37 protein-coding genes and 6 pseudogenes (2 of these 43 cut by a window edge) are annotated in these 57671 nt (G+C 60.3%); 19 read left to right on the top strand and 24 right to left on the bottom strand.

Annotation, left to right across the window (positions count from 1 at the left end; all coding sequences use genetic code 11):
- From ACN9M3_RS20630 to ACN9M3_RS20650, 5 genes are all read left to right on the top strand, one after another.
- On the top strand, nucleotides 1-1176 hold the 3' end of the coding sequence (locus ACN9M3_RS20630; protein WP_426318489.1) for a hypothetical protein. 3597 nt of this gene lie to the left of the window's left edge; 1176 of the gene's 4773 nt are visible here — the last part of the coding sequence; its start codon lies beyond the left edge, outside the window; the stop codon is at nucleotides 1174-1176.
- Between the two features lie 156 nt (nucleotides 1177-1332).
- Entirely contained in the window at nucleotides 1333-2829 is a 1497-nt protein-coding gene (locus tag ACN9M3_RS20635; protein WP_426318490.1) for a DUF535 family protein, read from the top strand.
- Nucleotides 2826-4037, top strand: coding sequence for an MFS transporter (locus ACN9M3_RS20640; RefSeq protein ID WP_426318491.1), 1212 nt, complete (start codon nucleotides 2826-2828; stop codon nucleotides 4035-4037). The genes ACN9M3_RS20635 and ACN9M3_RS20640 overlap by 4 nt, the downstream gene beginning before the upstream one ends.
- 111 nt (nucleotides 4038-4148) lie before the next feature.
- Complete coding sequence (locus tag ACN9M3_RS20645; RefSeq protein WP_426323815.1) at nucleotides 4149-6059, top strand: FTR1 family protein; 1911 nt, start codon at nucleotides 4149-4151, stop codon at nucleotides 6057-6059.
- Nucleotides 6060-6170: 111 nt separating this feature from the next.
- On the top strand, nucleotides 6171-7196 hold the full coding sequence (locus ACN9M3_RS20650; protein WP_426318492.1) for a hypothetical protein: 1026 nt from the start codon (nucleotides 6171-6173) through the stop codon (nucleotides 7194-7196).
- Nucleotides 7197-7272: 76 nt separating this feature from the next.
- Here the strand turns inward: ACN9M3_RS20650 and ACN9M3_RS20655 are convergent, their stop codons facing one another.
- Nucleotides 7273-7614: a hypothetical protein gene (locus ACN9M3_RS20655; RefSeq protein ID WP_426162418.1), complete on the bottom strand. Its 342-nt coding sequence runs from the start codon at nucleotides 7612-7614 to the stop codon at nucleotides 7273-7275.
- 264 nt (nucleotides 7615-7878) lie between these two features.
- Here ACN9M3_RS20655 and ACN9M3_RS20660 point away from each other — a divergent pair, with 264 nt between their 5' ends.
- The 3 genes from ACN9M3_RS20660 to ACN9M3_RS20670 all read left to right on the top strand — a co-directional run bounded on the left by ACN9M3_RS20660 (nucleotide 7879) and on the right by ACN9M3_RS20670 (nucleotide 15891).
- On the top strand, nucleotides 7879-9519 hold the full coding sequence (locus ACN9M3_RS20660) for a methyl-accepting chemotaxis protein (protein WP_426162419.1): 1641 nt from the start codon (nucleotides 7879-7881) through the stop codon (nucleotides 9517-9519).
- 13 nt (nucleotides 9520-9532) lie between these two features.
- Nucleotides 9533-10273: an HD-GYP domain-containing protein gene (locus ACN9M3_RS20665; RefSeq protein ID WP_426318493.1), complete on the top strand. Its 741-nt coding sequence runs from the start codon at nucleotides 9533-9535 to the stop codon at nucleotides 10271-10273.
- 314 nt (nucleotides 10274-10587) lie between these two features.
- Nucleotides 10588-15891 carry a hypothetical protein gene (locus ACN9M3_RS20670; protein ID WP_426318494.1) on the top strand — a complete coding sequence of 1768 codons (5304 nt, stop codon included), beginning with the start codon at nucleotides 10588-10590 and terminating at the stop codon, nucleotides 15889-15891.
- A 115-nt stretch (nucleotides 15892-16006) separates the two neighbouring features.
- On the opposite strand, the gene ACN9M3_RS20675 is transcribed toward ACN9M3_RS20670, so the two are convergent.
- From ACN9M3_RS20675 to ACN9M3_RS20715, 9 genes are all read right to left on the bottom strand, one after another.
- Nucleotides 16007-17065 (bottom strand): porin, encoded by a 1059-nt coding sequence (locus ACN9M3_RS20675; protein WP_426318495.1) that lies wholly within the window; start codon nucleotides 17063-17065, stop codon nucleotides 16007-16009.
- Between the two features lie 124 nt (nucleotides 17066-17189).
- Complete coding sequence (locus tag ACN9M3_RS20680) at nucleotides 17190-18659, bottom strand: amidohydrolase family protein (protein ID WP_426162423.1); 1470 nt, start codon at nucleotides 18657-18659, stop codon at nucleotides 17190-17192.
- Between the two features lie 128 nt (nucleotides 18660-18787).
- Entirely contained in the window at nucleotides 18788-19330 is a 543-nt protein-coding gene (locus ACN9M3_RS20685; protein ID WP_426162424.1) for a response regulator transcription factor, read from the bottom strand.
- Nucleotides 19320-20657, bottom strand: a complete 1338-nt coding sequence (locus ACN9M3_RS20690; RefSeq protein ID WP_426318496.1) for an ATP-binding protein — start codon at nucleotides 20655-20657, stop codon at nucleotides 19320-19322. The genes ACN9M3_RS20685 and ACN9M3_RS20690 overlap by 11 nt, the downstream gene beginning before the upstream one ends.
- Nucleotides 20654-21013 carry a cytochrome o ubiquinol oxidase subunit IV gene (cyoD, locus tag ACN9M3_RS20695; RefSeq protein ID WP_426318497.1) on the bottom strand — a complete coding sequence of 120 codons (360 nt, stop codon included), beginning with the start codon at nucleotides 21011-21013 and terminating at the stop codon, nucleotides 20654-20656. Before cyoD ends, ACN9M3_RS20690 begins: the two co-directional genes overlap by 4 nt.
- Nucleotides 21010-21612, bottom strand: a complete 603-nt coding sequence (gene cyoC / locus ACN9M3_RS20700) for a cytochrome o ubiquinol oxidase subunit III (RefSeq protein WP_426172259.1) — start codon at nucleotides 21610-21612, stop codon at nucleotides 21010-21012. The genes cyoD and cyoC overlap by 4 nt, the downstream gene beginning before the upstream one ends.
- Before the next feature lie 37 nt (nucleotides 21613-21649).
- Nucleotides 21650-23650 (bottom strand): cytochrome o ubiquinol oxidase subunit I, encoded by a 2001-nt coding sequence (gene cyoB / locus ACN9M3_RS20705; protein ID WP_426318498.1) that lies wholly within the window; start codon nucleotides 23648-23650, stop codon nucleotides 21650-21652.
- Nucleotides 23651-23652: 2 nt separating this feature from the next.
- On the bottom strand, nucleotides 23653-24669 hold the full coding sequence (cyoA, locus tag ACN9M3_RS20710; RefSeq protein WP_426318499.1) for a ubiquinol oxidase subunit II: 1017 nt from the start codon (nucleotides 24667-24669) through the stop codon (nucleotides 23653-23655).
- A 198-nt stretch (nucleotides 24670-24867) separates the two neighbouring features.
- Complete coding sequence (locus ACN9M3_RS20715; RefSeq protein ID WP_426318500.1) at nucleotides 24868-27582, bottom strand: M16 family metallopeptidase; 2715 nt, start codon at nucleotides 27580-27582, stop codon at nucleotides 24868-24870.
- Between the two features lie 192 nt (nucleotides 27583-27774).
- Between ACN9M3_RS20715 and ACN9M3_RS20720 the strand changes: the two genes are divergently transcribed.
- On the top strand, nucleotides 27775-28857 hold the full coding sequence (locus ACN9M3_RS20720; RefSeq protein WP_426162430.1) for an FUSC family protein: 1083 nt from the start codon (nucleotides 27775-27777) through the stop codon (nucleotides 28855-28857).
- 2 nt (nucleotides 28858-28859) lie between these two features.
- Here ACN9M3_RS20720 and ACN9M3_RS20725 read toward each other — a convergent pair whose 3' ends face one another.
- Nucleotides 28860-29168, bottom strand: a complete 309-nt coding sequence (locus ACN9M3_RS20725) for a hypothetical protein (protein WP_426162431.1) — start codon at nucleotides 29166-29168, stop codon at nucleotides 28860-28862.
- A gap of 163 nt (nucleotides 29169-29331) precedes the next feature.
- On the opposite strand from ACN9M3_RS20725, the gene ACN9M3_RS20730 reads away from it, so the two are divergent.
- Both ACN9M3_RS20730 and ACN9M3_RS20735 read left to right on the top strand, forming a co-directional pair.
- Entirely contained in the window at nucleotides 29332-29832 is a 501-nt protein-coding gene (locus tag ACN9M3_RS20730; RefSeq protein WP_426318501.1) for a helix-turn-helix domain-containing protein, read from the top strand.
- Between the two features lie 77 nt (nucleotides 29833-29909).
- A complete protein-coding gene (locus ACN9M3_RS20735) occupies nucleotides 29910-30845 on the top strand; it encodes a dihydrodipicolinate synthase family protein (protein ID WP_426162433.1) in 936 nt (311 codons plus the stop codon).
- Here ACN9M3_RS20735 and ACN9M3_RS20740 read toward each other — a convergent pair.
- On the bottom strand, nucleotides 30805-35211 hold the full coding sequence (locus ACN9M3_RS20740; RefSeq protein WP_426318502.1) for a two-component regulator propeller domain-containing protein: 4407 nt from the start codon (nucleotides 35209-35211) through the stop codon (nucleotides 30805-30807). The genes ACN9M3_RS20735 and ACN9M3_RS20740 overlap by 41 nt on opposite strands.
- A 241-nt stretch (nucleotides 35212-35452) precedes the next feature.
- Complete coding sequence (locus ACN9M3_RS20745; RefSeq protein WP_426318503.1) at nucleotides 35453-39862, bottom strand: ATP-binding protein; 4410 nt, start codon at nucleotides 39860-39862, stop codon at nucleotides 35453-35455.
- 230 nt (nucleotides 39863-40092) lie between these two features.
- On the opposite strand from ACN9M3_RS20745, the gene ACN9M3_RS20750 reads away from it, so the two are divergent.
- Nucleotides 40093-41754, top strand: a complete 1662-nt coding sequence (locus ACN9M3_RS20750) for a protein-tyrosine phosphatase family protein (protein WP_426318504.1) — start codon at nucleotides 40093-40095, stop codon at nucleotides 41752-41754.
- Nucleotides 41755-42013: 259 nt separating this feature from the next.
- Here ACN9M3_RS20750 and ACN9M3_RS20755 read toward each other — a convergent pair.
- The 10 genes and pseudogenes from ACN9M3_RS20755 to gspG form a co-directional block, all read right to left on the bottom strand.
- Nucleotides 42014-43167, bottom strand: a protein-coding gene (locus tag ACN9M3_RS20755; protein ID WP_426317948.1) for an IS3 family transposase whose coding sequence is annotated in 2 segments (ribosomal slippage) — nucleotides 42014-42906 and nucleotides 42906-43167 — 1155 coding nt in all. Because the reading frame shifts where the segments join, the coding sequence is not laid out codon by codon here.
- 370 nt (nucleotides 43168-43537) lie between these two features.
- Nucleotides 43538-44023: a type II secretion system protein N gene (locus ACN9M3_RS20760; protein ID WP_426318505.1), complete on the bottom strand. Its 486-nt coding sequence runs from the start codon at nucleotides 44021-44023 to the stop codon at nucleotides 43538-43540.
- Between the two features lie 15 nt (nucleotides 44024-44038).
- Nucleotides 44039-45222, bottom strand: a pseudogene (gspF, locus tag ACN9M3_RS20765) (type II secretion system inner membrane protein GspF).
- A 628-nt stretch (nucleotides 45223-45850) separates the two neighbouring features.
- Complete coding sequence (locus tag ACN9M3_RS20770; protein WP_426318506.1) at nucleotides 45851-46912, bottom strand: hypothetical protein; 1062 nt, start codon at nucleotides 46910-46912, stop codon at nucleotides 45851-45853.
- 238 nt (nucleotides 46913-47150) lie between these two features.
- Complete coding sequence (locus ACN9M3_RS20775; protein WP_426318507.1) at nucleotides 47151-47570, bottom strand: type II secretion system protein N; 420 nt, start codon at nucleotides 47568-47570, stop codon at nucleotides 47151-47153.
- 15 nt (nucleotides 47571-47585) lie between these two features.
- Nucleotides 47586-47951 (bottom strand): annotated as a pseudogene (locus ACN9M3_RS20780) (type II secretion system F family protein); the annotation flags it as partial.
- A gap of 88 nt (nucleotides 47952-48039) precedes the next feature.
- Nucleotides 48040-48420, bottom strand: coding sequence for a PulJ/GspJ family protein (locus ACN9M3_RS20785; protein WP_426318508.1), 381 nt, complete (start codon nucleotides 48418-48420; stop codon nucleotides 48040-48042).
- Complete coding sequence (gene gspI, locus ACN9M3_RS20790) at nucleotides 48417-48779, bottom strand: type II secretion system minor pseudopilin GspI (protein WP_426318509.1); 363 nt, start codon at nucleotides 48777-48779, stop codon at nucleotides 48417-48419. Before gspI ends, ACN9M3_RS20785 begins: the two co-directional genes overlap by 4 nt.
- Entirely contained in the window at nucleotides 48779-49267 is a 489-nt protein-coding gene (locus ACN9M3_RS20795) for a GspH/FimT family pseudopilin (RefSeq protein WP_426318510.1), read from the bottom strand. Before ACN9M3_RS20795 ends, gspI begins: the two co-directional genes overlap by 1 nt.
- Nucleotides 49236-49676, bottom strand: a complete 441-nt coding sequence (gene gspG / locus ACN9M3_RS20800) for a type II secretion system major pseudopilin GspG (protein ID WP_426323817.1) — start codon at nucleotides 49674-49676, stop codon at nucleotides 49236-49238. The genes ACN9M3_RS20795 and gspG overlap by 32 nt, the downstream gene beginning before the upstream one ends.
- Before the next feature lie 279 nt (nucleotides 49677-49955).
- Here gspG and ACN9M3_RS20805 point away from each other — a divergent pair.
- The 3 genes and pseudogenes from ACN9M3_RS20805 to ACN9M3_RS20815 form a co-directional block, all read left to right on the top strand.
- Nucleotides 49956-50501, top strand: a pseudogene (locus ACN9M3_RS20805) (dihydrodipicolinate synthase family protein); the annotation flags it as partial.
- Nucleotides 50502-50524: 23 nt separating this feature from the next.
- Nucleotides 50525-50893, top strand: a complete 369-nt coding sequence (locus ACN9M3_RS20810; protein ID WP_426318511.1) for a response regulator — start codon at nucleotides 50525-50527, stop codon at nucleotides 50891-50893.
- A 438-nt stretch (nucleotides 50894-51331) separates the two neighbouring features.
- Entirely contained in the window at nucleotides 51332-51622 is a 291-nt protein-coding gene (locus ACN9M3_RS20815) for an HU family DNA-binding protein (RefSeq protein WP_426162443.1), read from the top strand.
- Between the two features lie 955 nt (nucleotides 51623-52577).
- Here the strand turns inward: ACN9M3_RS20815 and ACN9M3_RS20820 are convergent.
- Nucleotides 52578-53732 (bottom strand): annotated as a pseudogene (locus tag ACN9M3_RS20820) (hemolysin family protein); the annotation flags it as partial.
- A gap of 429 nt (nucleotides 53733-54161) precedes the next feature.
- On the opposite strand from ACN9M3_RS20820, the gene ACN9M3_RS20825 reads away from it, so the two are divergent.
- The 4 genes and pseudogenes from ACN9M3_RS20825 to tnpB form a co-directional block, all read left to right on the top strand.
- Nucleotides 54162-55298, top strand: a complete 1137-nt coding sequence (locus ACN9M3_RS20825) for a sensor histidine kinase (RefSeq protein ID WP_426162445.1) — start codon at nucleotides 54162-54164, stop codon at nucleotides 55296-55298.
- A 564-nt stretch (nucleotides 55299-55862) separates the two neighbouring features.
- A pseudogene (locus ACN9M3_RS20830) lies at nucleotides 55863-56918 on the top strand (S49 family peptidase); the annotation flags it as partial.
- A gap of 374 nt (nucleotides 56919-57292) precedes the next feature.
- A complete protein-coding gene (locus ACN9M3_RS20835) occupies nucleotides 57293-57478 on the top strand; it encodes a transposase (protein WP_426162447.1) in 186 nt (61 codons plus the stop codon).
- A gap of 78 nt (nucleotides 57479-57556) precedes the next feature.
- Nucleotides 57557-57671 (top strand): annotated as a pseudogene (tnpB, locus tag ACN9M3_RS20840) (IS66 family insertion sequence element accessory protein TnpB) (its annotated part continues 152 nt past the right edge of the window); the annotation flags it as partial.

Below are 57671 nucleotides of genomic sequence, written 5' to 3' on the forward strand. Positions count from 1 at the left end.
GGTTTGAAGAACTTCCTCAAGCGGATGTACGAGCGCAGCTACACCTTTCGACGCATGCTGAACTATTATGACGATACGGCTGGCGACAAGCGCTGGGATCTGCGTTTCGGCGTGCCTGGTCTGAACGGCAAAGTAGTCGAATCACCGGTCCAGTACCCGCGTACCTCCCATATAGAATTCCCACACGCCGGCGTGTACGACACCTTTACCTCAGTCGGCGGAACCGGCCTATTTACCAAGGAGAATATGGTCATTCATGAATTGATGCACGCCCTGACCGGATGGCGAGATCCGGGCCGCAATCAACCGCATCTCGGCGGCCCGAGCTGGGCAGCCGACAAGATGCTGCATGAGGCAGGTTTTACGGTTCGCAACCGCCTGCTCTACCTCAACCTGGCTGGCGGCGACAACGACGCGCGCCGTCCGCACCTGATCCAGGACATGAATGCCGAAAACATCATGCTCGACGAAGTCATGGACCGGTATCGGGCGCCGCCAATCGACGGCACGATGCTGGAAGACATACCGCTTTCCCAGCGCGTCACCGTCGAGCAATGGCGGCAGCTTGAGGACCAGCTGCAGAGGCCGCCGGACGTCACGGTCGACCAATGCTGGAGCAAACTGCAGGGACAGTTCGATTTCGGCTTGGACAACGTGGGCGACGTCTCGCCCCAGCTGAGGGAAGTGAAGCGTATCACCCAGCGCTTCCTGAAGAGCAAGACCTTCCGCAGCCTGGTCGAAACCATGCGGGTCCGGGCCGCTGGCGCCTGGAAATTCGAATTCGATCCGGCCGTCGCGCAAGAGGAACTCGGCAATGCCAAGTCCAGCACGGGCGCCAGCCCCATGCACGGCAAGATTTATCTGTACGATGCCCAGACCAGCTATCTCGCCGCCGACGGCTTGCATCCGACCGAGTATGCGCGCAAGGTCCTGCTCGGCTATATCAACGCCATGACCGACCTGTCGATGAAAGCCAAAAACCCGTTTCGCAATATGGGCGGGGCCGTGAAACTGGCCAACCGGATTCTGCACGAATCCGGTTTTCATTATCCCGAGCAATTGGTGGCGGCGCGCGCCGCGTCCGATGCTGATGCACAGCGACTATTGCTGGATTACATCACGGCCGCCCGCCGCAACGCCGCGCTGGAAAGCGCATATCTGCACAGGCCGAATTGATTTTGGGTAATTCCGTCTGAGAAAGCGCCCGGTTCAGTCTGCCATGCCCGGACTGGCCCTACCATTTTGCATCCCGTCCCCACGCACTGCATGCGCGCCAGAGCCGCTGCTCGCGCTCTTGCCGTGTGCCGGGCCGATTTGCTTGTGGAACCAGTCATGAACAAACTTAACAATCGCCCCACCACCGACGACAGCTGGGCCGAATTCACGGGCCTGCTGCTGTTGCTGCTGGCCGCCGCCTACTTTGCCGCTTGGTCCAGACTGGGACACATTTCCGGCGTGCTGCCGCGTTTCGATCTGCGCGTCGCCTATTGGCTCACACAGCACACGGCGCCATGGCTAACGCCATTGCTGCGCACGCTCAGCCATGTCAATAGTGGGCCCGCCATTGCCTTGCTGAGTCTGCCATTGGCCTTGCATTTCTTATTGAGGGGCAGGCGCGCCTGGCTGGCGGCCCTGCTGCTCGGCTTGGCACTGATCAAGCCTGCGGGTGGCGCTACCGCCATGACCATCCTGCTCATCGGCATTGGCGGTACTTACCTGGCCGGGCGCCGGCCCCCCAATTGGCAGCGCGCCGCCGTCGCCGGTTTTGCCTTGCTGCTGATCGCATTGGTCGCCGTGAGCCGGGTCTGCGTCGGCGCCCAATACCCAAGCGAAGTGCTGTCCGCACTCTGCGTCAGCGGCGCCTGGCTCGGCGTGTGCCTGGTGTCGGGCGCCTGTGCAATGCGCATGCGTCCGCAGGAACGGCCGACCCGAACCGTGGGTTTGCGCACTGCCGTGACCGGCAAGATGGGGCTGTCGCGTCTGTGCGCCCTGCTCAAGCTGGAGCTGCGTTGTCTCCCCACGCCGCGGCTGGTGCGCCGCTGGCTCGACCTGCTGAACGATTACCCGATGCGGGAATTTGCATTGACCAGCCCGCACCTGGTTCAAAAGCCGTTCCGGCCGTGGTTCAGCCGCCGGCTGGACCGCGCCGCCCGCCTTCAAGCGTTGGCCGGCCATTACCGTATCATCTGCAATCATGGCCTGGCGCCGCTGCTCATCAAGGCAGCCAGCAAGCCAGTCACGCTGGTGCGCTTTGTCGGCAAGGACGAGACGCCTTACGCCATCGAACTGTGCGCGGTGGCGGTGATGGAGCGAGAAGGCGAGCTGGCGCTGCGGCTGCGCAGCGCGCAGGGTCCGGTCTATACGGTCGCTTTTTCCTTCTTACGCGACAACGGCCAGACCTGCGTCGCCATCGGCTGCGCACAAGGCCCCGCCGCCGATGGTCTGGAACTGGTGCGCAGCGCCACCCGTAACCTGTACGGCCTGCGCCCGCGCGACCTGCTGCTGCGTCTGGTCCAACAATTCGGCCTGGTGCTGGAGTGCGAGCAGTTGCGCCTGGTCGGCAACGACAACCGCACTGTGGCGCGCGGCTCGGTGCGCCGCGGCAGGATTAAGGCCGATTACGACAGCATGTGGCGGGAGATGGGCGCCAGGGGGCGCGCCGATGGCGACTTTGAATTGCCCTGCCTGCCCCTGCCCGCACTGCACCTGGAAAGCGTCCCGTCCAAAAAACGCGCGGAAGCGCGGCGCCGCCACCAGTTGCTGCAAGCGCTCAATGACGCTGCGCTGGCACGCCTGTTTCCCGCCAACAAACGACTAAGCGCCGCATGAACGGCAAACCACTTTCCCGCGCCGCCATGGCCGCCGTACTGTTGCTGCTCGCCTTTCCCCAGTTGAGCGAAACGATCTATGCGCCGGTGTTGCCCAGGATCGCCGCCGCGTTCGCGGTGGCGCCGGGCATGGCGCAGTGGGCCGTCAGCATCGACTTCGCCGCTTTCGCTGTCGGCGTTCTCTTCTGGGGCCGCCTGTCCGACCTGCAGGGGCGGCGTCCGGCCTTGCTGGCCGGCTTGGCATGCTATGCGCTGGCCGCGCTGCTGGCCCTGGCGGCAGGCAGCTTCGGCACGCTGCTGCTGGCACGCGCACTGCAAAGCTTCGGTGCTGCCTGCGGCTCCATCGTGGTCCAGACCATGTTGCGCGACCGCTTCCAGGGCGCCCAGCTGGCGGCGGTGTTTTCCACCATCGTTGCAGTGCTGGCCCTGTCGCCGGCGGTCGGGCCGCCGCTGGGCGCCATGCTGGCGTCGCGTTACGGTGTTCACGGTGTGCTGGTCTGCCTGGCCGCGCTGTCGCTGGTCTTCCTGCTGTGCGGAGCCAGCCTGCCGGAAACCCGCCCCGCGCACGCCGCGGCGCCCGCGCCTTTGCTGCCTACCGCATGGCGCATGGCGTGCGACCGGCAGCTGTGGAGTGCAGCGTGGCTGGTGGCCGGCTTCAACCTGATCCTGTTCGGCTATTACACGATCGCACCGTTCACGCTGAACCAGCTCCAGATGCCGGACTGGATGTTCGGCGCCAGCGGCATCCTAATTGCTGTCGCCGGGGGCCTGGGCGCACGTCTCAATCGCCGCGGCTTGCTGCGGCACAGCCCGGCACATCTGACCGCACTGGCCGCCCTGGGCGCCCTGCTTTCGTCCGCGCTGCAATGGATGGCAATGACTGCGGCCGCTGGCCACCCGCTGGCGGCGGCGCTTGCCATGCTCGGCACGCAAATGCTGCTGGTGCTCGCATTTGCCTGCGCCATTCCGAACGTCCTGGCCTCGGCCCTGAGCCGCTATCGCGATGTGCAAGGCACGGCCGGTGCCCTATTCGGGCTGGCCTACTACCTGATGCTGTCGGCCGGCCTCGGCCTGCTGAGCGCACTGTACCGGCCTCAGCCCATGTTTCAACCCGTTTTCATGCTGCTTGTCAGTGCGGCCATCATGCCGTGCGCCGTCCTGGCGCGACGCCAGGCCGCGCTGGCACTGCGCACGGAGGCCAGTAGCTAAGGCAGGCATTTTTCCGCGTCCGCCACCCTCGCACCACAAGCCGGCAGCCAGACGACGCTCTTCTTCCATCATGCAGCAGGAGGTAATTTGAGTATTTGGCGTACCCTATTGATGGTCTGGCTGCTGGCCGCCCCGGCTGCGTTTGCCAGTACGCCCAAGGCCGGCGGCGACGGCGCCCGGCAAATCTGGCAGTTGCTCGATTACGTGGCGGTCGACTACGGTGGCGCCGTGGAGAATGGCGCACTTGCCAGCGCCAGCGAGTATGCCGAGATGGTCGATTTTGCGGCGCGCGCGCAACAGCAACTGCAGTCGCTGCCGCCTCATGCCGGCAAAGCCGCCATCGCAAGCGCCATCGGAAAGTTGCGCACGGCCATCGGCACCCGGGCCAGCGCAACCGACGTGGCGCGCCTGGCGCAGGAAGCCAACAGGCTGCTGCTGGCGGCCTATCCGTTTCCCATCGCGCCGCCACTACGGCCCAGCCTCGCACGCGGCGCCGAACTGTATGCCAGGCATTGCATCGCCTGTCACGGGGAACGCGGTGGCGGCGACGGGCCGCTGGCCGCCACGCTCAATCCCGCGCCAACGGCTTTGAACGATCCGGTGCGTGCGAAGCTGCGCAGCCTTGGCGCGCTCTACCAGATCGTGTCGCTCGGTGTACCCGGGACTGCCATGCCGGCGTTCAAGGAGCTGCCCGCCCAGGACCGCTGGGCACTGGCCTTCTTCGCCGGCACCTTGCCATATGACCAGGCCATGGCGCAGCGCGGCGAACAGCTGTGGCGCCAGGGCCGCCCCGTCACGCCACAGCGCGTTCCCGACCTCGCCACGCTCAGCCAGCTTAGCGAGTCGGCACTGGCCCAGGAGGTGGGCGACGCTGCCGCGCAGGCGCTCACCGCCTACCTGCGGCGCCAACCCGCCGCCATCCAATCCGGCCAGCCCGAGGGCTTGGCGCTGGCGCGCCAGCTGCTTGACGCAAGCCGGGCGGCCCTGCATGGCGGCGACCGCGCCGCTGCGTTACGGCTCGCCTTGTCGGCCTACCTGGACGGCGTAGAACCGGCCGAGCCGGTGCTTGCCGCACGCAGCAAGTCCCTGCTGGCAGCACTTGAGAGCGCAATGCTGGCTTACCGTTCCGCCCTCACTGCCGGCGATCTTGCCCAGGCCGATGCCAGCGCCGCCCAATTGTCCGAGCTAATCGATCAGGCCGAAGCTGCCAGCAGCGCCACGCGCGCCACCCCGCTGGCCACTTTCCTGGGCGCGCTCGCCATCCTGCTGCGCGAAGGCTTGGAAGCGCTGCTCATTGTGGTAGCCATGATTGCCTGCCTCAAGAAGGCTGGCCAGGAGCAAGCGCTGCCCTTCGTCCATGCGGGCTGGGCCAGCGCCCTGCTCGCCGGGCTGATCACCTGGGCGGTAGCCACCTGGCTGGTGGCATTCAGCGGCGCCAGCCGCGAGTTGACTGAGGGCCTGGGTTCGCTGCTGGCCGCCGCGGTCCTGCTCAGCGTAGGCATGTGGTTGCACCGCAAAAGCAGCGCCGGGCGCTGGCAGCATTTCATCGACACCACGCTGGCGGCCGCCCTGTCGCGCCGTTCAGCATGGGCCTTGTTCGGGCTGGCATTCCTGGCGGTTTACCGCGAAGTCTTCGAAACTGTGCTGTTCTACTCGGCCTTGCTGGCCGACGGCAACGGCACCGCGTTGCTGGCAGGGTTCGCCAGCGCTGCCGCGCTGCTGGCCGCAGCCAGCTTCGTGCTGCTGCGAACCAGCACCCGCCTGCCGATCCGCCAGTTCTTCGCCCTCACCTCGGTCGTGGTCGCCGTCCTGGCAGTGGTCCTGGCGGGCAAAGGCATCGCTGCACTCCAAGAAGCCGGCTGGGTCGGCGTGCGTCTGGTAGCCGGCCCGCGGCTGGAGATGCTGGGGCTCTACCCCACGTTGCAAACCATGCTCGCGCAAAGTGCGGTGGCGCTGGCGGCGCTGGCGGCCATCATGTTCAATCGCCGTCCGGCCAGCGAGCGCGGCACCGCAAGCAGTTAGTTGGTCCTGATTTTGATTACCGTCGCGCGCCAATTGCCAGTGGCTTTGCATACTGGAGTCCAGCCTCGTCGAGAGGCTGACGCAAGCATCCCAATCACATAGGAACCAACAATGAAATACAAGAAGTACACGTTGACCGCTTTGCTGCCGTTCTGCTTCGCCCTGTATGGCTGCGGTGGCGGCGGCCATGGCGGCGACGCTCCGCAGAAGAGTCCTACGCCCCAGACCAAACCGGTACAGCACGGCAGCAGCGCCGAAACGCAGACCGATCCTGCCGGAGAAGGCAGCAGCACCGAAACGCAAACCGACAAGGCCGACACCGTGGATGCGGGCACCATGACCGACGTCCCGCAGAATCCAATGCCTCCCGACATCGCCATGGATGGTTCGCAGGGCGTGGCAAACGGTATCTGGATCGGCAAGGCGGGCAACGGCCTGCCCGCCTTCGCGCTGGTGGCAAACGACACGCCCATCGCCAATGGGCCCGCCAATTTCTATTTCATTTACAGCTCAAGCGCCGAGCACAAGTACGACGTGCTGCGCGGCGGCAGCATGCGCATCAACAAGGGCGCCATCGCAGCCGACGTATATTCCAGGGGCGGCGCGCACTACAACGCGCTGCGCGGCAAGGTTGATCCCGCCAATACCCTGATGGGCGACCTGTACAACGATGCCGGCCAAGTGCTCAACAACTACAGTTTCAGCTACAGCGCGGACAACGCCATTGCCCCGCAACTCACGCCCCTGTACGGCAACTATCTTGGCGTGGCGGCCAAAGCAGGGGACCCTGTTCCCTCGGTCGTCATCAAGAAGTGGCCCGACCCGGCCACAGCCACCACGCAGGCCGCCATCGAAGGCAATATGCCTGGCTGTACCTTCCGCGGAAGCATCCGCGTCGGCACCGGCAAGACGGCTGTTTATGCGCTGGAAATGCACGCCGAAGGCCCACAGTGCAGCCTGCCGGACAGCACTGGCGGCAAGACACACCTGTACGGCATGGCAGCCCTGACAACCTTGCCCGGCGCTAAAGCGCCCAGCCTGGTCTTCGCCGCCTCTGCCGACCAGGTCAAGGAGGGCAAGTACGGCACCAGCCTGATCCCTCTGGCCAATCTGACCGGCACCCTGCAGAAGCAGTAAGCAAGGCCGCTCCAGAAAAAACCAGGGGCCTGCGCATCAGCGCAAGGGCTCCTGGTTTTTCAGCAGGGCGGCAGTTTCAAATGCTGCCAGCCTTGCCTGTCGGTCCAAACAACGCCGCCACCAGCGAATCGCGCCTCACCTTGCCCTGCTGCTCAGCAGCGACCCAACTGCGGCGACACTCGATCACGTCGACTTCTTCCTCCTCCTCGATTGCGATCCGCCAGGTACAGGCGATCGACCCTGGCCGCCGCGGGCCAGGCCGGATTTCGCCGACCGCGTGCAACACCTTCAAGTGAAAACGCAGCTTCGCTACCGGTACGTCGAAGATCCGTGCCATTTCCGCTGGCGTGGCGTCGCCGACCTCTTCCAGCAACATCAGCACGGCATCGCGAATGATTTCCGCGCGCTCGTCGCTCACCGTACGCGTGCTCCCTTTGGGTAACGTAAGTTTATATTTCAACATCTTATTAAGGCCAAGAATGGATGGTCGTCCGATTCTACTGACGTGCCGCCTAACCCCGGTCGTCAGCGCCCAATCTAGGACCAGGGAAGGTGGCCAAAGTAACTAAGTCCTATTTTCAGGACCGACTGCGCCTGGCGTTCATCGGTCCGATACCATGCAATTCGTCTATCTGGGCGCCTGTTTCGCCGCCCGTATTCCTGATTACAAAGAGAGAAAATCATGTTCAAAAATATGAGGCTGGCCCACAAGCTGGCGCTGGGGTTTGGCTTGACCATCGTGGTGGCGGTTGTCGTTGCCGGACAAGGGCTGCACAGCACCGGCAGGATGAACGACCTGCTCAAAGGCATCTACGAAAACAACCTGATGCCGATCAAGGATGTCGCCAATGCAAATATGCAAGCGATCTATCATCATAGGGCCCTGTACGAAGTGGTCACCGCCAGCGATGCGGCAGCCATTGCCACCACGCGCAGCAAACTCGACAAGCATGCCGGGCAAATGAACGGACTGCTCGACAAATACCGTAAGACTTTCCTGACCGATAAAGAAAAGGAATTGCTGCAGCAATTCGAAACCGCTTGGGACGCCTACCTGCAAGCGGCCGGCAAAGTCGAGCAGTTGGCCATCGCCGGCCAGCAATCGGACGCCCAGCAACAATTGAACGGCGCGGTCGCGTCCACCTTCCAGGTCGCGGATGACCTGCTCAGCGACCTGGTAAATATTAACGAAGAGCTGGGCCACGAGGCTTTCGAAAACAGCCAGGCCGTTGCATCCGCAGTCCACATCGAAAGCATTACCGTGCTGCTGCTCGGCGCCATCCTGGGCACGGGGTTGGGCTACTGGATCACGCGCTCGATCGCCAAACCCATGGGCGAAGCAGTGCAAGTGGCGCAAACGGTGGCCGCCGGCGACCTTACCAGCAACATCGAGGTGCGCAGTGCCGACGAAGCGGGCCAGCTGTTGCAAGCCCTGCGCCAGATGAACGGCTCCCTGACCAGCATGGTCGGCGATGTACTGGACGGCACCTCGCTGATCGCTTCCGCCTCCAAGCAGATTTCGGCCGGCAATGCCGACCTGTCCTCGCGTACCGAGCAGCAGGCAGCGGCCTTGGAACAGACTGCAGCCTCGATGCATGAATTGACCGACACAGTCAGGCAGAATGCCGCCGGCGCGCAGCAGGCCAGCCAGCTGGCCCACGATGCCTGCGAACTGGCGACCAGGGGCGGCACTGCGGTGACCCAAGTTGTGCAGACCATGGGCGAGATCCAGGCGTCCGCCAAACAGATCGTCGACATCATCGGCATCATCGAAGAGATTGCGTTCCAGACCAACATCCTGTCGCTGAACGCTGCCGTGGAGGCAGCGCGCGCAGGCAAACACGGCCAGGGCTTTTCCGTGGTTGCATCCGAGGTGCGCAGCCTGGCGCAGCGCTCGGCCGCTTCGTCCAAAGCCATCAAGACCCTGATCGAGGGATCTGTCGGCAAGATCAATGAGGGCACACGCCTGGTCGGCGAAGCTGGCGCAACGATGGAAGAAGTCGTGCGCAGCTCACAGCAGGTGGCACACATCATGGACAGTATCAGCGCGGCCAGCGGCGAACAGGCCGAAGGCATCGAACAAGTGCGCCAGGCCATTGCTCAAATGGACCAGGTGACGCAACAGAATGCAGCACTGGTGGAAGAAGCTGCCGCCACAGCCGAATCGATGGAAGAGCAAGCTGCCCGGCTGGCGGCCCTGGTCGCCGTGTTCAAGATCAAGCAGGAAAGCGCACCATTTGTTTCTGCTCCCAGGCCAAGGGACATCAATCCGGCATGGCGTCCGGCGTTGATGCGCCCACAGTCGACCTCAGCAGGTAATTGAAGAGCGGGCTGCCATGCGAATCTCCTATATCGAATACACCGCCGTCAAGGCCGAAAACAATGCCGCCGAAGTACGCACCGATGTCGATCTGGCGCTGCTGATGCTGGTTTCCCTGGTCAAAGCGCGCGACAATGAAACGGCCAGCCACCTGGTGCGTACGGCGCAGTACGTCCGGCTACTCGCGGAACATTTGCGCAATCATCCGCGCTTTGCCCAAACCCTGTGCGATGAAACCATCGAACTGCTGGTCAAGTCGGCGCCGCTGCACGACATCGGCAAGGTCGGCATTCCCGACCGCGTGCTGCTCAAACCAGGCCGCCTGACGCCCGATGAATTCGCGGTCATGCGCACCCATGCCAAGCTCGGCTACGACGTGCTGGCGCAAGCTGAAGCGCAGCTCGGCCATCCACTGCCCTGCCTCGCCTTCGCCAAAGAAATCGCCTTGTCGCACCATGAAAAATGGGATGGCAGCGGCTATCCGCAAGGCCTGGCAGGGGATGCGATTCCGATGTCGGCGCGCCTGATGGCCGTAGCCGACGTCTACGATGCGCTGACCAGCAGGCGCAGCTATAAACCGGCGATGTCGCATGAAGAAGCCTTACAGATCATGCGCCAGGGACGCGGTCGTCACTTCGATCCCGACGTGCTGGATGCGTTCCTGGTCCTGGAACAGCAGTTCGCGGCCATTGCGGCGCGCCATGGCGACACGGTCGGCGATCTGACCGCACTGGCCCAGCGGGTGCTGCACGGCTAACGCAGTCACGGCCAGCACCTGGCTGGCCCATGATTTCCTCTTCCCGCGCCCCCTCCTCTGGCGGCCTCCTGCTTGGGACCTTAACCGTCATTGGCGCTCCCTCAGCTCCCGGCCCAAGATGCGTACTGAGCAACTCCGCATCCATTTCCAGCGCGACGCCGGTCGAACCGTTGATCCTGTAGCGCGCACTTCATTATGCGCCCAGCCCTTACTCATCCGGAAAATGTTCCGGCGCAGCGCAACTTTTGATCAATCCAGCACCGGCAGCCTTGGGAATTCCCAAGGCATGCCATTAACTCATTGGAATAAACAAAGTGAAGTTCTCAATCATTGTGCCAAATCCCGACATCGCGTCGAACCGGGCCAACAACATCGGCGAACGAAGTACGGCAAACGATAATTCAACGAATAGCGGCGGTAAAGTGCCTACCTTGCCACCGCCGTCGGGATGCAATGCGCCACACGAAGAGACGATGTTTTGGATCTATGCGAGTAAATTGGATCAGAAGGATCCAGGGATTCCCCGCTCCTGGATAACAGATCCTAAAGGACTGAAGAAGAAACTCGAAGAATTCCGAAGTTGGCAAACGCTTGGATCCGTTCATTCCAGTCGTGCGACGGTGCTGCAGGATTTTCCCGAAGTCTTTGCGCCATTCTTCAAACACGGCTTTGGCGAATTGATCCGACCGGACCTGCTGGACAGTCTGCTGACCCCTGGCGCCCCCATTCCCGAATCACTGATGCCTGTGCTGTTGCACGGTATTGCCGACATGCTCGGCAAAAGCATCCATGTGGCCGACGTCGGGCTGGCAAACGACCTTCCGCCGAAGGAAGGCATACTCAAGGATGTGCTCCGTGTCTACCAACAGGGGGAGGATGAGGAGGCCCGCTTCTGGGCCACTGACAACGGTCCCACTCCGCCCAATGTAAGTTCCGATCCGGACGGATCGAGCATTTTCAGGGCATTAATTGCCGATGCACAAGGCTTACGCGATGACAAAGTGCGTCAGGAAGATATCAATCGCTTCCGTCAAGATATTTATGAGCACTTTTGCCACAACCATGGGCCTTATCAGGAAGCTTTTGCCAAGGCCTATGGAGAGCAGAAAGAAGTCGATGACGAATACTCCAGCCGGCCACAGCCTGAACCGGGCCTGAAGCAAAAAGCGACTGCCGTGATATTTTCGGGCTTGGCATTAGGCGCCCAGTTCGAGCCGGTGCTTCGGCTCAAAGCGCAACGCATGCTCGAAGGCCAGCAGGTTACAGGGCCACAAACCACGACGGTAGCGCAAGGAAGAACCGCCATCTTCGAGCAACGCCTGCAAGAGGCGCGAGCATACGAGCAACAACATCAGGAGCCGCAGCCAGCGGCACAGACTCCCAACGAGCAAAGCAAGGGCTGGCAGGAGGCCGCAACCGAGGTTGCGAAGACCGCCTTGGTGGCCGGGGCTACCATGGCCCTGACTGGCAATCCAGTTATCGCGGCAGGGGCCGCGGTTCTATCGCAGATCGGCACCGCTGGTACCGCACAACCGGTCGAAAACGTGGTTGACGCACAAACCGACGAGGCCGGCGATGATGACGTGACCATTGAAACCGAACATGAGCCTGGCGAAATGCAGGGCGAGCACACCGGCCCGAAGGCAACTTACTCAGACTATATCGATTTCAAGCACGCCATCATTGACAATGCTTCTGCGTCAGCACGGCAGCGCCGCGAACTTGCTCCTAGCGACGCGACCGCGCAAACCAACGAACTGTTCTCAGTGCCGCTGGAAACCGTCCATGCCAACGAAACGGTTTTCCGAAACGACTTTGAAGCCTATTCGCGGCTGAATGCACCAGCACCGCGCGACCCGGTGCAATTGCAACGCGACGCGCAAACGCTGCTCGATCAGCACATCGCCGACACCGAAGCTGAAGTCCAGCGACTTCATGTTCAACGAGGCAGTGGCGAGCTACCACCACCATTCCAGGGATCGAATGCCACCGATGCCAGCAGTCTTGCTGCTAAGCTCGATCGGCTGCTCGAACTGGAGGTCCTGAAGCTGCGCTACACCACAACCCCAAGCAACCACCACCATCGCCACCGCAATGCACGTCTGCATGTACTCACCCATCAGCAGACGCATGGCGCGGCGAAAGCACTTCTTCAGACATTGCAAGCGGACTGGAAGCTGAAGACCGCAGGGGACGACAGCTTCATTCTCAGCCTTCTCGGAAAAAGTCCCGCCCAGTGGTTCAGGGAACATAAGGATCAGCTGAACGGAAAGACATGTGCCCAGGCCAAGGCGGCCATGCTGGCCAGTTGTGCAGGAGAGCTGCCGGTGGGCGAGCAGGGCAAGCTTGCCTTTACCCTCGCCCTCATTGACCAGCTCGATCCTACGCTTCGCCAAGTCCCGGAATCCGTACTGGAACAGATGCAATGGGCCGATGACAGGCATTTGAACTATCGGGTCGGCTATGCAGCATTGAGCGCCGCAAACATCCCGATCAGGTCTGAAAAGGAAATGGACGCAGCGGCGCAGACCATCATTACCCAATTCATGAACGATGATCTGGGCGCGTTGGGGCAGCATCACATGGCAAGCGACTTCGCGCTCCTGACCGGGGCCTACGGTGCGGAGGGAAAATCCGACGACACCGTCCTTGCCGACATCATGAAAGACTTCGAGCAACGTCCCAATGCCGTCCGCGATCAGAAACTTGCACAGATCCGGGCAGCCCTGGTTGACCCGCCTCCATCCCTGGCTGAGATTGCAGCGGTGTTCGGTGAACAGTATATCTCGGGACGGCCCGAAAGTGTCACCACCGTCAAATACCCGGTACGGCCCGTCAGTTTCGACAACCGCGTCGTCCGTAATGAGACCCTGCTGGACGCATTCGCCCATGGCAACCATTACAGCCGCGGTTCCGACGGTAACTCATATCGACAGCGAACTTTCCTGATCGAAGTGCCTCATGGCGGACTCGCCGCTCAAGGCCAGGAAGTCACCATCGACGGCGAGCGCATTTTTGCAGAATACGATCAGCGCGCAAGGGATTATTTCAAGACAGTCGAACGTGGTGCGCATGCGCAATTGGACTTGTTGTTCGGGCTTCATCGCCAGCCAGAAGCAATTCTCAAGCCACAAGTACAGATGGGATCGCACACCGTCAAATCGCCGGATAACATCATGATCGTGATGTTGCGCTCAGATGGCGCGAACCAGCCTCAGCCTTACAGGCTTGCGTTCGATGCCGGAAGGCACGCCTCGCTCACTCCCATGGCCGCAAGCATCGAGGACATCGCTGATCATGATCTGAACACTGTCGAGGATCAAGCCATGTTCTACGTAAAAAATCATCCCGCGGAGTTCTTCGAACGAGCGCCGGATCAGATTCGCAGCGGCACTTTCGGTATCGAGCGGCGTTTCCCCGGTACGCCGCATGAAGTGCGCAGGGAAGTGTTCTCCCAGCTTGGCTGGACCCAGAAACTCGAGGCACACAAACTCAATGCTGAGCGCAGCTTGCACGCCAAGCCCTACGTCGAGGGCTTGCCACTATACGGCTGCGTCAACAGAGTCCGCGACGCCTTTACCGACCCGCGTGTTCAAAATGAGCCCTATGAGTATCCTGTTGGCGCCCGACCGCCACGAACGACACCATCCAGCAGCTATGTCAATCCCTTCCCGACCGACGAGTTCATAATCGGTCTGCAGTGCGGTGGCGCAGTTGTGAGTATGTTGGGTGGCAAGCGCACGCTCATGAATAAGGCGGCAAAGTGGGGCAAGGCCGTTGGAAACTTGCACGGCGTCAAGTTCAAGAGCCTGAAGAGACCCAGGAAGGTCTTCGTGGATGCGCTGATGAAGGGGAAGAACGAGTTCCGTGACCGGCTGCGGGCCCATGGCCTCAGCACGGCCGATTCGAACGATCTAAGCGCGAAGCTGAATAGCGTGGGCTATGGACATGCGTTCCAGCGATTCCGGGATGCGAAAGAACTTGAGGCGCTCGCAAAGCTGACAACCGATGGGTCACGTCTCCGGGACGGCGCTGACCTGCCGCACGGGATGCTGATTACGGGATCGGATGGCAAGCGCTACCTGAAGGCAAGCGGCGGCCAGGAAGGCGGTATATTCTTTGATCCAGACCGGCGTAAATTCATGCGCCAGATTGGCGCCGCCGATGCTCCTCGCTTCGCCGAAGTTGACTTGCACACGCTCACCCTCAGGCCCGGTTCGTCCGGCTATCGGCAGCGCGAGCCCGATGCCGTCGCCATCGACCGTTTGGGACAGGCCAAGACCAGCTACTATGGCGACGGCACCGACGTACGCGTTCTGGATGGACCGGGCTTGCGCCGCGCCCGCCCGAACGAGGGAGAGGCTTATCGCAACTCAGATACCGTCTTGAAACGCGACACGCGCCGCCACGCAGACGGCATCATTCGCTACGTTGAGGACGGCGCTCCAACGTCGGAGAAGACCCACTACCGCCTGACCCAGCCCGATGGCTCGGACGTTGTGACGCCACCGGCCGGCAGCATCCATTCGTATAAAGTTCCGATGCTGCGCGCCATAGGCCCCGAAGGAGATGTGCTGCCTTTCCGCTGGGAGCGCGTGGCGGCCTTTTCCATCGGATCGAAAGAGATTCTCGTTGTCAAAATTGATGGCGCACTTTACCACCTCAAAAACAAAGAAGGGCGTCTGCATGCAGTCCACGCAAGTCCGCACACGGTCCAGGCTTATAACGAAATTTCCTGCGCGCCGCGCATCGGCAATGCGAGAACCAAGCGTGCGCCTGGTCAACAATTGCGTAGGCTATGCGACGCTGGTGCATATGATAAAGCTCAACTGGTAGAGGAATTACAACGCCAGAAAGCGGCATCGACTGACGAAAAAGAAAGGACGGAGATACAGCGCAATATCAACCATCTCGAGCAACACCATATTCAGAGAGGTACCGATGCCGAATTTGCAGAGCTGGATCAGCTCGTGAAGGAAAGGTACAACTCGGTCAAGACTGGCATTAATTGCCAAGAAATATTCAACGTTGAGAATCCGTCCGAACTGGTTAAGGTTGGAAGAAACAAGGTCAAAGGAAGGAATGTGGCGGCGTTCACGATGAACGCATTCGATGGAGAGTCGACGCTCGACTCTGCCACGGTTCAAGGTGTGACCGCCCAGCCACGCATATTGATCAGCGGATCGTATGCATTCAAGGATCAACTTGATTTGCTGCCAGGAGCAGGAAACCACGCCGGTGCCGTGTCCAACCTGGGAGCAATGAACGCGGCTGGTCGACCCAGGGAAGGCCAACAGCCGATCGTCATTCCCCGCGACGGCGACACCGAATACAAGGCTCTACCCAACATTGAAGCAAACATGAGGAAATTCATGGACAGCGTTGCTTCACTTGATAGCGCCTCGGTCAACAATCCAGAGAAAAAGCTTCGCATGGATATCAAGTTTCATACCGGACTTCCACCTTGTCTCTCATGTAGTTTTGCCATGGATGAATACATGCATGGGCTGAAGGAAAAGGTCGCGAAATGGAATCTCGAGAACCGCGGGCCCGGTCGCAATGGGATCCAGATTGACGTCAGCTTCAAGTACGGATTTGATCCGACCAAGACTGAGTGATGGTGATGAAGCGCGTGGACCAGCAGCGCGCTTCGCCCGCCGGAACTGGCCCCAAATGGGGCTTGACTTCGGCGGGCAAGCTCGCGATAAAGAAAGAAAACTGAAGGTTTCGAATTCAGAATGTATGGCGCAGACCGAGATTGAAGGCTCGGTCGCCACTGCCGTTGCCTGTGGCGTTGCCGACCGTGTAGCCTGCGCCGTTGCGATTCATCATATGGCCGTAGGCTGCATACACATCGGTGCGGCGCGACAGGTAATACCGGTAGCCAAGCGCCAGCTGCGTAGCATCCTGGCGGCCGATGGTGTTGTCGTGCTTTCGCAGCCAGGAAGCCATCCATATGCCTGCGCCCTGGGGAATGGACAGGCCCAGCATGATGCTGCGGCTGTCGTGGCTTGGCCCTGGCGGGACAGCATAGCCGAAGGAATTGGCACTGTCGCGCATCTGCGTGCTGTCCGGACCTTTGTCCCTGCCGACTGCAATATGGGTTTTCGCCACGCCAAAGTCATACACGGCAGCCAGCAGCGTGTTGCTGGCTGGCTCCTGGTCCGGCTCGGGCGGCGGGGCGGCCGGATTGCTGCGCCGATGGTGGCCCACGTGCACCGCCAGAGGCCCACTGGTATAGGAAAAAGCGCCACCGGCCGCGTGGCCGCCGCGCTGTTGGCCGCTTTTGTCACCGCTGGCATAAGCCAGTTCCACGTTCACCCCGTGCCATCTCGGCGAGGCGTACTTGACCGAACTTTCCATGGTACCGGCGAAGCCCATCAGGTTTTCGGTATCGCCCGCCATACCGGTGTCGAAGGGATCGGCGGCCGCCATGGCGAGGTACTGGGGCGTGAGCTGCAGCCCCAGCGTGACCGTGCCCAGCCGGCTTTCCAGGCCGACGTAAGCCTGGCGCCCAAACAGGCGGCCGCCCTGCCCCGCCTGGCCGGTATCGGCGCGAAAACCGCTTTCCAGCACAAAGACGGCGGCGCTGCCGCCGCCCAGATCTTCCCTGCCGCGCAGTCCAAAACGCGAGCCCGACTCGACGCCGCTGGTCAGCTTGGTAAGCGCCGCCTGTCCGCCGCTTTCATGCACCAGCGCCATGTCGATCACGCCATACAGTTCTACGCCCGTCCCGGCCGCCGCGGTCCCTGCCGATGCGCTGGCCGCCAGCGCTAGCATTACTTTCCTCATTGATTCGCTGCCTCATGAAATGGCCTGCGACGAGGCCGACGATCCGATGCTGCGCGAAGCGTCGCGCCGCTGCTGCAGCGCGCCGATTTCCCGGACCGAATGAAGCAGCGGCGGCGTTGCCTGCTTAGAACAGGACTCGCGCCAGGCCAGCTTTCTCGAACAGGTAATCGCGCGAAGCTTCCAGCTTGCGCGTCAACGAAGGCACATCGACGCCGACCAGCCGTCCCTGCCACTTGCGGATGCGGCCGGCCACCATCACGGTGTCGACGTTGCTGCGCTCCATCAAGGTCACCACCGCACCCGGCGCATGGTTGAGGGGGCTGACGTTCAAGGCTTCGCTGTCCAGCAGGATCAGGTCGGCCTGCTTACCAGGGCTCAGGCTGCCGGTTTGCGACGCCAGCCGGAGCGCCCGGGCGCCGCCAATGGTCGCCCACTGCAGCACTTCCCGTGCCGACACGGGAGCAAAGGTATGATCGCCTTCCAGTGCCAACTCGTTGACCAGGCCACGCTGCAGCGTCAGCGCGCATCGCATTTGCGTGAAGAAGTCGGCCGTCATGGTGCATTCCACATCCGAACTCAGGGATGGCATGATGCCTGCCGCCTGCGCGTGCAGCAGTGGCGGCGTGCCGTGGCGCATTGCCATTTCAATCGGCACCGCCAACGAGATGGCGGCACCGGCTTCGGCCACCGCTTTCCAGGCAGGCTGGTTGATACCGGTCATATGAATGATCAGGTTATCGTCCCGCAGCAGGCCGCGTGAAATCAGATCGTCCATCACAGCCTGCGATCCCATGCCGCCTACGCAGTGGAAGACTATCTGCAGGCCCAGTTCACGCGCGAGCTGCCAGGCGCGCTCCCATTCCGGCAGATAGACTTCGCCGCCCATCGCCAGCGTGACCTGGCTTTGCGTGCCGGCGAAGTATTCGCGCTGCAGGCGAAAAATGTCATGCGGGTACCTGCAAGCCAGGCCTTGCCCCTCAAAATACCCCAGGACAGCCCGCCGTCCAGCGTCGAGTAAAGCTGCTACGGCAGCGTCGGTATGTTCCGGCGAATGGTGGATCTGCGACACGTCGAGTACACTGGTGACCCCGGCATCGAGCTGGCTCAGCGAGCCATACAGCTCACTGATATACACATCTTCCGGGCGGTAGGCAGGCGCCAGCCGGCCCAGGATGCGCTCCATGTAGTTCGGGTATTCCGGCTGCGCCGGATCGCCGGACAGGATACCGTCGGCCAGGCTGCTGCGCAACGCCGTTTCAAACTGGTGGTGGTGGGTGTCGACGAAGCCCGGCACGACAATCTTGCCGCGTCCATCGATCGTTTGGACCGGGGCGCTGATACATTGCGCCAAACCGGATCCGATAGCGGCAATCGTGTCGCCGTCAATCAGGATGTCGGCACATGCGTAATCACCGATCTGGTTGTCCATGGTAAGGATGCAGGCGTCTTTGATCAAGACCTGGACGTGATCCTTGCCGCTGTCCTGCGGCATCGCTGCGGGCTGCGTTGGCGACCGCCCGGCTTCCGGCAGCCGCGCGAGCAAGATGGCGCCGGTCGCAGTTCGGCCATCGGCTTTCGAATGATGCTGGCACATTGGGGAATTCCTTTCTGGGTTGCAGTGTTCAACCCATCCTAGGCTGCGCATGCCGGGCGGTGCCTGAGCAAGCTACTTTCCCGGACCGATTTACGGACTGCGATGGAACTTTCCCGCTGCTTGATCCACTACTTGACCCGCTGTTTGCCGAGCTTGCGAACCAGCGAACGGCGGTGCATGCCCAGCTGGCGCGCCGCCTCCGAGATGTTGTAGCCTGTCTCGGCCAGGACCGCATGGATATACTCCCATTCCAGGGTCTTGACAGAAGTGGCACGGCTACTGGCCGCAATGTCCGTAGTGCCGGCCACGTGGCCAAGTGCCGCTTCGATCTCATCGGTGTTGGAAGGCTTGGACAGGTACTGGATCGCGCCCAGCTTGATCGCTTCCACCGCCGTATTGATGCTGGCAAAGCCAGTCAATACTACGATGCGCATGGCGGGATCACGCCGGCGCAGCAGCTGCACGCAGGACAAGCCTGTCGCGTGGCCTTTCAGCTTGAGGTCGACCACGGCATAGGCAGGCGCATGGCACGCCAGCCGGTCGCAGACCTCGTCCAGGCTTTGCGCCAGCAGCACCTGGTAGCCGCGGCGTTCGAACGAACGCGCCAGCGTGCGCGCAAATGCGGCATCGTCTTCCACCAAAAGCAGGATGCGCCCGGCATCAGTTGTCATGGAGCTCCTCCAGCGTAATCGCCGCCAAAGGCAGGCGCAGGCAGACTTTGGCCCCGCCCCGGCCCAGATTGGCGGCCGCCAGCGTTCCGCCTAGCCTGCGCGCCACGTTCATGGCCAGGAATAGTCCCAGTCCACCGCCCTCGCGCCCTTTGCTGGAGTGGTATGGTTTGCCGAACTGGGCCAGCATTGCGACAGTGAATCCAGGCCCCGCGTCTGTCACCCGCACTGCCAGCATTTCGCCGTCGATGCTTGCTTCCATGCGCAGCCATTGCGGCGAGGCTTCGAGAGCATTGTCCAGGAGATTGCAGATGGTCTGTTTTATGATGGAATCGGAAACGATACGCACATCGCGCCCGATCCGGTTGTCGAACTCGAAGTCCGCTACCGTCCTGGCGATGCGCCATTCCGCTGCCAGGCCGGACAGGAAGGCATTGATGGTGGTGGGTCTCGACAGCTCGCCACGCGTCTGGCCTGCGCAAAGCAGGATGCTGCTGACCGTCGTCTTGCAGCGTCGAAGCTGCGCTTCCATCTCGCCGAGCTCTGCGCGCAATGCACGATTGCTGCTGAATTCCGGCATCCGGCGCCAGTCGCCCAGAATGACCGCCATGGTCGCCAGCGGAGTGCCCAGTTCGTGCGCCGCGCCGGATGCAAGCAATCCCAAACGGACGACATGCTCCTCTTCTACCGCCTGCTGGCGCAGGTCGGCCAGCTTGCCGGCAGTGCGGCGCAGGTTGCAAATGATGCGGCCAGTAAACATCACCAGCAGTCCTGCGATGAGCACGAAGCACAGCAACACGCCTTGAATGTACAAGCTGAAGATGCCGGAGCCAAGGTCCGCCGGCAGCTCCAGCGGCCGCGAAAAGACCGCCAGCGCGGCCAGGCAGGCGGTGCTGGCGCCGACGACCAGCCAGCTCGAACGCTGGTCGAGCAGCAGCACGCTGAGCATCACCTGCAGCAGATACAGGAAGGCAAACGGATTGGAGATGCCCCCGCTCAGGTGCAATTGCACCGTCAGGCAGGCGACGTCGGCCAACAGTGCCCACAGCAGCTCGCCGTTCGAAACCGCGGCTTCGCCCCGACAGCGCAGCACGCTGGCAATATTGAAGACGGCCAGGCATCCGAGCACACTCAGCATGGCAGGCAGCGGCAGCGGCACGCCGCAGCTTACGCTGCAAACCATGATCGCCGCCCCCTGCCCCAGCACAGCCAGCCAGCGCAGTGCAATCAACTGCCGCATGTTCTGCCGTCCGGAGGCGTGCAAGATGTTGCCGGCGACGGTGGATGCGGCACCGGCCGCGCCGTCCTCGCTCGCCAGGGAAGCCTTCATGGCGTATGGTGCATCATGCCATTGGTCATGCCTGGCATCATGTTGCTGTTCAGGTGATGCATGACCCAGAGCGAGCCACTGAGCATGATCGCCACCAGCACGAAGGTGAAGATGAGTGCCAGCAAGTTCCAGCCCCCTTCCGACCTGGCATTCATGTGCAGGAAGTACACCATGTGTACCACGATCTGTCCAACGGCCAGGCCAAGCAGGACATAGGCCGCCGTGCTGGAGTGGACGAACACATTGCCCATCACCAGCCAGAAGGAAACGGCGGTCATGATGGCAGCCAGTACGAAGCCGATGATGTATCCGCGCAGGCTGCCGTGCGCCGGATCGTGCTGCAGGTGTTCGCTCATGGCAGCACTCCCATCAGGTAGACAAAGGTGAACACGCCGACCCAGACCACATCGAGGAAGTGCCAGAACAGCGATAGGCACATCAGGCGGCGCCGGTTCTCCGGCGACAGGCCATGCTTCTTCAGCTGGAACAGCAGCGTGACCAGCCACACGATGCCGAAGGCGACGTGCAGCCCATGGGTGCCGACCAGGGCAAAGAACGCGGTCAGGAAGCCGCTTTGCTGGGGCCCGGCGCCTTCCTGAACCAGGTGGATGAATTCAAACAGCTCGAAAAAGACGAAGGTTGCGCCAAGCACCCCGGTGATGGCCAGCCAGCCCATTACCTGCTTCAGCTTCTGCCTTTGCATCTCCAGCATGGCAAAGCCATAGGTGATCGATGACAGCAACAGCAGCGTGGTGTTGATGGCCACCAGCGGCAAGTCGAACAGTTCGGCCCCGGATGGCGCGTTCGCGTAGCTGCGTCCCAGCACCGCATACGCGGCGAACAGCACGGCGAAGATCAGGCAATCGCTCATCAGATATAGCCAGAAGCCCAGCATGGTCCCGTTCTGCGGATGATGATTGCGCACCAGGAAGCGCGCGCAAGGGTCGGCGGGCATCGCGCCCGCGACGATAGGATGATTGGTAGTCATAAGTTCAGGCGATTTTCAGGAGACGGGTACGCATTTCTTCCGTGTGCGCGACTTGATCCGCGGGAATGTAGTAGTCGCGCCGGTAGTTAAAGGTGTGGGCCACGATTGCCGCCAGCAGCACGGCAAAACACAGCCCGGCCGGCAGCCACATATGCCAGATCAGCGTGAAGCCGAGCGCGAAACTGAGCGCCGCCAGGATAAAGCCGGCGCGGGTATTCTTCGGCATATGGATCGCAGAAAATCCGGCCAGCGGACGCTGGAAGCCGTGCCTTTTCATATCAGTCCAGGCATCATTGTCGTGTACGCGCGGCGTGATGGCGAAGTTGTAATCCGGCGGCGGCGACGCGGTCGACCACTCCAGGGTACGGCCATCCCATGGATCGCCTGTGAGGTCGCGCAGCTGCTTGCGGCGCTTGAAGCTGACCGCAAACTGCACGGCCATCGCCGCCATGCCGACAGCGATCAGGACGGCGCCCACGGCAGCGACGATAAACCAGGGCTGCAGCGATGGATCGTCGAAGTGGCTCATGCGGCGCGTCACGCCCATCAGGCCCAGCACATACAGGGGCATGAAGGCCAGGTAGAAGCCGATCACCCAGCACCAGAACGAAACCTTGCCCCAGAAGGCGTCGAGCTGGTAGCCGAAGGCCTTTGGAAACCAGTAGTTGATGCCTGCGAACATGCCAAACAGGACGCCGCCGATGATCACATTGTGGAAGTGCGCGATCAGGAACAGCGAGTTGTGCAGCACGAAATCGGCCGGCGGAACCGCCAGCAGCACGCCGGTCATTCCGCCAATGACGAAAGTGATCATGAAGGCGACGGCCCACATCATCGGCAGCTCGAAGCGGATGCGGCCGCGATACATGGTGAACAGCCAGTTGAAGATCTTGGCGCCGGTCGGGATCGAAATGATCATCGTCGTAATGCCGAAGAAGGAATTGACGCTGGCGCCGGACCCCATGGTGAAGAAGTGGTGCAGCCACACCATGTAGGACAGGATCGTGATAACTACCGTCGCATACACCATCGATGTATAGCCGAACAGGCGCTTGCCGGAGAAGGTCGAGACGATTTCCGAGAAAATGCCGAAGCACGGCAGGATCAGGATGTAGACCTCGGGATGGCCCCAGATCCAGATCAGGTTCACGTACAGCATGGAATTGCCGCCAAGGTCATTGGTGAAGAAGTTGGTGCCGAACATACGGTCCAGGGTCAGCATGCCCAGCACGGCCGTCAGCACCGGGAAGGCGGCGACGATCAACACGTTGGTGCACAGCGCGGCCCAGGCAAAGACCGGCATCTTCATCAGCGTCATGCCGGGGGCGCGCAGCTTGACGATGGTGGCAATCAGGTTGATGCCCGACAGCAGCGTCCCGACGCCCGAGATCTGCAACGACCAGATGTAGTAGTCCACCCCGACATCGGGACTCGCCAGGATTCCGGACAAGGGCGGATAGGCCAGCCAGCCGGTGCGCGCGAACTCGCCCACGAACAGTGAAGTCATGGTCAGCATGCCGCCGAATGCAGTCATCCAGAACGAGAAGTTGTTCAGGAAGGGAAAGGCGACGTCGCGCGCACCGATCTGCATCGGCACCACGTAGTTCATCAGCCCCGTCACCAGCGGCATCGCGACGAAGAAGATCATGATCACGCCATGGGCCGTGAAAATCTGATCGTAGTGGTGCGGCGGAAGGTAGCCCAGGTTCTCGCCAAAGGCCATGGCTTGCTGCGCACGCATCATCAGCGCATCGGCAAAGCCGCGCAGCAGCATCACCAAGCCAAACACCATATACATGATGCCTACCTTTTTATGATCGACACTGGTGATCCAGTCGCGCCACAATGGCCCCCAAAGCCGGTAACGGGTCAGCAGGCCCAGGATGGCGGCGCCCGCGAGCGCCACCATGATGAAGGTACCCAGCAGAATCGGCTCGTGGATGGGAACCGCATCCCAGCCCAGCCTGCCAAATATCAATTGTTTCAGGTTAGCTTGTTCGTACATAGTCAGTTCTTTCTGGTTTCAGGGCTGGCGCACTCCACCCCGCTCGCGGCCTGGGTCAGGCGCTGCGCAGCGCGCTCCGCAGCCAGTTCGGCACTGCTGCGGTGGCGGGCGACCCGGGTCGCGTTTTCGGACATCATCTCGTTCATGCATACGGCGTTGCGGTCGACACAGCGGTTGACGATGGCGCTGTACAGGCCGCCCTCGACGGCGCCGTAATAGCGCACCTTGTCGCGCGTGCTGGGTTTTTCCAGCGCCGCATATGCGGCGCGGTCCAGCTGAACGGTACTGCGCTTGGCGCCTTGCACCCACTGCGCGAAGTCTTCGCCGCTCAAGCCATGGAACTTGAAGCGCATGCCCGAGAAACCGGCCCCGCTGTAATTGGAGGAAAAGCCGTCGTAGATGCCAGGCTTGTTGATCACGCCGTGCAACTGGGTTTCCATGCCGGGCATGGCGTAGATCTGTCCGGCCAGGGCAGGAATGAAGAAGGAGTTCATCACGCTCGATGCGCTGATCTTGAAATTGATCGGCACGTCGACCGGAGCCGCCAGCTCGTTCACGGTCGCGATGCCTTGCTCCGGATAGATGAACAGCCATTTCCAGTCCAGCGCCACCACTTGCACCTCCAGCGGCTTGACCGTAGCCGGCAGCGGGCGACGCGCATCCAGGCGCTGCAGCGGGCGATAGGGGTCGAGCGTGTGGGTAGCGATCCAGGTCAGCAGCCCCAGTACGATAATGATCAGCAGCGGACCGCCCCAGATCAACAGTTCCAGGACCGTCGAGTGATCCCAGTCCGGCGCATAACTGGCTGCGTTATTGCCCTTGCGGTAGCGCCAGGCAAACAGAACGGTCAAGGCGATGACCGGGACAATAATCAACAACATCAGCAAGGTGGACACCGCGATCAGGTGGCTTTGCTGAGCAGCGATGTCGCCCGAAGGCTTCATCACCACCGTATTGCAAGCGCCAAGTGCAGCCAGTGGCACCATGAAGAGCCCGCGAAGGAATAAGGAACGTGGCATACGAATAAGTCCTGTGTTGAATGGGTTCGTGCTGCCACTTTATTCCTGCCCTGCGGTCCTGCACATTGGACACTTTGTCCGCTTCGTCGCGCAAACCTCGGACCGGATGACTGCCGCCAGGGCGCACACCGGTTTTCAACCCGAATTATTGCGAATTGGAAACTCAAAGCCGGCTTTGCCCCGCGTAAACCGGACCGATTAACGGCTTTGGCTGCTTGGCGCCGCTTGTGCGGCATCGGTAGCGATGACGATACTCAGCTTGCTGGCATCAATGTGCTTGCGGAAGGCGGCATTGACCTGCCGCAGGGTGAGCGCATTGAGCTGCGCTTCCTGAGCCTTGTTCCAGGCGAAGCCGCGGGCCATCTGCATCAGGCGCAGCCATTCCCAGGCCAGGGCGTCATCCTCCGCCCGCTGCTGGGCGCGCAGCCGGAGCATGGCGGCCTTGGCACTTTCCAGTTCAGCCCGGGTAAAGCCCTGCTTGAGCGCCCGCTCCAGCTCCTGGCGGATGGCTGCCTCCAGCCTGGCCATGTTTTGCGGCGCCGCCACCGCTTCGACCGTGAAAATGCCGGCATCGTCCCGCTCGCCGGCCCGCAGTGCAGAGCCCCCCCAGTACGACAGGCCTTCCCGTTCCCGGATCCGGTCCATCAGGCGCGACTTCGCCGCGCCGCCAAACATGAAGTTCGCGGCCTGCAGCGCCAGATAATCCGGATCGTCCAGGTTCAAGGCGACGTTCATGCGGGCACCGTACATGGCGTTTTCCTTGTCCGCTGCGGCAAGCACTTTGCGGACAGCCGGGATGGCGGCGTACCGGTCGAGGACAGGGGCGTATTCCGAATTGCTGCGCCAGCCGGCCAGCTCCTCGCTGACGGCGCCGAGCAATGCCTCTTTGTCGAAGTCGCCCACCACCGCCAGTGCGCCATGCGAGGCGCCATAAAACGCGGCATGAAATGCCTTCAGGTCCTCCAGGCTCAGGACCCGTACTTCGGCGATCTGTTGCTCGAGCGTCAGCACAGCCCGCGGGTCGCCTTTGGGCCATTGATTGAAATGCAGCTCCAGTTCGCGCCGCACCATCGATGTCGGCTCACCGCGCTGCGATTCAAGGCTGAGCAGCCACTGCTGGCGCATCTGGTCGAATTCCATTTGAGAGAAGGCCGGCTCCTTCAGCACATGGGCCATCAGGCGCATGGCGGCCGGCAGATGCTGCCGCGTGGTTTCGAAATTGAATGGCGTGCCGGTGATCTTCAATGCCGCCATCTCATCGGCCAGCTGCGCCCTTGTGTATTTGCTGGTCCCGCGCATGAGCATGGCGTTCACCGCCGTCGCCACGGTCTGCTTGCCGAACAGCGTATTCTCGTTCCCCCAATGCAGCTGCAGCTCCACGGTCACGGTCTCGCCCCGGTTTTTCTTGGACAACAGCGCGAGCTTCAGTCCTCCGACTTGCGTCAGCTGCGTGCGCGCCAGGATGTTGTCGTGACTGGTGTCGAAGTACGCCCCGGCTTGTTTCCCTGCCTCGCCGCGGTAGGCTCGCAGCAATTCGGCGGCAGTCGGCGCCGTACCGATCAGCGCGCGCTGGGGCGCGTCATCCGGCAGGAAGGTGCCTACGGTGCGGTTATCGCGCCTGTAATAGCGTTCCGCCGCCTGCATGATTTGCTGCCCCGTCACCGAGGCAATAACCTCGCTTTGGCGGAACAGCAGACGCCAGTCGCCCAAGGCAATGGCTTCGCTTAACGCGATGCCCAACTGCTGCGGATTGCTCAGCGCCTTGTCAAGCGAATTGGCAAACTCGCGCCGTGCGCGCTCGACCTCTTCCGTCTCTGGTGGTGCGCTGGCAAACCCCTCCACTGCGGAGACCAGCGCATCGCGTACCGGCGCTACCTCCTGCCCCGACCTGACGACGGCGCCGAACATTTGCATGCCGGGAGCCATGCCCGCCTGGCTGATCGCAAAGACATGGGCCGCTTTGCCCGTTTCCACCAGCAGTTTGTGCAGGCGGCCATTCGGGGCGTCGCTGAGGATGGAACTGGAGAATGCCAGCGCTTCGGCATCGCCGTGCAGGCCGGATGGCACCTTGTAGCCGACCATGACGATCTGCTGGTCACCGCTGCGCCGCACGGCAAACTGGCGCTCGCCATCCTGGGCCGGCTCAACGGTCCAGAATTGCGGCAGCTCGCGCTTGGGCTTTGGGATGGCGCCGAACGCCTTGCCGATCCAGGCCAGGGTTTGCGCCGGATCGAACTTGCCGGCGACCAGCAGTACCGCATTATCGGGCTGGTAATAGGTGCGATAAAAGGCGCGCAGCCTGCCAATGTCCACATGCTCGATATCGCTGCGGTTGCCGATGGTGGCGCGTCCATAGCTGTGCCAGTCGTAGGCCACACTTTCCATGCGCTTGTGCAGCACCTCGTAGGGATTGTTTTCGCCGAGCTCATACTCGTTGCGGACCACCGTCATTTCCGCGTCCAGGTCCTTCTTCGCGATAAAGGCGTTGGTCATCCGGTCGGCTTCCATATCCAGCACCCATTTGAGGTTGTCGGGGCTGGCCTGGAACACCTGGTAGTAGTTGGTGCGGTCCTGCGAGGTGGTGCCGTTGAAATCCATGCCGCGTACCGTGAATTGGTGCATGAGGTCGCGATGCCGTGGCGAGCCCTTGAACATCAGGTGCTCGAGCAAATGCGCCATACCGCTTTCGCCATAGTTCTCGTGGCGCGAGCCCGCCAGATAGGTCATGTTCACGGTCGCCGTTGGTTTGCCCGCATCGGGAAACAGAAGCACTTTCAGGCCGTTTGCCATGCGATATTCTGTGATGCCAGCCAGCGACGGACCTTGCGTCATGCCCGGCGGGATCGCCTGCCCGAACGCAGGAGGGAGGATGCATACTCCAAGCAGCAGCGGAGCCAGGTACCGGGTTGCCATTGTGTTTTAGTCCTAGAGTGAAAACCGCATTGGAATAGAGGGCAGTCCGACAGTCGCCCCGCTGCGCAAATTCCCAGACCAAAGGAAGCCTGCCCAAGCTTCATTTGGTCCGAATTCCTGACGGGGCATCAAGGCGCAAGACTGTTGTCGGATAAGCTACGGTTCGACTCTCTCCCCTCCATCCGGTGTCTTATGCTCCCCACCCGCCCCTTGCGAGCAGTCCATACTGCCGTATGCAACTGGTTTCGCGCCAGCTTCGACTTCATGCGCGTTGCACGCGTCGTGCTGCTGATGGCCCCTACGCTGGCGTGCTTCCTGTCCACTGGCGACAGCAGTAGCCTGAAAGCTGGCTTCTTGGGTGTGCTCTTGCTGTCCGCGGCGGAAAAAACACAGCCTTCGCTGTTCCTGCTCTTACTGCACGCTGGAGCCATCCTCGGTTCCGTTGCGCTTTTCAGCCTGGCTTATCCATATGCCTGGCTGTTTGTGCCGCTGTGCGCCGCTTACGGCGCGGCAGCCGGATGGCTCGGCCGCTGGGGGCCAGCCTGGCAATCGCTTGGCAATTATGGATTCCTGGCGGCGCTATACCTGGGCTGCGAGCTCAACGCAGGCGGCGGCATTATGCTGGCGGGCTACCTGCATTTGCTGTCCTGGTCGGGACTAGCGCTGGTCCCCACAGCGCTGGTGCTGGTGTGGAAGCTGTCCGCCGGCGAAGCCGGTGCTGCAGCCGCCCTGCGCGTCTTCTGCCGTCGCCACAATATGCTGCCGGCGCGCGCATCTGACACCGAGCGGGCCCGCACCGCCAGCGATGCCGCCGTGGTGCGCTGCGCGGCCGTGCTGCTGGCCGCAGCCCTGGTGCGCTATCTGCACCTGCCGGCCGGGGAATGGCTGATCTGGTCGGCTGCCAGCGTCGTCACCGGTTCGATGCCCAGCGTGCGGCGCAAGGCTGGCGACCGTGCTGTGGGCGTGCTGTGGGGCGCCGGCGCCGGCATGACACTGTGCTGGGTGGCCTTGCAGGCGGCACCCGCCATGCTGCACACCGGTCACGCACTGCCAGCCGTATGCACCCTGGTGACCGCCATTTCCCTCGGTTGCTGCCAACGCTATCGCCTGGCGTTTGGACTGCGCAGCATGATGTGCGTGGTTCTGGCGGCGACGTCTGGTTATGGGGTTGGGGTGGCCGTGCTGCGCTCAGCCAATGTGCTGGTGGGCGGGATGATCGGTGCCGCGCTGACCCTGCTGTATGAACAGCGCGGTGCCCGCATCCCAGGGCTCTGAATCTAAGGCAGGTCAGGCTGTTCCGAGCGCCTGAATTGACGCTCCAGCTTACGGCGGTAGTTCCGGTCCGTCGCCAGGCGCGCCTTCAACTCACGGTCCTTTGCCGCATTGACGTTCATGCTGACGCAATCTGCGAATTCATCGGTACCTGTGCGATAACCATACTGCATGCAGGACGCCGCAGCGCGGCCGGCATAGTCGGTCTGCACCGGATAGCGGTGGTGGGCGCAAGCTGTCGCGCCCAGGCAGGTAGCGAAAGCCAGCAAAAGCGTACGCGCCAGGGGGCGCTTGCCGGAGTGGGAGTGTTGCATAGGTTTTCCTTGGAATCAGGGCGAATCGATTCGCCCCACGTCCGGACACTGTAGGGCCGTCGCCAAGACTGCCGGTGCGAAGCGCCAGATTTCAGACCAGTCCGCCGGAACCGGCGCGCGTAGGTTAATGGGTCCGAAAGTTCCGCTCCGGGCGCTGCGGTCCGTGCAATTGCAGCGATTATTTACTGGCGGCCTGGCCGCACGTTACCTTCGCATGCCAATTGATCGCGGCGCCCGCGCCGCCACGCCTATGTCCAAATACCGAACAGAAAATCCAGACTTCAATCCCAACCTGCTGCTCGACACCATGAAGGAATGGCTGGGAGTGCGCACCGACTGCCGCCTGGCACAGCGCCTGGCCGTTGGCGGGCCTTCGATTAGCAAGCTCCGCCACGGCAGGGTGCCGGTCTCCGCAGACCTTCTGGTGAGCATGCATGAGGAAACAGGCCTCAGTATCCGCGAGCTGCGCTTACTGGCCGGCGATCTTCGATGGCACACGGGAAAGTCCGCGCCAACGATGTTGCCGGCGCAAGTGCCACGGATGTTGTCCGATCATGCCCGTCTTTGCGCCGAAATGGCACGCGTCCGAAAGCGCGTTTCCAGCGGCGTCGCGCTGCGCATTGCCGCCGGCACACCAGGCATGCACGATGCCCTTTACGGGTAACCATACGCCGCTCAATCATTGTTCCCCCCGGCGTAGCCGATCCGCAGTTTCCCACCATCGTTAAAAGGAGTAAGTTAATGAAAGCGCAGAAATGGGAAGGAGTCTTCCCCGCAGTAACCACCAAATTCCACGCGAATGAGGAACTGGACCACGCGGCAATGGAACAGCACTTTGCCTTCATGATCGACAGCGGCTGCCACGGCCTGGTGACCTGCGGTTCCCTGGGCGAAGCGAGTACCCTGTCCTTCGAAGAGAAGCTGGCTGTCGCCAAGACCGCCGTTAAAGTAGCCGACGGCCGCGTGCCGGTGCTGGCCAACGTCAGCGAAACCCGTACCGCCAATGCCGAGCGCTACGTGCAGGAAGCGCGCGACCTGGGCGTGGACGGCTTCATGGTGATGCCCTCCGTGCTGTACGCCGCCGACGCTTTCGAAGCCAAGGCCAACCTGCGTACCATTGCCAAGGCTGCCAAGCTGCCGATCATGGTGTACAACAACCCGGTCACCTACAAGGTCGACCTGACCCCGGCCGACTTCAAGGAGCTTTCCGACTGCGAAGAACTGGCCGCCATCAAGGAATCGACCGACAATATCCGCCGCGTCACCGACCTGCGCAACGCAGTGGGCGAGCGCTACCAGATCTTCATGGGCGTGGACGACCTCTCCTTTGAAGGCCTTGCGGTGGGTGCAAACGGCCTGCTGGCCGGCCTGGTGGTGGCCTTCCCCCGAGAAACCGTGGCCCTGTACGAACTAATGAAGGCTGGCCGCTACGCCGAAGCGCTGAAGCTGTACCAGTGGTTCATGCCGCTGCTGCACCTCGATGTCTCTAGTAAGCTCGTGCAAAACCTGAAACTGGTCGAGGCACTGGTCGGTGTCGGAAATGAAAACGTACGCCGCCCACGCCAGCCGCTGCGCGGAGCGGAGCGAGAGTTTGTCATCACGCTTGTCGAACAAGCGCTCGAGACCAGGCCATCGCTCACTTCGCTTGCAATGCAGACCCAGCCTCCGCAAGCATGATGCTATGGGCCTGCTCAAAGTCGAATCCATCCAGGCAGCGCTGTATTGCTGAAGCGCGCTCCTCCCCATAGCGCGCCGCGAATTCGCCGCGCAGGCCGGCGAAGCGCTCAATCGCTTCGCCATCCATGGCAGCCAGCAGTTGGGCAAGCTCCTGTAAGGCGTCGTGCCAGGCTTGTGGATCGCGCAGCGTCTGCGCCTCTTCCGCGCGCTGCTCCGGCAAGGCGGCAGTAATGCCCTGGCACACGCGCAGCAATTCCTCCTCCAGCGCCGAGACGTCGCCCTGCACCTGCGCCCATTCCAGATGCTTTTGCGCCGTCACTTCGGCCATTCCCGCCAATACCTGCACCTGGCGTACGCCCAGGTTGCCCGCTACCCCGCGCAGCGTGTGGGCCAGGAGTTCCGCGCCAATGTAGTCGTGCTGCTGGAAGGCGGCGGCGATGCGCTGCGCCGTACCGCATTCGTCGCGGGCAAAACGCCGCAGCAGGTCAGCCAGCAGCCCGGCATTGTCGCCGGCCACGGCACGCGCCGCATCCAGGTCGATGCCTGGCAATTCGGCAGGCAGTTCGCCGCTGCCGTCCATATCTGCGCTGGCGGGGCCTTCGTCGCTCAGGTAGTCTCGCAGATACTCCCGCAGCAGACGGTATAGTTCGGCCGGCTGCAAAGGCTTGCCAAGGTGCTCGTCGAAGCCCTCTTCCAGGCAGCGTAAACGGTCCTCCTGCATGGCGTTGGCGCTCAAGGCGACCACCGGCAGGTCGTCAAACGCCTTGTCGTCGCGCACATGCCGGATGGCCGAACTGCCATCCATTTCCGGCATCTGCAAATCCATGAAGACCAGCTTGTAGTATGCCGGGCCCACCAGCCGCAGACGGTCCAGCGCAATCCGGCCGTTGACCGCAGCGTCCACTTCGATGCCGCAGCCTTGCAGCAGTTCGGTGACGATCTGCCGGTTGATGTCGTTGTCTTCCACCAGCAGCACCCGCACATCGCGCAAGTGCGGTGTGCTCATGATCGTGCGGCGCACATGGGTCCCGGGACCTTCGGCCGCGTGGGCCCGTTCGAATTCGAGTTCGAAGTAGAAGCGGCTGCCGACGCCGGCTTCGCTTTCGACGTCGATGGTTCCGCCCATTAGCATGATCAGGTCGCGCGAAATGCTCAAGCCCAAGCCCGTGCCGCCGAATTGGCGGCTGGTCGAACCGTCGGCCTGCGAGAACGGTTTGAACAGCCGGTCCAGCTGCTCGGCCGTCATGCCGATGCCCGTATCCTGCACGCTGAATTCGAGCCGCACCCGGTCGGAGCGTGCCGGCGTGGCGCGTACGGTCAAGGTCACGGCGCCGTCGGATGTGAACTTGATCGCGTTATTCAGCAGGTTGATCAACACTTGCCCAAGGCGCAGCGGGTCGCCCCGCAAGTGGCGCGGCATGTCCTCTGGAAACTCGAAGCGGTAGTCCAGCCCCTTTTCGGCGGCGAAAGGCGCAGTCAGGGACAACACCTGCTCCAGGGTTTCACCCAGCTCGAAGTCGGTATGCTCGATATCGAGCTTGCCCGCCTCGATCTTGGAAAAGTCCAGGATATCGTTGATCACTCCCAGCAGCGTCTTGCCGGCCAGGTGGATCTTCTGCACATAATCGCGCTGCCTTGCCGACAGATCGGTGGACAACGCCAGGTACGACAGGCCCAGCACGGCATTCATCGGTGTGCGGATTTCGTGGCTCATATTGGCCAGGAAGCGCGACTTGGCTTGCGTGGCCTCCTCGGCCTTATCGCGCGCCGCCTGGGCTTCTTCCTTCTGCTGGAGCACTTCGGCGGTGCGCGCCGCCACTTCGGCAGTGCGTTCCTCCACGACGCGCTCCAGTGCAGCGCGCTGCGCGGCCAGCTGCCGAATGCGCCAGCGATAGAGTCCATACAGTCCACCCAGGAAAATCAAGCCTATGATGCACAGCGCCCACCAGGTCTGGTACCACGCGGGCAGCACGTCCACCTCAATCTGCAGCGGCGCCTCGACCCAGTTGCCGTTGTGGTCCGATCCGCGCACCTGCAAGGTATATCGGCCCGGGGAGAGATTGGTGTATGAGGCGATGCGGCGCCCCGCATCAGTATTGACCCAGTCCTTATCGAAACCGACCAACCGATACGCGTAGCGATTCAGCTCGGGGGCGTGATAGTCCAGCGCCGCAAACTCGATCGCTATGCTGTTCGCGTCGGAGGCCACCGTCAGTGGAGGCCCTTTTCGCACATTCGAATACTGCAGCGGCAGCGGCTTTCCTCCGACCCGGATCGCGGTCGTAACTACCGGTGGCCGGCATTGGCGCGACTTAAAGCGCTCCGGCCAAATAATGCTGGCGCCACGGTCACCGCCGAACACCAGTTCACCTTCTCCAGTACGTGCACCGGCCTGCGCCCAGTAACTTGCAAGCGCCGCGCCTTCATTCTGCTTCAGCCTGTCGATTGCAAAAGTGGCGGGATCGATCCGGACAACGCCATCGTTCGTGCTGGCCCACATCATCCCTGCTGCATCGAGGCGCAGGTCGTTAATGTACCCGTTGAGCATGCCTTGGGCAGCCCCCAGCCAATGGAGCTGGGGCCGCCCGTCGGTGCCTCGCCTTTCCAGGATCTGCAACCCGCTGGCCGTACCGATCCATAGGCGGCCCTGTCGATCCGAGGCGAGCGTAGTCACATAATCGCTGACCAAGTGATGACCGTCGTCCGCCCCCGACCTGATCTGCTCCGACACGGTGCCGTTTGCCAGATCAACCCGGTTCAGGCCAGTACCTGTACCTACCCACAGCGTTTCATTTGATTCCGGCAGCAAGACGCTGACGCGTGGCCCGCTTAGCCCCTTCACCGCCCGCATTCCTGTCGGCCGCGCAAGAGTTCCGCCCATGATGAACAGCCCTTCGCGAATGGTACCGATCAAGAACGTGTGTCCCGCCAACCCAAGTGTACTGACGCCTGAACGAATTTCAGGCTCTGGCAACCGAACTCTCGCCACCCGCCTCCCGTCCGGACTGGAACGGTACAGATCTCCGCCAGCGCTAATTCCTATATCGCCGTTCGCGTCCGCAGCCATGGAATAGATGAAGCCGCGACGAATCCTGCTGTGGCTTTCTTCAGAAGCCACGCCCAGCCGCCTCACGGATCCCTTGGAGGGATCGACGATGTCCACCCCTCCGTTACTGGCCCCCAGCCACAAAGTACCGTCGGGACGCGCAAGCACTGCAGGATAGCCGTCCTGCATTGGAATGCCTGCGGTTAACTCGCTGATGATCAGCGTTTGCACCGCCAGCCCACCTTCATAGCGGGCAATTCCATGATCGCTTCCTAGCCAGAAGGCACCACTTCTGTCATGTAGAAAGGCGTAGACCGAATTCGACGGCAGGCTATCCTCACGAAGCGGATCATGTTTCAGCGTGCGGTACCGCAGGGTCGTTCCGTCAACGGCCACAACACCGACGCCAGGCACACTCGCCCAAATTTCGCCCGCAAACGGTTCGCCGAAACAAAAGACGGGCCCCGGCATTGGCACTTGCCGCGCAGTTCCAGTAGCCGTATCCAAGACAAAGACGCCGTCGTCTGCAGCCACCATCCAAAGCTTGCCGTCGCTGGCCAAAAACATCGTAACGATGACCGGGGGCCTCCCTGAGCTAACCGGCAAAGGCACCTCGACGAATTGCTCGCTTCCGGCGGCTTTTCGAACCAAGCCACGTGGCGAACCAACCCAAAGCGTCCCCTTGGCATCGCGCTCAAGCGACAGAACCACCTCCAATGGCTCCTCATCACCTTTACCCGGCTTATAGGGACGATGGTGAGTTATGGCGCCTGCGGTAGGCGTGGCGCCGGCCGGCAAATGGTCAAGGCCTTCGTCAGTGGCAAGCCACAAGCCGCCGGCGCCGTCATCAACCATCTGATGCAAAGTCGCCGACGACAAACCAGCATTCTTCGGGTTGAAGACAATAAAACGGTCCCGTTCGCGATCATAGCGGGCCAGTCCGCCGCTAGCTGTTCCAACCCATACGTTGCCCTCCCTATCGATCAAGATGCACTTGATATAGTTATCGGGGAGGGAGTAGGGGTCACCCGGAATCGATTGGTATTTGATGAACCGGTAGCCATCCCAGCGCGCTAAGCCACCCTGGGTTCCGATCCATAGAAATCCATCCCTGTCCTGTGCGAGGGCGACGACAGGGGCGTTGGCCAATCCGACCCGGACGGTTTGAAACGTCGGCGGTATCAGCGCTTCCCAACGCTTCGGAGCGCGCTCGGCGGTGGCTGCGCAAGATGCGGCCACGAACAGCAGGCCAAGTAAACCTGTGACGACGCGCAAAGCCGCAAACATTCGTTCAAAGTAGCAATTGTGAATGAACGCCATGGGCGGAACACTTCGCATGAAATGGTGGCCAGCACAAAGCCGCGTGCAAGAACTCTCCTCCGCGCCGCAGAGGATTACTTTCTATTTTACAACGCCAAGGCTATCACGTAACTTATTTCTAAAACAAGTGCCAAAGGGACTCGGCTAGGGGCCATCGACATTCTGCATGCACGCCTGGCTCCGTTCGGCGATGTTGACTACCCCGATATCGGACCAGGGGCGGCCCCTAGTGCAGAAAGACCTACTTTTCCAACGTCGCGGTCAAAATATCGTGGGCGCCGTCGAAATCAAACATGTCCAGGCAACGCTGCAGGTCAGCGGTTCTTTTCGTGCCATAGCGCGCTTGAAACTCACCACGCAGCGCAGCGAACCGTGCATTTGCTTCGCCATCCATGGCCGCCAGCAGTTGGGCCAGTTCCTGTAACGCCTCCTGCCACGCTAGCGGGGCACTCAATGCCGGCGCTTCTTCGAGCACCTGCTCCGGCAAGGCGGCTGCAATGCCTTGGCACACGCGCGCCATTTCCTCTGCCAGCGCCTCGACGTCGCGCTGCACCTGCGCCCATTCCACGTGGCTTTGCGCCGCCGCTTCGGCGGCTCCCGCCAGTTCCTGCACCTGGCGTGCGCCCAGATTGCCCGCCACGCCGCGCAGCGTATGCGCCATGAGTTCCGCGCTTGCGTAATCCTGCTGCTGGAAGGCGGCCGCGATGCGCCGTGCCGTGCCGCCTTCTTCCTGGGCGAAGCGGCGCAGCAGATCGGCCAATAGACCGTCATCGTTGCCCGCCACCGTGCGTGCCACCGTCAGGTCGATGCCCGCTAGTTCGGCGGGCAGCTCCGCGCCCTCTTCCGCCCCCTCGTCTATTTGCGCCCCCTCACTGGCGGGAACGTCGTCGCTCAGCTTGTCTTTCAAATATTCGCGCAGCAGGCGATACAGTTCGGCCGGCTGCAGCGGCTTGCCAAGGTGGTCGTCAAAGCCCTCTTGCAGGCAGCGCAAACGGTCCTCCTGCATGGCGTTGGCGCTCAAGGCGATCACCGGCAAGTCGTCGAAAGCGCGGTCGTTGCGCACATGCCGGGTGGCCGAGCTGCCATCCATTTCCGGCATCTGCAGGTCCATGAAGACCAGGTCGTAATAGGCCGGGCCCACCAAACGCAAACGGTCCAGGGCGATACGGCCGTTTACGGCGGCGTCCACTTCGATGCCGCAGCCTTGCAGCAATTCGGTGACGATCTGCCGGTTGATGTCATTGTCTTCCACCAGCAGCGCGCGCGCGTCGCGGAAGTGCGGTGTGCTCATGATCGTACGGCGCACACTGGCGTCCAGACTCACCGGCTGGTGCGCCCGCTCGAACTCGAGCGCGAAGTGGAAGCGGCTGCCCACCCCGGCCTCGCTCTCCACGTCGATCGCGCCGCCCATCAGCGTCACCAGGTCGCGCGAAATGCTCAGGCCCAGCCCCGTTCCGCCGAACTGGCGCGTGGTTGAACCGTCCGCTTGCGAGAACGGCTTGAACAGCCGATCCAGCTGTTCGGCCGTCATGCCGATGCCGGTGTCCAGCACGCTGAATTCGAGCCGCACCCGTTCGGCTGCCGCCGGCATGGCGCGCACCGTCAGCGTCACGGCGCCTTCGGCAGTGAACTTGATCGCATTATTCAGCAGGTTGATCAACACTTGCCCAAGGCGCAGCGGGTCGCCGCGCAGGCGGCGCGGCACATCGTCGGCCAGCTCGAAGCGGTACTCCAGCCCTTTCTCGGCCGCGAAGGGCGCGGTCAGCGACGACACCTGTTCCAGCGCTTCAGCCAGATCAAAATCGGTGCTTTCGATGTCGAGCTTGCCCGCTTCGATCTTGGAAAAGTCCAGGATGTCGTTAATCACGCCCAGCAGCGTTTTGCCGGCCAGGTGAATCTTTTGCACATAATCGCGCTGCCTGGACGAAAGATTCGTGGCCAGTGCCAGGTACGACAGTCCCAGCACGGCATTCATCGGTGTGCGGATTTCGTGGCTCATATTGGCCAGGAAGCGCGACTTGGCTTGCGTGGCCTCCTCGGCCTTATCGCGCGCCGCCTGGGCTTCTTCCTTCTGCTGGAGCACTTCGGCGGTGCGCGCCGCCACTTCCGCCGTACGTTCCTCCACTACCCGCTCGAGGGCCTCGCGTTGCGCGGCGAGCTGCCGTATGCGCCAACGATATAGGGCATACACCCCGCCCAGGAAAACCACGGCAAACAAGAATTGCGCCCACCATGTCTGGTTCCACGCAGGCAAGACGTCGACGTCGATTTGCAGCGGCGTTTCGACCCAGTTGCCGTTATGGTCCGATCCGCGTACTTGCAAAGTATAACGGCCAGGAGACAAGTTAGTGTATGACGCGACACGGCGGCCGGAATCGGTTTCAACCCAATCCTTATCGAAACCGACAAGCCGATACGCGTAGCGGTTCAGTTCAGGCACGTGATAGTCCAGAGCAGCAAACTCGATCTCAACGCTGTTAGCTTCCGGCGTGATCGTGAGCGGGAGCCGCTTTCGGTCTGCAGCGTGTTGCATCGGCAGTAGCTTCCCTCCGACTCGTATTGCGGTCGCGACCACTGATGGCCGGCATGGGCGTGCCTCGAATCGGCCTGGCCAGACAATCGTGGCGCCACCTTCGCCTCCGACTACAAACTCGCCAGCGGCCGTGAGTGTACTGGACGTCCAATAGTCGGGAAGCGCGACGCCTTCGCTTCGGCGCAGTCTCTCAATGGCTAAATTGTCAGGATTGATACGAATAAGGCCATCTGAGGAGACGCCCCATATCATGCCCACCGCATCTACTTTCAGATCGCCAAATTGAGCATCGGGTAATCCTTCCGCGCGCCCCATCCGTCGCAACCGCGGCAGCCGTTCGGCAGTGCGGCCTTCAAGAATTTGCAACCCAGCAAGTGTGGAAATCCAAAGACGTCCTTGGCGGTCCGTGGCAAGCGCATGAACTCTGTCGTTGAGTAAATGCTGCTCGTCGGGGCCTGACCTAATCTGCTCCACTACCGCGCCATTGGTCGGATCAACCAAGTATAAGCCGGTACTTGTTCCCACCCAAAAAGTACCATTCGGCCCCTGTTCCAGTGCGCTTATCTGCATCCCGCTCAATTCTTTGATTGCTTCAACTTTCTCCGGTTTTGCCAAAGTGCCGCTGACCATGTACAGCCCATTGTCGAACGTACCCATCAAAAGTTTGCTGCCCGCGCGTGCAAAACGCGACATCCCACCCGTTGAGTTTAGCGTTGGCAAATGTACTCTTGTTACGGTCTGCCCATCGGCTGTAGCGCGATAAAGACCTCGATTTGTGCATATTCCAACCTCACCAATTGCATCTACACCAATGTCGAGGACTGCGGCTTCAGGAAGACGACGCCCCAGCTGATTGGGACTGGTTTCGAGGCGCATGATCGATCCGGTAGTGGGGTTGACGATATCCACGCCGCCGTTGGTCGCCCCCATCCAAACGGTACCATTAGGATGAGCGAAGACAGTTGAATACCCATCCTTCATCACGAGTCCGGGTTTCAATCCATTGAAGCCGAGAGACGTCGCCGCCAATCCGGGTTCAAACCTCGTGATACCACGTTGCGTCGCAAGCCAAAAAGCGCCGCTCCTGTCGCGTAAAAAGCCATCCACCATGTTTGAAGGCAGACCGTTGGCGCGCAGCGGGTCATATTTCAACGCGTCCCACTTTAATGTGGATGCGTTCACGACGATAATACCGTTCGAGAATGTATTGAACCAGACCTCACCGGGATGAGGCTCATTGATGCTGCGGGGGAAAGCCGTAACGGTAATGCTCCGAATAGTTTTTGTACTCGGATCAAGAACATGCATCAGGTTGTCTCTGGTACCGATCCAAATCTTCCCGTCGCTAGCGACAAAGACGGCTGATATGTTAGGGGGCGCTCCGTTGCTAGGGGGTAAAGGGACGTCTTCGAAGCGTGGACTGCCGGCATCTTTTCGCATCAGCCCCCGTGCAGTACCCATCCATAGTGTTCCGCTGGCCTCGCGTTGCAAAGAGGTAACTTTGATAGACGATATGTCACCATTGCTTGAAATACTACTTTCGCGATATCGGGTGACGGCGCCACTGCCTGGCACAGCATCCCTGGGAACGTGCACCAAACCGCCTAGCGACCCGACCCAAAGCCCCCCGGCGCCATCGCTAACGATGCCGGTTATTCGTCCAGGGAGCAAATCACCGCTGGCCCTGCTGAAAACGACAAAGCGATCACGTGCGCGGTCGAATCGAGCCAGGTTCCCAGTAACTGTGCCTACCCATAAGCGGTCCGCGTCATCAAAAAACAACTTGACGACATAGTTATCGGGCTGCGCCACGCCATCGCCTGAACTTGGCTGGAAGATCTGGAAGCGGTAGCCATCCCAACGGGCTACGCCCCTTTCGGTCCCTGCCCAGATGAAACCATCGCGGTCCTGTGCCAATACCTTCACGCCGCCGCCTCCCACCTCGGCCGGCGTTGAGTATGTCTTAAATAACGGCGGCGTCATCGCGGGCCACCGCTGCGCCCCCAATTCTGTGTGAGCGGCGGAGCTTGGTAGCGATGCCAGCAAAAACAACGCCCCGACAATAAAGCGAAGGACGGCGATGAAGCATAGCAGCTGGCGACGAGATTTAAATTCCATATACGTAACACTTAGGTAAAACATGAGTTGAGTATAAGAGCTGCGCGCAAAAAATCTCCTGCCTATTGTTGAAATGCCTTGCAAATGAACAATATTCACCAATATAAAACATGCAATGAATTATTTGCAAGTTTTGGAGCGCAATTGCCGGCCGATGAACTCAATTACCCGGAAGGGCCACTTCGGAATAGACGTTCAGTATGGTGCTGGGCGTCCCGGAGGTAATCGAAATGTTAAAAAAAAATGTAAATGGCCTACGTCTAGGCATCGAGTGCAACCTTGACCCCAACCAAGCCGCGGGGACAAGCAATCCTGTGCAAGCCCGATTTGATCGGTTGGGGCAAGAAACGCTCAAGATGGAGCATCGCACTGATTCGACCTGGCTCAGCGGCTTTAACAACATATATCTCAGTCGCGGCAACCTTTGCGATAGCAGTGGCAAGGACTTCAACGGCCACCACGTTGGCAGGAATACGATCATCTGTGGCGAGCCCAACAGTCGGGACCACGCGAAAATGTGCCAATTCGCGGATATATTGAACTTGCAGAATGTCGCCTACATCATCGACCTGCGGCAGCAGAATGAAACGGTGGGGGCTGACTACACGCCCTTTGAGCCAACGAAGTATACGACCGGAGAGCAGTCCGCCGCATTCCACTTGACAAGGCAGCAGGTTGGCATTCGCGACTATTCTGATTCGTCCGCAAAGATGGGGCTATTGAAAGCCTCATTCGGCGAAAGCCTGCAAGATATCAAGTATTTGAACTTTCCTATTCCCGATTTTAAGGCTCCTCAGTCTATCAACGACTTGCACAAGATCGCCAGTACCATCTGCAAAGCGCGGGATGAGGTCGCTGACCAGGGTTCCGACAAAAAATTGCTCGTTCATTGCAGGGCTGGTGTGGGCCGTTCAGGCACGCTGACCGGAGCGGCAGATGTGCTGCAGCTCTACAAGGACAGGAAACTGACAGCAGACAATTGGGAGGATCAGGTCGACAACTGTATCTTGGACCTGCGCAGGCAGCGCAGCAATATGATGGTTCAAGACTTTAGTCAGTATGTCGCGCTACGCAATTACGCGGAAAGACTGGTTGCCGGCGCTTTCGATACTTCAATAAGGGGCGCAAGCATCGGTGACGGTTCCAAGACACTTCCACAAGCTCAACTGCATCGGGTTGGACGGCAATTTCCATTTACGGACGCAGGTGTCCCACCAAACGCTAGTCGTCCGACGCCACCGCCGAGGCCATCCAAGGGCCAAACAAGCAGTGCAGAGCAAGCAGTTTCGCATAATCAGCCCACGGTCCTTGCTGCCCCACCAGCAACTGGAGATCGTCGGCCACCGCCACCGCCCAAGCCAGGCCGTGTGAGCGCAGAATTTGCAAAGCAAACAGGTTCTCATGTTCAGCGCACTGGAGAGCCTGGTGCACCGCAACCCAAGGCATCCCCGGTCGAAACAAAGAATACAGAGCAAACAGGTTCATTTAAGTCGGACCGCCCCGTCTCACCACCCGCAGGGTCGCGGAGCCCTGTACACACGCCGCAAGCGACGCGCACTTCCGTTACCAGCGCCGTGACGAAATCGAAAAAATCCCAGGTTAAAAATCAGGAACTGCAAGATGAACTTCAACGTTGGGTCGACACAGGGAAGGAGCTTGATGCGCAAATCGATCAACTGAAATCCCAACGACGCACTATTCGTTTCCAACTTCGAAAATTCCTCCTTGGTGGCAAAGGGAACGAAGAAATTAATCAGGCAATTCGGTCACTGACAGTTGCGCGCGATCGAGTTTACTCGCACAGGACCAGACTAGATCAGCAAAATGCTGATATTTTGCTGGCAAGGAGAAGAGCTGAAGCTACTCTGCAGCAAGCCGGAAAAGGCCGGTAGTGTTGACCACCGACGGCATGACTCTGGCGCCATAAAGGTTCCAGCGATAGTCCGGGCGATTGGGCACGAAAGTGCCCAATCGCCCGGACAAAGGTGCAGTTGTCTGCGTTGTGGCATCTCACGCCCATGCACCGCAATCGGTGGTCGCGTTATTAAGCGCTTGCGGGAAACGTACGCCACGAGCCCCCTCAGCATCGCGCGCCACGAAGGTCTTTTCAGATCAAGACATGGCATTCCCCCGATTGGACGGACACTTCACTTAGGCGCATTTAAGTGTGTGGGCTTCGAATTGTACCGGGCTGACGTAGCCCAGTGTTGAGTGTCTGCGTTTCTGGTTGTAGAACCTTTCAATATAATCGAATACGTCGGCGCGCAAGGCGTCGCGAGTCCGGTAGTGCTTCCTGTTTAGCCGTTCTGTTTTCAGTGTCGAGAAAAAGCTCTCCATCGCGGCGTTGTCCCAGCAATTTCCCCGCCGGCTCATGCTGCATATGATGCCGTGGGCTTCAAGCAGGTTCTGAAAGTCTTCGCTCGTGTACTGGGAGCCCTGGTCGCTGTGATGCAGCACTTCCTTCGGGCGGCCACGGCGGAATACCGCCATTAAGAGCGCATCCATGACTAACTGCGACGTCATTGTTGGCTGCATCGACCAGCCGACAACGCGACGCGAATACAGGTCGAGGACAACCGCAACAAAGAGCCAGCCCTCCCCAGTCCACACGTAGGTAAAGTCAGCTGCCCATTTCTGGTCCGGTGCGCTAGCTTCAAACTGGCGATCCAGCAGGTTCGGTGCGATCGCGTGAACTTCTCCAACAACTTGACCAGGATGCCGGCGGCGTCGATGGCGTGCTTTCATGCCGGCCTTCTGCATTAGCCTGGCCACGCGATTCTCGCTACACGTCTCGCCTTGGTCCCAAAGGTCTCGCACAACACGCGGCGATCCATAGGTGCTATCGCTTGCCTCATGGCTGACACGGATTGCATGCTGAAGCCTCTGATTCTCCATTTCACGTTTGCTCGGCGCCCGCTCCAGCCAATCGTAGAAGCCACTAGCTGAAACGCCAAGTAGGCGGCACATGGTCCGGGTTGGCCACACCGCCCGATGGCGGGCAATAAAGGCATACTTCACTTGGGCTCGGCAGCGAAGTACCCGAGCGCTTTTTTTAATATGTCTCGCTCCGTCTTCACCTTGGCCAGTTCACGGCGCATGCGCTCGTATTCGTCCAGCGATACCTTCTCAGTGCCTGCAGGTCTCGACTTACTGATGCCTGCAGCGTCACGGCACCAACGGCCAAGCAGGTTTGGCCCAATCCCTAGGTCTCGAGCTATACCGGCCCTGCTGGCTCCAGGCTGGCCGACCAACTTGACCGCTTCTCGCTTAAACTCTTCTGTGAAATTCCTGCGTTCCCGCTTCATACAAAACCTCCGTAGGTGACATCATACCTTTCCGAAGTGTCCGTCTAAACGGGGGAATGCCAACATGCTGGCCCCGGTTCTTCGAAAACACAGACTTAGTCATCGTCACATTCAAGGCGAACTTCGTCGCCTGCACGAAACATCCCCAACCAAACGCAACGATCCAACGCCCTCAATCGCCTTAACAAGTCTTTTCTGGCCCAGAAACGGACTTTCGAAAACAGATCATTAGGTACGGCCGCCTTGCACCAGGTGACTTTGTGCAAATGGACGTTTGCAACATCGGGCCGGGCTCATTTATTCAACAGTCATGCGATGGACTTCGCTGCCCTTATTGGACTGAGAGAACGAAGCGGATGCTGAATGAGGTTTATTGGCTGGCCGGCATGGATGGCCCCTGCACCGGCGCTCCAGCCGTGCCAGCGACAGGCGGTATCATGCTGCCAGAGGAAATCACGCCCGGGGTATTCATCAGGTCAAGGCGCTTTTGCACGCCGCCTTCCATCAGGATCACGTGGCGCGGCTGCAAGTCCTCCAAACTGACGCCTGGCGACAGCATGGAGCCAACCGGAAGGACCTGGGCAGGCTGCCCATCGGCCGAAATGATCGCCACGCTGCCACGGCCGCGGGTATCGGCCACCACGCCGCGCAACTGGTAATTGCTGACGGCTGCCAGCGCGGTATTCCCGCCAAACAGCCCACGCGCAGCGTCCATGTTCGCTTCCGGCGCCTGCGCCACCGGCACCGCCGCGATCGGGCGCTGCTTCGGCTTGAATAGCTGCATGCCCCAGTAGGCCAGCGAGGCAGACAGCAGCGCGACGGCGGCCACACTGCAGATCAAAGGCAAACGTTTCAATTCGATTCTCCAGGTTCAGCGCACGAGCTGATTGATTTCGATGATCGGCATCAGCACGGCCAAGACGATCAGCAGTACCACCACGCCCATTGCCAGGATCAGCATCGGTTCCAGCAGGCCGGCGATGGTCAGCGTGCGCCGCTCAGGTCCGATTCCTGGGCGCTGGCGGCGCGGTCCAGCATGGCGGGCAGTTCGCCGGTGATTTCGCCGGCGCGGATCATGTGGATCAGCATCGGCGGGAAGTGTTTTTGCGCCGACAGCGAACGCGCCAGGCTGGCGCCTTCGCGCACCGAGTCGCTGGCCTGCTCGACCAGGTCGCGCATGGCCACATTGGACAAGGTGTCGCGGCTGGTTTCCAGCGCGTGCAGGATAGGCACGCCGGAACCGGTGGTGATCGCCAGCGTGCTGGCGAAGCGCGAAGTATTCAGGCTGCGCTCGAACTTGCCGTACAGCGGCGCGGTCAACAGCCAGGTGTGCCAGCGCAGCTTGATCTCGGGATTTTGCAGCATGCGCCGCACCACAAAGCCGCCCGCCACCAGGATACCCAGCATGGCAAAGCCGTAGCTGCGCACGAAGTCCGAAATGGCCAGCATGATCACCGTCAGCAGCGGCAGTTTTTGCTTGGTGTTGGCGAATACCGACACGATCTGCGGCACCACATAGGTCAGCAGGAAGATCACGATCAGGAACGCCACCACGGTCACGATGGCCGGGTAGGTAAAGGCCAGCTTGACCTTCTGCACCAGGGCGTTGCGGCGCTCGATGTAGTCGGCCAGGCGCGACAGCACGCGCGACAACTGGCCGATCTGCTCGCCCGAGGCGACCAGCGCGCGGTAGATTTCCTGGAAATCGCGCAGGTGGCGCGACAGGGCGTCCGACAGCGAGGAGCCGCCCATCACTTCCGAACGGATCGAGGCGACCAGGTCGCGCACGTATTGGCGCTCGGCCTGTTCCAGCAGGGCGGTGAAGGCTTGCTCGAGCGGCAGGCCGGCTTCCAGCAGGCTGGCAAGCTGGCGCGTGAACAGCGCCAGCTCGGTGGTGCTGAGCTTTTCGCCGAAGCCGCGGCGCGCGGTGGCGCCGCTGGCATCGACTTGCGCCGAGATGGCGTCGACCTTGATCGGCACCAGGCCTTGCGAACGCAGGTCGGCGCGCGCGGAACGGGCGCTGTCGGCATTGACCACGCCTTTCTTTGTGGCTATTTGGTGGCTTGGGAAATGGGGAGCAAAACCGTGTGCTGGCGAAACTAACTGCGGACAAGGGCACAATTAGGGAGTTGACATCAGACTTCAATGCAAAAGAGAATCAAAGGCGGGTGGACCTAGGTAGAAGCTCTGGAATCGGTACAGTATCTAAAACAGAAAAAGCTCAACCCTCGCGGAATAGTGATGCTACAACGCATTCACAGCCATCCGCACCTCGCCCCCCGCAATTTCCTGATGTAAGTGACCCAGCACGCCTGAAAAAGGAGATCGCCCGCTTGCAAAATAAGACAACATCCCTTTCCTATCGCTTTCGCGACACGTTTCTCGGCGGTATTGGAAATAGATCTACGAAACGTAAGCTGGACGCGTTGCTTGAGAAGCAAGGTGCAATTAACCGTGCGAGAACGGCTCGCGAAGCCGAGGCCGCAGATATGAGTCTCCAACGAGTGAGAAGCGCTAGAATCGGCTGAACGCCTAATATCGGAACCAATCCATCGAAGAGTCCTAAAATGGCGTAAGGCTGAATCGGTATGCCGTGCGGCGCTCAACCGCAACAGCATATCCGAGCAAACGTTGACAAGGGCGCCGGACCGAAAGTCCAGCGCTCCCTGCCACTTAGCTAAACTTACTGCTGCTTGACCAGGGCACCGCTAGCGCCGACCAGAGGCATTGCAAAGCTTTGGCCTGAGATCATCCCAGCAGTCACATACGACGCGCCGAAAATCAGGCTCGGCGCGCGGTCGCCCGGGCGCAAGTTAACCAGCGCCGCCAGGCCATTCAGACTGCTGCGATCTCCCTGCGCCGGGCAAGCGGCGCCCTCGCCGTGCAGGTTGATGTTAAAGAGATTCTTGCCCGCACTGCTGGGAATGATCATGCCGCGGAAGGTGCAGCTTCCGATCGTTGCCCTGACCATCGCCATCGTAGCTCCCGCAGGGCCGCTGATGGTCAAAACTGGCCCTTCCCCCGCGGTGCCATAGCTGCCGTGCAGCAGATCCAATTGTTGCGCCTGATCGGAAGTGGCGCTGTAGTTGAATTGGTAGCTCGCCTGCTTCTCGCCCGCTTGACCGACCAGTTCGACAGTCAGGGAGTTTTGCGGATTGAAGCGCCCGCGCAAGATACCGCGCTGAGCAGCGCCCGACGCACCTTCCGGCGCATACAGCTTGGCTTCCACGGCGCCGTCATTAAGGTTCATATAACCGGTGACCAAGTCTTCGCGCAGCGTTCCGGTGACCTCGGCATAACCGCCCGGCGCGCCGCCGCCCGCCGGTGCCGATGAGAGGAAGAATGGCGTGCTGGGCGTACCGTTTGCCACCAGGGCAAAGCTGGCACGGCCATCCGCTGCGGCACCGATCCAGATGCCGTTGGCCAGATTTTGATCGCCGCTCCCCGGCTTCGATTCATCAGGCTTGGTTGGATCGGTTACGGTACCGCCGCCGGTGTCTGGCTTGGTTGGATCGGTTACAGTGCCGCCACCGGTGTCCGGCTTGGTTGGGTCGGTTACGGTGCCACCACCGCTATCCGGTTTGGTTGGCTCGGTTGTGGTGCCGTGCCCGGTGTCGGTACCTGGGTGTGTCACAGTTGCCGTACCAGTGGCCGTACCACCACCACCTCCGCCTCCGCCTCCGCAACCAAAGAGAGCGATGCAAAGCGGTGCGACCGAAGCCAGTCGTACGATCTGTTTGTTCATGATGCCTTTTCCATTTTGATAGTTGTAGGGAAGCGGGCCCTGTGCCCTGCTTGATTCGGAATCGAGTATGGCCCAGGCTCTATGGCAAGTTTCCAGCGGGTGATAAAAACAGGACCGTTTAACGTCCGTCTTTTCTAAATGGTCTGGCCGGTAAACAATGCGTTGTAACGAGGTTCATGTGGCTGCCACGCCGGCGGGAGTCCTCCCGCGCCCGGTCGCGCCTCCGCGGACGCGGTATTTAGTTGCCGACAGAACTCACGCGCTGATCATTCATCAGGTCAAGGCGCTTCTGCACCCCGCCTTCCATCAGGATCACATGGCGCGGCTGCACTTCCTTCACGCTGACACCGGGCGACACCTCGGAACCGACCGGGAAGGCCGTAGCAGGCTGGCCGTCGGTCGAAATGATCGCCACGCTGCCACGGCCGCGGGTATCGGCCACCACGCCGCGCAACTGGTAATTGCTGACGGCTGCCAGCGCGGTATTCCCGCCAAACAGCCCACGCGCAGCGTCCATGTTCGCTTCCGGCGCCTGCGCCACCGGCACCGCCGCGATCGGGCGCTGCTTGGGCTTGAACAGCTGCATGCCCCAATAGGCCAGCGAGGCAGACAGCAGCGCGACGGCGGCCACACTGCAGATCAAAGGCAAACGTTTCAATTCGATTCTCCAGGTTCAGCGCACGAGCTGATTGATTTCGATGATCGGCATCAGCACGGCCAAGACGATCAGCAGCACCACCACGCCCATCGCCAGGATCAGCATCGGTTCCAGCAGGCCGGCGATGGTCAGCGTGCGGCGCTCCAGGTCCGATTCCTGTGCGCTGGCGGCGCGGTCCAGCATGGCGGGCAGTTCGCCGGTGATTTCGCCGGCGCGGATCATGTGGATCAGCATCGGCGGAAAGTGCTTTTGCGCCGACAGCGACCGGGCCAGGCTGGCGCCTTCGCGCACCGAATCGCTGGCCTGCTCGACCAGCTGGCGCATGGCCACGTTGGACAGCGTGTCGCGGCAGGATTCCAGTGCGCGCAGGATAGCCACGCCCGGCCTCCCACACGCGCACTTCCATGGCGTTCGCGCCGGTCTGCAGGTCCACCGCCGATTGCGCGCCGGACTGGCCGATCGCCGCCTGTCACAGCGCGTCCAGCTGCACCAGGTCGCGCGTGACAGCCGACTCGCTGCGCGACAACACATCGTCGCGGATGATGTAGCTCACTAACTGCAGCTGGGACGCTGCATTCTCCGACAACACGGTGCGGATGAAGACCAGGCGCGAATTATCGGCCAGGATGTTCTGGTGTTCGCGCAACAGCGGCTTGTCGGCAATCTGCTCCAGGTCGCTCTGCAGCTGGGCGAACGTGAGCTGGATGCCGCGCGTCTGCTCCATGTTTTGCGTGAGCTGCTCGCGCGAGCGCACGATGCCGTCGAGCCCGCGCCAGCCCATCACGGCGACGATCGCCAGCACGGTGATCGCGACCAGTTCGACTAGGGTAAAGCCGCACGTATTCTTCATTCCTGCAGCACCAGTTGGACTAGCTTGACGATGCGCCGATCGGGTGCGCCCGCCTCGAACACGCTGACTTCGACCCGGCGCATGCGCGGGTTCGGCGAGATGATCACTTCTTCCTCGCAGATGAAATGCAGATCGGCCTGCGGGCATTCGTAGGACGTCTTGCCCGGCGCCGGCCAGCTCTTGGCAAGGCGCACCTGCACCAGCCGGTTCTCGGCCGACCAAGTGGCCATCATGGTGGTGCGCAGACTTTCGCTGTTCTGTGTCAGGCTGCCCATAGCACGCAGGACTGCGCCCAGTGCGGTGCCGACAATCAGCAGCGCCACCAGCACTTCCAGCAGGGTGAAGCCTCGTTGCCGCATTATTGGTCCACAATGGAATGGCCGACGCCGTCGGCGCGGATGGAAGCGCGCAGGTCACCGCTAGCGATGGTCAGCACGAAGGGCCGGTCGACCGGCTCGCGGCCGAAGACAATGCGCAGGGTGCCGGACACATTGATCGGCGGGTCCGGCACCAGGGTCACGGGACCGAGCTCGAATGGGCGCTCGCGAAGCAGGTCATCCTGCGGCAGGGTCTCCCAGGTCCTGTCGTTGCGCACCAGGAAGCGGTAGCTGTCCGGTGCCGCCTCGAAGGCGATCGGCCGGTTGCGCACGATCGCCTCATCGCGCGCCAGCTGCAGCAGAAGCGCGATGCGCTGCGCTTCCTTCTGCATGGCCTGCGCCTGGGACGGCGCGACATTCATCACGGTCAGGCCGAGCGTGATGCCGATGATGACGAGCACCACCAGCAACTCGATCAGCGTAAAGCCGCCTGAGCGTTCAGATTTCCCAGGAGCCGATATCAATATCATCGCCGGTGCCGCCTGGCAGGCCGTCGGCCCCATACGAGAACACATCGACTTCCCCCTTCACGCCCGGGGACAGGAACTGGTACGGATTGCCCCAGGGATCCTTCGGCATCTTCTCCAGGTACGGGGCCTTCCAGCCGTTGGCCGCTGGGCCGGCGGTTGGCTTGGTCATCAAGGCTTGCAGGCCCTGTTCCGTGGTCGGATAGCGCTGGTTGTCCAGCTTGTACATCTTCAGCGCCTGCATGACGGTGGAGATTTCGACCTTGGCGGCGGCCGTCTTTGACTGGCCGACGCGATCGAGCACCTTAGGCAGCACTAGGGCCGCCAGCACGCCCATGATCACCACGACCGCCATGATCTCGATCAATGTAAAACACCCGAATGGTGTTTTGTTCAAGTCCGCACAAATCAGCTTTCGTAAATCCGACGAAGTTTCGCAGTCTATCGGCTTCGCACACTTCGGAATAGGTGAACTGGTCCGAAAAAAACCACTCTGCTGCCTTTCTGTTCGCCGACACAGAAGGAAGACCAGAGTTCATGGCGAGCGAATTTGAACGGTGAAACGGGTCTGACTTCCGCAGATCGACGCCCAAAGACCGGACGCCTCAAACAAAATGGCGCCCCAGCAAGAGTCATCACAAATCATACTTGCCTAAACCGAAACCACATCTTTAAACAAAGGACCTATTCTATGAATACTCAAGAATGGCAGGGTGTTTTCCCCGCAGTAACCACTAAATTCAAGGCGGACGAAGAGCTCGACTACGCGGCGATGGAACGACACTTCTCGTACATGATCGATAATGGCTGTCATGGCCTCGTGACCTGCGGCTCCTTTGGCGAAGCGAGCACATTGTCCTTTGACGAAAAACTTGCCGTTGCACGGACTGCCGTCGCCGTCTCCAAAGGGCGCGTTCCCGTACTCGCCAATGTCAGCGAGACCCGTACCACCAACGCCGAACGCTACGCGCGTGAAGCACGCGACCTTGGCGTGGACGGTCTCATGGTGATGCCCTCCGTTCTGTATGCCGCCGACGCATTTGAAGCGAAGTCCAACCTCCGCACTATCGCCAAAGCTGCCAAACTTCCGATCATGGTCTACAACAATCCCGTTTCCTACAACGTTGACCTGACGCCGAGCGACTTTCTGGAGCTGTCCGACGTCGAGGAAATTGTCGCCATTAAAGAATCGAGCGACGATATCCGTCGCGTGCCGGATCTTCGCAGCACGGTGGGTACTCCCCTCTTAGAGGTGCTGACATGGCCAGGATTTTGGTTATCGAAGATTCGCCAGTAAACATGGAGGTGCTCACTGTCCTGCTTTCGAATGAAGGCCATGAACTGTTCCTCGCTGAACGCGCCCTTCCCGGAATCGAGATTGCCCGCCAGCAGCCGCTAGACCTGATACTCATGGCCATCAACATGCCAGGTGTCGACGGTATCGAAACAGCAAAGATGCTACGCGCACACCCAACAACGCGCGCCATTCCACTGATTGCCGTAACGGCCTTGGCCATGGCTGGCGACCGGGAACGCATTTTGGACGCCGGGTTCGATGACTACATTGCGAAGCCATTTGATCATGGCCAACTTCTGCAAAGGGTTGGGTATTTCACCGATCGCAGTTGACGGTGATCCTCACACCATCCTTGCGCTACGGGGTATCAATGCACTTGTCTCTTGATATGTATCTTGCCGTACAGACTAAGAGCGGACTGCGTGCTACAAGAAAATTAGTGAACCTGAATGGAGGTCATCATGAAGACGCTAATTATCCTATGCAGCGCTGTCATCAGCTTAAGTGGCTGTGTCGTTTCGCCACTTTACGGTGTCGAGGGACGGTACCACTCTCGAAGCTATGACCGGAGAGACGGCAACTACAATTACTATCACCACGGCTACCGTTATCGAGACAGCAGAGAGTATCAGGGAGATCCATACCGAAATTAAGTAGTTCCAAGATGCGCCACTCGATCCATCTCTACTACCGCTGAACGCTTAGCTGAAGAGGCATAAGCGCAACTTGGTATTTCAATTGCGCGAGAATGTGAAAGCAATGGGGACTGCATGCATACGATTACTCGCGTCGACCTGTCCGCCTCTCTCCAGTCCGCAACCGGCTTCACTTTTTCGAGGGATGCACAAAAATTCATCGAAAACCTTTTCGAAGAAATTGCACTCGCGCTCGAGCGGGGAGAAGAGGTCTCACTCCAAGGATTTGGCAAGTTTAGGATCCTCGCAAAAGCTGCGAGACCAGGCAGGAATCCGAGGACGATGGCGCCATGCACCGTGTGTGCCAGGCGGGTGGTGGTGTTTCATCCGGATTCCACGTTAATCAAGAATTGCCAACGCACTTGATTCGACTCGCGGAATTCGCCTCCAGGGAAATGGCGCCAGCCGGCTACTGTCAGTTGGACGCAATACCAAGATGCCGTACAATCGCTCGCTTTCCGACACCACGCAATGCAAAGATTGCCTGCTGAAATTTCAAACGCGGAACGGCGGCGCCATCTTCCCACTTGTGCACAGACGGGTCAGACGCGCCAATGAGTCGTCCCATTTCTGCGAGGGATAGTCCTAATCGACCGCGCACGGCGCATGGTAGCGAAAGCTTTGGCGGTGAAGCACTGCCGCGATGTTTTCTGCACTTCAGATGATTTGTAGTGGTCGCGGGGGCGTTTCTAGTGCCCTTTATCTTGCTTTTTAGCGCGCCAACTTCATCGCGCAGAAATCCCAGCTGGGCCTTGAATTGCCGCCCATCTCATTAATGATTCCTACTTTGCCTTCAATTCTTTGCAAGCAAGCAGGGAGATTGGGCCTTTAAAGCCTTAGAAATAGCGAAGCAAGACACTTCCATTGCATCAGCGTGAATTACCGCTTCCTGAGCGCGAACTATAGCTAAGTTGCCGCACGACAGCATTATCGGATTCTTGCGATTCTGACGCATATGGTAGTTCAGCATGTTGGTCTGAACAGTCATGCTTCCGGTGCTGATCCTGGGAACCACTCAGCACACGCGCAATTGTCTCGTCGCCGAATTTCTGATTGCGAAGATATGTTGACGCATAAGACAAGCCATGCGTACAGACCAAGTCAATGGCATGATCAATGACGGTTGTCTTCACTCGCTGTTGTCGGCGTTCCGTGGGAACTAACATGATCCAACTCCAATCTGATCCGACGTCACCAAGATAGCATATCCATAGTCCCCTTGCATGGTTGCCCTTTCGAATCGAACAAGGCCACCGGAAGACTTTGCATCTCGGCGTTCGGCACGGCCAGCCACTGACCAGGCACCGCGTCAGGCACCAGGCTACTCAGTATGTTCGCGGGACGCGAGCGGGTGTCGAGTGGCCAATACTTTATCGATGCGGAGACCATCCAAGTCAACCACCTCGAAATCCCACCCCTGCCAGTGACAGATGTCGCCTGTTCGCGGAATAGTCCCGAGCAGAAGCATGATCATGCCACTGAGGGTGTTATACCGACTCTTTTCCTCTTCGGGCACGCTTTGAAGTGCCAGCCGGTCCTTCAGTTCGGGGACCGGAATCAATCCCTCTAGGAGCCAACTGCCATCCCTACGGACAACCGCCCAACTGTCTTCCGCGCACGGAGGTTTGAACTCGCCGGTAATGGCCTCCAAAACGTCTTGCAGCGTCACGATACCTTGCACTTCGCCATATTCATCCACAATGAACACGAGGTGGGTGCCAGTCTGCTTGAAGTGCTCCAGCAGCTCCATGCCCGTCAATGTTTCCGGAACGAAGACCGGCAACTGAAGATGGACTCCCAAGTCCAGTTGGGCACCTTGCCTTGCTTGGGTAAGCATTTGGCGCGCGCTGGCGATTCCAATTACCTGATGCCAGCCGCCCCTGAGTACCGGGAAGCGGGAATGTTCGCAATTGTCGAAGCGCGCCATATTGGTCACCAGCTCGTCATCAAGGTCAAAGTAGATGACATCATTGCGCGGTACCATAAAGGACGCCAACTGGCGATCCTCCAAACGAAAGACATTACGCACCATCTGGTGCTCCTGGACTTCGATAACACCGGATTCAAATCCTTCTTCGAGCATCATGTGCAGTTCCTCTTCCGTGATCGTCTGTGGACCAGCCTGTCGCACGCCCAAGCCTCGCAATATCAGCTGAGTGGATGCCGAAAGCAGTTTGACAAATGGCTTGACGATCCCTGCCAGAATCAGCATAGGACGTGCAACGACACGCGCTACCGGCTCTGGATTCAGTTGGCCCAGGCGCTTGGGAACTAGTTCGCCCAGCACGATCGAAAAATAGGTGATTGTGAGGACGACCAGAGCCGTTGACAGATTGTTGGACCAGGCAGAGGGGATGCCGAGAGACATCAACCATTCGCCAAACGGACGGGCAAGGGTCGCTTCGCCGACAATACCATTCAGGACACCTATCGACGTGATGCCTATCTGTACTGTGGACATGAATTTATTGGGATCAGCAAACCTGCCGAGGTATCAATTGTGATCCGGCTTGGCGGCAGAATTTTCAGTCCCCAATCTGCTCGGTCATTCTAACGCGCCTGACACATGATCCCTACTCCCTAGCCAGGCAATGTCTGGTGCCTCGTTTGCGTAGCTAGCGGTACATTGACCTTACCACTGCATTAACGATCACATTGACGAGATCGGAGGGACCTACGCCTCGCTCATCTTGTTAAAGAAAAGGCTTCCTAAAATGATGCTGTGCTGGCGTCGGAGAATTTCGCCCAGAGTGTCCGGTGATTCGGTCACTATCATTGCTGGGTTTCCCATCTATACTGATAAAGCAGAAATCATTTTCAATTCTTGGTCGATCGCACTTGACCAAGTCTTGCCGCCCGACGTTTGTGTGCTCGATTGGGCCATAAGTGCGGTAGGGAGCCAGAGATGCTGCACGAATTCCTGTCCAACAATCGCAGTGAACTCGTCGATCGCTGCAGAGCAAAGGTCGCCACACGTGAACATTCCGCGACAGCCGAGCAATTGCAAAATGGCGTCCCGATGTTTCTTGAACAGTTGATTTATACATTGAGGTCAGAGCAAGCAAGTAGCACGCTCCAGACTAAAACAATCTCGGTCAAGCTGGAACCCGCTCTGCCCCGCACTGAGGTTCAGGCATCGGCGACTCTGCACGGTCAGGACATGCTCGCACTGGGCTTTACGGTCGACGAAGTGGTTCACAACTATGGCGATCTGTGCCAAGCGATCACCGACTTGGCGGTCGAGCGCGACGCCCCGTTTGCCGTCGACGAATTCAGGACCTTGAATCGATGCCTCGACAATGCGATTGCCTATGCAGTCACTGCCTTTAGCCTGCAGCATGATTTCATTGAATCGGGCCGCCACAATGCCGAAGAAAACAAGCGGATGGGCTTCTTTGTCCACGAGCTACGCAACCTGCTTGGCACCGCCAAACTTGCCTATACGGCCTGCCGGACTGGCAACCTCAACCTGAATGGGGCAACTGGAGGAATTTTGGACCGCAGCCTGGACGGCTTAGACAGCCTGATTCAAACCACCGTTTCACTCGTGCGCAATGAGCACCTGGACGGAATGCGGGACATCTTTTCGGTTGCAGACTTTGCCGCAGAGATCGAAGCAGCATCAGTTTTGGCGGCAGTTGCGAAGCAGTGCCGGCTGACGATCATGCCAGTCGATCCGGAATTGGCGATAAAGGGCAATCGGTCGATGCTGTTGGCGGCCGTCGTGAACTTGTTGCAGAATGCCTTCAAGTTCACGCATCCGCACACCGAGGTCACGTTGACCTGCCATGCCGTCAATGACAATGTCCTAATTGAAGTATCCGACCATTGCGGCGGGCTAGGTGCCGAATTGGCCGAACGCATGTTCCAACCCTTTGAACAAGGCGGCGCCGATCGCTCGGGGCTCGGGTTAGGCCTGACGATCGCCAGGCAGTTCGTCGTGGCGAACGGTGGGCGCCTGAGCGTCCGCGATCTGCCCAATGTTGGCTGCGTGTTCACTGTCACACTGCCACGCCATGCCATAACTGACAGCGTTAAGTAAGCGATGATCCAACTCGTGGACCCGGTTTCCCCTCGGACGTAAAACACTACATTCGCCTAGAAAATCCCCATGGCAGACACCGTGGCCAAACGGTGAATGATGTGCTCGCCACGAAGGCGCCATGACTCCGCTGACACACGCCAACACGCTCTATGTTCGTGCCACGGGATTCCAACTTCTAAGTTCCGCTTCGGGGCAACTGTCAGCTGAACGCGGTACTAAGGCGCTCGGCAATCGCTCGCTTTCCGACACAACGCAATGCAAAAATCGCCTGCTGATATTTCAGACGCGGAACGGCGCTCCGTGCACAGATGGAATCTGGCCTTGAAATCAGTTCTGATCATCGGACCGCTAGCGGGCGCCGCTATGTATTTCGCAACGGCGACCGGCTTTTCGTTCGGCCCGTTTGCTGATGTCATCGGCGTTGTAGAAAGCTGCGTTTAAGAACACTCGCATAAAGCAGGTCGTTCTAAAAATCGACAGCCCTGGCGGAGCACCGGTCGAAGCAGAGCGGATTGTCAGCGCGTTCGTCACTTACAAACAGAAGTACCCAAACCAGTTACCGCGGTCATCGGGAATCTGGGCCCATCCGCAGCGTACATGGCGACCATGCACGCTGATCGTATTGTCGCGGGAAAGTACAGCCTGGTTGGCTCGATCGGTGCGATCCTCGCTCCATGGCAGCTTGATAAGGCGATCGCTCAACTGAAGGTATCGCACCGTGTCTATAGTTCGGGTCGCCTGAAGGCATTCTTGAATCCATTTACTCCGTTGACCAATGATTCGGACGCGAAGGCCACAGAGCTCGTAAACAAGGTCGGCGGCGCGTTTGTCCAGGATGTGCAGCAGCAAAGAGGGCGACATCTGAAGGCGGGGATAGACTTCGGTACCGGTGAAGTATGGAGCGGGATGGAAGCGAAGGCGCTTGGCCTCGTCGACGAGATCGGAACGATGGAGACGGTCGTTGGTGCACAGACAAACCTCAAGGAGTTCAACTTTGGCCCACGTGGTGAAGGGTTCGCTAGCCTCGGCAGCCGGTTCGTGGGAGCGATCTTTTCAGCCGTCAGCGACGCTCGAGTAGGCGCTGCCGCAGCCACAGAAGTCGTTGGCCCCAACGTTCTTGTGGCGCGACTTACGTGCAAGGAACTCATGGGCCTTGGAGGTACGGCCATGTTCGTGCCAATAGCCGGCGGATCCATGATTGGCCTGGCATATTGGCTGCAGGCTGGGAGGGCTGGCGTGCGCTTGTTCCCCAAGGATAAGGTAGTGTATGGTGGTCGACAAGTGCCGCGTACTGCGATTCACGAATGGGGCCCGAACAGGTGCTTCTTTGAGTACGATTTGTACACCACCCATTTCGGCTCGATCGTCAACGGCGAAGTGGAGAAGTTTTTGTTTGGTACCATTGACGACCAGGGGGCGAAAGCAGTCCGCGCGTTCGTGCGCGGGGATCACGCCGATGTACACGATTCGTTCCAGGAATTCTTTGAATACATGGCAGCGCAGAAGCTGCGCGCGCCCAAAGGCCTTGACTGGATCCGCTCATGCTACGGCTCTTTGGGCCAAGTCGACCTGATGGTCGAGATGCAGGCTTTGCGCCTGATGCATTGCACAATGTGAGTCGAGGGTGTGCGGGAGATCGTGTCGGCACATGACTCGGATGTGAAATTCATATTGACGGACCACCCCGTGACGGTCTACAACGCGGCGGTGGATCCCGCGTCTGAGCAGGGCACCTACCCACAAGATCCGCTGACAGCCGCCGTGGGCACCCAGACCGCGTTCGCGCTGCAAGCGTCTTGCCAGCACCGTCTGGACGCATCAATCACGCCCGACCATGATCCAATTTTGGCACAGCATTTGTGCCCACAAATTTGATCATGGACACAAATTTTCAACCAGTCATTCAGCGCGGGCCACGCGGCAAATATCGCCAGCACACCCTGGAGTTCAAGCGCGCACTCGTGGAGATGACCTTATAACCCGGCGTGTCGGTGCCGCGGCTGGCGCGTGAGCATGGCGTCAATGCGAACCAGGTGTTCACTTGGAGGAAGCTGTACGAAGCAGGCGCAGCTTGTAGCAGCTGCGCCTGCGCAGTCCAGCGAATTGCTGCCGGTGGTCGTAGCGACGCAGGAACGGGTGCCGGAATCGGAAGCTGCGACCGGAACAATCACTCTTGAAATTGGACGTGTGCGCTTGCGCATCGAAGGCCAATCCAACGCCGCCACACTGATACAAGTATTGAAGCGTGTGCTGCGATGATCGGCCTGCCAGCGGGTACGAAGGTCTGGCTCGCAGCAGGCGTCACCGACATGCGCAGCGGTTTCAACGGTTTGGCGGCGAAAATGCAAACGGCCCTGGAAGAAGACCCGT

The organism is Pseudoduganella sp. R-43 (assembly GCF_049913255.1).
GTDB lineage: Bacteria > Pseudomonadota > Gammaproteobacteria > Burkholderiales > Burkholderiaceae_D > Rugamonas.

Coding starts and splice junctions, on each gene's coding strand:
- gspI (WP_426318509.1), bottom strand. CDS start 48,779: ATGCGGCAACGAGGCTTCACCCTGCTGGAAGTGCTGGTGGCGCTGCTG.
- cyoC (WP_426172259.1), bottom strand. CDS start 21,612: ATGCCCGCCGACCCTTGCGCGCGCTTCCTGGTGCGCAATCATCATCCG.
- ACN9M3_RS20665 (WP_426318493.1), top strand. CDS start 9,533: ATGCGAATCTCCTATATCGAATACACCGCCGTCAAGGCCGAAAACAAT.
- ACN9M3_RS20715 (WP_426318500.1), bottom strand. CDS start 27,582: ATGGCAACCCGGTACCTGGCTCCGCTGCTGCTTGGAGTATGCATCCTC.
- ACN9M3_RS20680 (WP_426162423.1), bottom strand. CDS start 18,659: ATGTGCCAGCATCATTCGAAAGCCGATGGCCGAACTGCGACCGGCGCC.
- ACN9M3_RS20660 (WP_426162419.1), top strand. CDS start 7,879: ATGTTCAAAAATATGAGGCTGGCCCACAAGCTGGCGCTGGGGTTTGGC.
- ACN9M3_RS20740 (WP_426318502.1), bottom strand. CDS start 35,211: ATGGCGTTCATTCACAATTGCTACTTTGAACGAATGTTTGCGGCTTTG.
- cyoB (WP_426318498.1), bottom strand. CDS start 23,650: ATGTACGAACAAGCTAACCTGAAACAATTGATATTTGGCAGGCTGGGC.
- ACN9M3_RS20640 (WP_426318491.1), top strand. CDS start 2,826: ATGAACGGCAAACCACTTTCCCGCGCCGCCATGGCCGCCGTACTGTTG.
- ACN9M3_RS20650 (WP_426318492.1), top strand. CDS start 6,171: ATGAAATACAAGAAGTACACGTTGACCGCTTTGCTGCCGTTCTGCTTC.
- ACN9M3_RS20785 (WP_426318508.1), bottom strand. CDS start 48,420: ATGAAGAATACGTGCGGCTTTACCCTAGTCGAACTGGTCGCGATCACC.
- ACN9M3_RS20720 (WP_426162430.1), top strand. CDS start 27,775: ATGCTCCCCACCCGCCCCTTGCGAGCAGTCCATACTGCCGTATGCAAC.
- ACN9M3_RS20690 (WP_426318496.1), bottom strand. CDS start 20,657: ATGAAGGCTTCCCTGGCGAGCGAGGACGGCGCGGCCGGTGCCGCATCC.
- ACN9M3_RS20745 (WP_426318503.1), bottom strand. CDS start 39,862: ATGGAATTTAAATCTCGTCGCCAGCTGCTATGCTTCATCGCCGTCCTT.
- ACN9M3_RS20825 (WP_426162445.1), top strand. CDS start 54,162: ATGCTGCACGAATTCCTGTCCAACAATCGCAGTGAACTCGTCGATCGC.
- ACN9M3_RS20725 (WP_426162431.1), bottom strand. CDS start 29,168: ATGCAACACTCCCACTCCGGCAAGCGCCCCCTGGCGCGTACGCTTTTG.
- ACN9M3_RS20795 (WP_426318510.1), bottom strand. CDS start 49,267: ATGATATTGATATCGGCTCCTGGGAAATCTGAACGCTCAGGCGGCTTT.
- ACN9M3_RS20770 (WP_426318506.1), bottom strand. CDS start 46,912: ATGAACAAACAGATCGTACGACTGGCTTCGGTCGCACCGCTTTGCATC.
- cyoD (WP_426318497.1), bottom strand. CDS start 21,013: ATGAGCGAACACCTGCAGCACGATCCGGCGCACGGCAGCCTGCGCGGA.
- ACN9M3_RS20815 (WP_426162443.1), top strand. CDS start 51,332: ATGCATACGATTACTCGCGTCGACCTGTCCGCCTCTCTCCAGTCCGCA.
- ACN9M3_RS20735 (WP_426162433.1), top strand. CDS start 29,910: ATGAAAGCGCAGAAATGGGAAGGAGTCTTCCCCGCAGTAACCACCAAA.
- cyoA (WP_426318499.1), bottom strand. CDS start 24,669: ATGCCACGTTCCTTATTCCTTCGCGGGCTCTTCATGGTGCCACTGGCT.
- ACN9M3_RS20685 (WP_426162424.1), bottom strand. CDS start 19,330: ATGACAACTGATGCCGGGCGCATCCTGCTTTTGGTGGAAGACGATGCC.
- ACN9M3_RS20810 (WP_426318511.1), top strand. CDS start 50,525: ATGGCCAGGATTTTGGTTATCGAAGATTCGCCAGTAAACATGGAGGTG.
- ACN9M3_RS20675 (WP_426318495.1), bottom strand. CDS start 17,065: ATGAGGAAAGTAATGCTAGCGCTGGCGGCCAGCGCATCGGCAGGGACC.
- ACN9M3_RS20750 (WP_426318504.1), top strand. CDS start 40,093: ATGTTAAAAAAAAATGTAAATGGCCTACGTCTAGGCATCGAGTGCAAC.
- ACN9M3_RS20635 (WP_426318490.1), top strand. CDS start 1,333: ATGAACAAACTTAACAATCGCCCCACCACCGACGACAGCTGGGCCGAA.
- ACN9M3_RS20645 (WP_426323815.1), top strand. CDS start 4,149: ATGGTCTGGCTGCTGGCCGCCCCGGCTGCGTTTGCCAGTACGCCCAAG.